Below are 57,671 nucleotides of genomic sequence, written 5' to 3'. Positions count from 1 at the left end.
AGCATTATTGTTAGGCAAAACATCGGCGGATTGCTCTACCGTTGGTTTATGTAGAGGGTACAACTCGATAAGCATTCCATCATGGCTATCATCAGTGACTTGTAGAAAATACAAATCCCCCCTGACAGTCGCTCCCTTTCGAGGAATAAGTCTTTGCCCAGAGCCTTCAATAAATATCGGCGATGTCATATATCCGAGTTTTGGCATATCAGAGCGGTTATAGACCGTGGTAATAACAGAAGGAAACGGATTTTTGGACGATGCTCGCGGAATAATTGGTTCAAAATGTGTGGTGTCTTCGAGGGGTGACTTCATGTCATGTACCGGTACAGCGTACCGATTGCCTTTGTCTAATATGCCAGAGTGATCGTCATCGGCTTCAACAAAAGTAAGTAGCTGTTGTGGAGTACATTCATCAGGGTATACAACGCCATCCAGAGCTTGGGCAAGGCTGGTTGCTTCTTCCCCGAGGGAAGACTCATCCTGATCCTTGTGGGTTCTGACAAGCAGGTTGAGGACTGCAATTAGATCTGGCATGGCAGCAACTTTGGTTTTGGTTCTGCTGTGACGAACAGGGGAGGTATGTTGAGAGAGGGTTGGAATCTCAACGGCTTCGTCCAATGGTTCCAGTTGAGAATTGAGTAGTTGGTACTGGTATTTGGGTTCGGAATCTTTATGGGAAAGAATAACTCCATTGATGATTTTGTGATCTTCAAATTGTATCGCAGGACTTTCTTTCTGAAGAGACATTTTCAGGGCAACTCTCACTCCATCCTGAACAGGCGATACGTGCAGTGAGTATTGTGATTCGTCAGTGTTCATCATCCCCAGATCTATGACGTATCCATTCTTAACGAGGTTTTTCTCAAAAACTGCGGGCAGGAGCCTTTGTTGAAGCCCTCCGCCGGGAATATTTCTTTTAAGATGGACGGAAAATGAAGTTCCGGCAGCGTGGCAAACAATGGAAGCCATTAAAGTGAGTAAAGCAAGAAGTATGTAATGGAATCGAAGGGTCGTCATAGGGGTGCCGCCTGATTCAGGGGTCGGTCATTGAAGGGGGTGAACAATTGTTCGCTTCAGGAGAAAAGCATAAATATTAGAAGCAAGTAGTAAAGCCTGCATGAAAATTTGGTGAGATTTGTTGGCAATCCGGCGTGTAGGTTAGTGTTTTAGAAAGTCCAGAACACCTGGTTAGCTTCCACTTCGTGACTGCCATTATCTTCGTGAGTGACCTCACCTTTGATGCGAATGCGAGTATTGGGCTTCAGGCCGCTCTGGGGAATGTGGTTGGGGGGAACATCAACTTCTATAGCGGCAGTGCCATCGTGAAGCAGTATGGTTTCTGGCCCAATCTGCCGAAGTACCACACCAGTAATATCAACTGTCCCTCCATGATGATTTTCACTCAGGGCTTCTTTTACGGTGACCTTGTGAGGTGGAGGAGGCGTTACTGTTTGCTGCGATCTGGAAGGAGAGGAAAGAGAAGCTGTCAAAATTAAAGCACAGCAGCAGATTGCTGTTTGTATATGACGAATAGATCGCCTGTATTTCGCTCTTTTGGGTATGAGTTCTGGCATAAATCCGGTGGTTTTATGATCGCCTGATTTCTTCTAAATATAGGCAAGTTGAAGCAATCATCCACCGATGGTGAGTGACTCCTTCACAGGCCACTCAATGATATGAAAAGCCTGCGAGAGAGCGGAATTGAATCAATCTATAACCAAAGCGGTTTCACCGCGAGGCAAAACTTCTCCGATGATGCTGGCTTGTGGGTGTTTTCCGCTGGCGACAAGTTCTGCCAGCATATCGTTGGCGCTTTCAGCCGGAGCGCAGATCAGTAAGCCGCCAGAAGTCTGGGCGTCACAGGTGAGCATTTTCAGGTTGTAATCCAAACTATCCCGGAATATTGCATCATCACCAATGTACTGCAGGTTGCGGAAGGCTGCGCCAGGGATACAGCCATCATCAAACAGATCATAAGCTTCATCGAGCAGTGGTAGAGTCTCGGTATTAATACGCAAGGTTGTTTTACTGCCGTTGGCAATTTCACGGGCATGGCCCAGCAAACCAAAGCCGGTAATATCTGTCGCACAGCAGGTGTCGTATTGGCACATAATTTCTGCGCCAGTACGATTCAGCAGCTTCATCTGTTCCACGGCATTGCGATAGGCTTCATCACTGGCCAGTTGTTCACGATGGCCAGAGATCAATGCGCCAATGCCAAGAGGTTTGGTCAGAATCAGTTTGTCACCAGGGCGAGCGCCACTGTTGCTGACAATTTTGTCTGGATGAACAGTGCCAATAACCGCGAGGCCAAACTTTGGTGGATGATCTTCAATGGTATGTCCACCAACAACCAGAGCGCCTGCTTCAGAGACTTTGGCATGACCGCCTTTCAGGATTTCCGCAAAACCTTGAACAGGAAGATCTTTGGTGGAGTACATCATCAGGTTCAGGCACATCAGCGCTTTGCCACCCATAGCGAATACATCACTTAAGGCGTTAGAAGCGGCAATTTCGCCAAACTCTTCCGGATCACTGCACACTGGTGGGAAGAAATCAGTGGTGAAGATCAGCGCGGTTTCATCATTGATTTTGTATACACCAGCATCGTCGTGGGTGGAGATATCCACCAGAAGATCCGGGTGGCTGGGGAAATTCAGTTGACTGAGAATACCCGCAAGTTCAGTGGGAGAAAGCTTTGCGGAGCAGCCGCCATACTCAACAGTTTTGAGCAGGTCGATGCCAGAGCTGGTTTCAGTAGTGTTTGTATCAGTAGTGTTTGTATCAGTGGTAGACATAACTTATAAACCTTAAATACGGGCCAGAGTGACCTGAAAACCAGATGTATCAAGCTGATCTTTCACTGTGTCAGCTTTAGCTGGGTTAACTTCCAAGCACATTCCGCATTCCGAAGATATTTCCCGTGGAACAGGCAGAACCTGACAACTTATATTTTGTTCGCGACAGTGAGCTTCCGCCTTGATGGCGTACCGCATGGTTTTGAATAACAGAAATGTGCGGCTCATGAGGCTTTCTTCTGTTGCTCGCTGGATTGAGAAACCTCCCTGAGTGCGCCCAACAGATACTCAAAATCTTCCGGGGTGTGATACGGAGATGGTGTTAAACGACATGTGCCGTGGGGAAAGGTGCCAAGGTGTTGGTGGGCAGAGGGTGCACAGTGCAGCCCGGAGCGGCTCTCAATATTGAAACGGCTAGAGAGTTCCCATGCCAAAGTTCCTGCATCCATCTTGCTATGGTTCAGGGAAATAACTTCCCCTTGGTTATCCGTGTTTTCAGTACGCAGGATGGAATAACCGGGAATACTTTCGATGTTATCCAGAAGTTTCAGGAAGTCATCATGGCTGTGCGCAGGTTCCGGTCTGTTATCCAAAGCTGCGAGAAGGCCAAATATTCCGGCAATATTGGGGGTGCCAGCTTCAAATCGATCCGGCATTTGTAAAGGCATGGACAAATGTTCACTGTTGCTGCCAGTACCTCCGAGCACCAGCGGCTCTACACGATCCGGGTGGCGAATATACAACCCTCCGGTTCCGGTTGGCCCCAGCAGGCTTTTGTGGCCAGTGAAAATCACGTAATCCAACATCCACTCATCCACGCGAACGGGGGTTTTCCCAAGGGACTGAGACGCATCCAGCATGATTGGGAGATAGTCAGCTGCTTTGCGAATGTCTGCAACCGGCTGGATAACACCATTCACATTGCTTTGATGGTTAATCACAGCCAGAGCTGTGTGGCTGTTAATCAGTGCAGGAATTTCGTTTGGAATAATACGGCCGTCTGGGCCAGCAGGAAGAGTCACCAGCTTGATATGCCCTTGCTCTTCCAGCATTTTTAATGGTCGTGCGCAGGCGTTGTGCTCAACCGGGGAGATCAGAACTTCTGCCCCTTTTTTGAAAGACAAACCTTGCAGAATTACGTTGGCCGCATGAGTGGCATTACTGGCGAAACAAAGATGTTCCACCAGGGAGATATCCATTATTTCCGCAAGGCGATCCCGGCACTGTTCGACCGTTGTTCCAGATTTTAAAGCTCTCGAATGGGCGGAGCGGCCATAATTACCACCCACTTCCATCAGGTAATGGGAAATGGCTTCTGCGACCTGTGGAGGTTTAGGAAAACTGGTAGCGCCATTATCAAAGTAAGTAAGCATCAGGGATACACCACATGCCCGGCAGCTGCGAGCTTTTCAGCAATGTCATACATATTGGAAATACGGCCAGCGGCCAGCTGATCTTTGATTTCAAAGAAATCGACGCAGGCTCCGCACACAATCACATCCACGCCGCTGTTTTCCAGAGCTTTCAGGGAAACGTCTGCGCCAGAACTCTCAGTCGCCAGCTTGACGCCCCCGTTATAAAGAACAATTGTTTTTGGTTTGTTGTCGAGTTCCAGAAGCGTGTTGATATAGCCTTTCACCAGTATTTGGCCAAGGTCGTCATCGCCCTGCCCCATGCGGTCACTCTTGAGTGCCACTACATAATCAGGGGCTGCTTTCTGGAAACTTTCCGTTGGCGTTAGCGCAGCAACTTGAGCTGTTTGTGGTGCAGGCGATTTTTCGGCCTCTTTCTTTGAAGCGTTATCTGCCCCTTTGCTGCGTACGGCATCAATAACCCAGTCATCGTCATCACGGCTGGTTTGCGGTTGAGCGTTTTGGTCATTCAGGAATGACAACAGGTTTGCATGGGCGATTTCATTGTCCAGCAACACCCGAAAGGTTTCCCCTGTGTTCAGGGTTTTCCAGAGGCGACGGGTTTTAATCAAAGGTTGTGGGCAAAGGCAGCCGCGGGCGTCTAGAAGGTGGCCGGGTTTTTGAGTATCTTGCATGAGAACCTCGTTGGGTTGCGTTCAAAGGGCAACCTCAGGCAAACCAGAGCCACTCATGCATTTTCCCTATGCAGTGATCAGTGCTGATTTGAGAAACTGTGAAGACTTGGCAATGTGCGTGATATGCACCATTGCTGCAATGATGCAGGTCAGCCTTACGTGAAACAGGCACAGCATTCACGACACTTGTTATTCACGACACTTGTTATTCACGACAGTTGTTATTCACGACAGTTGTCTCTTCACTCTCAGTAACGGGGGATGGCTCATTATAAGTAGAAAATCTGAACTTTATGGCTGTATAGATCAAAGAGAAATACTGAAGGCATGTGCTTTACAAAAAGCTGTAAAAACGCAAGCTCTGATCTATACCTCTTCACCCTGTACGTACTCTCTCGTGCAGAGCAGGAGGTTTTTTTATGCGCCAAGTGCTGGTAACTGTGTTTCAGCTCCCACTCTTCAGCCTTTTGACGGCGCTGTGGGTTGGGAACGTTGGCGCGTCGCAAGAAAAAAGTGGCAGTGCTGCATCTACTCACTTGCCTGGAGCCGCCATACTTGGGGGAAACTCTGAACCTAAAAGCGATATGACGGAGGTCGGTCCAGATCAAGAGATGAGAGAAAGCAAACGTCCAGTGAGACGTAGTTCGAAAACCCTCGAGTTAACAAGACGTTCAGGGGATCGTGGTTTGAAAGCCTTCGACTCACCATCAGCGACAAAGCCGCACAACCTCAAAACTTCGAAATTCAAGAAGGGCAAGCAGAAAAAAGAACAGCGTTCAAATAAACAGCGTCCAAATAAAGAAAGTACCGAAGAGAAATTGGCCAGCACACAGAGTCTAACGCCTTCTACAAATCTGGCAGTAGTGACATCGTCTGGGGGCACGGAAAGAGAAGACGACACAAGTCTTCCGGTTGTTCCTCCACCTCTTCAAGCAGGAAGCCAGCATACTGAAACAGAGAGCAACACAAAAGAAATCGAACAGGTTACAAATATAGTCAGTGAATTCACTGAGGAAAGGCAGAAGGCCGATAAGCCTGATACAGGGGAACATACAAAAGAAACAGACCCGAATGAAGAGGTAGCCCATGTCTCTTCTGGAGACGAGAAAGGAACCGAAGAGCTTGGTGCAAAGGGAAATACAGAAGAAACCGAACAGGTTAAAGGGATAGTCGGTATCAGTAACTCCACTCAGGAGGATGATGAACCTGTCGAAGGTGATCAGGGAACTGACATCCAATCAGAGGAGAAACAAACAACTTACACCCGCATTAGTCCCGTAAAAGTCGTGACTATTGATGAAAGTGAAACCGTTCAATTACCAGTTTATCTTCAAAGTATTGGGAATGGCTCTGCCTCTGCCTCTGCCTTAACAACAACCCTGAAAGCCTCGGACGGATGGGAGATGCATTCGACGTGGTATGAAGTGGAAGGCTCTTACTATAGCCCAGCTTACTATTTGCACTCGTATAAACTGGGGCCTGTCCACATACGTATACAGTTCACGCCTGGGCAAGGAACAAGTCCGATCGGGAAAAAATACACGACAGGGGTTGTGACTGTTTATGCAATTCCGGTCGGTCCGATCAAAACGTTCAAGCCGGTCAATACGACGGACCCTACCCTGCCCAGACTAAACATGCTTCTGAAACTTGAACTTCGGGCTGATAGCCAAGAGGATGAACGCCGAGAAGAACTAGCTGTGAGTGAAGATAAACTCCAAAGATTAGACACGCCAGCAACACAGGCAATGTCTCAATTAGACAATACTCATAAGGCTTCCATGCATCGGTTAGCTGGAATCACTTCGGATTATGCTTTGCAAGAAGTTATTTTAATAACAGCAGGATTAGGCTCCCGTACCTCTCAAGCTGCTGATGAAAGTAGAGCTCTTTCGGGTGATACAAAGGAAGAGCTGGCAGAGCGTATAAAAAAAGTGCTCGCACGTGTAGGTGAAAAGGCCTTTGGTAACTTTTTGGAAGGAGACAAATATGAGGAAAAACTGCGGGATGGACTTTTAAATAGTCATACGGATTTTATATCAGATAACTCTGATTACATGCAATTAAGCAGTGTGGATGCAGAGCTGGCTTTTAATGGAAAATTACGACGCAAGATTAGCACCCTTGTACCACTAGGGGTTACCCCCCCGAATCAATTCACATTTGCCCCGCCTTTTAAATTGACTGGAGTTATGTTGCCCCAGGATTCATCCATAGATCAGGAAGGAGCAGGTATTTATTTCATTATTGATCAGGATATTCTGCTTGAGAGGGTGTCAAACTTGATTGAGCGTTACAAACCCGATGAAGATGGCAGTGATCTTATCGAAGCAAAGTCGTTGATTAGTTCTACCGGAGAGGGTGACGATGCGGAACCAGTCATTCGTATAGTAAGTAAAGGGGAGGACGGTTCTTTATACATGCTTAAGCATGACGTTTGGGTTCCAGTTGAACTCCAACATGGACATGAATATGGATATGAACATGAAGAGTCTCCTGATCAAGACAGAACGGTTGAACATCAACCTGCCCAGCCTGTGCAGTCCACATCGTGGCTACCGTGGAAATGGAAATGGGGCAAACTCGTTGGTTGGCGTTAAAAGTGCCAGGGAAAGTGATTTCGCGCTTGCACAGAGTTTTTTATAGAGCGGGATATAGAGCGGGATAAAAGCTGCCTGACACACGACGACACCATTCTATGTGCCGCAAAGCGGCACATGTGTTACCAAAATACACGCCCATGGTTTCCTGACTAAGTTCACAATTGACAGAAATGCCCAGATAGAGCCTTTCGCTGCTTATGTAAGCAAAGTTGGCACGATGGTTGATATGTATATGCCAAGCGAGGCCGCAGCGTAAGTTGCGTAAAGTTTCCTGAGTTTAACTGGGGACTGTCTCCTTGGAGATAGCCCGGTTGGGCTGGATATAACAACAAAGTTGGGAATGTGAAAATGAAAACACAACAGAGCGGTTTTACTCTTATTGAATTGATGATCGTGGTTGCGATTATTGGTATTTTGGCGGCAACAGCATTGCCAGCTTATCAAGATTACACAGCTAGAGCTCGTGTATCTGAGGGTATGCTGATGGCTAAAGGCCTTAAGGATTTGGTTCAAGATAATGCTAATAATGTAACACCTGCTGCCAACGGAGGTTTTGGTGCAGGGTTTACTACGAGTGCTACTGTTAACGGTGCGCCTGTTGCTTGTGCTGGTGGTGCCACTTGTACGCAAACTCTTGGTGCAGACGGTAACCCGAACGGTTCCCAAAATGTATTAAACATGACTGTTGATAATGCCACAGGCCAGATTTCTGTTGCACATACTGCTCGTGTTAATCCTGCTGCCAACGGCAATACAGTAGTAATGATTCCTTCTTCCGGTGGTGCTGCATTAGTAGTGGGCGTGCGTCCTGCTCAGTTCCTCGTTTGGACCTGCTTCTCTCGGGAAAGATTGGCTGCTGGTGTTGAAGCAATTTCTGGTAGTGTAACTATTCCTGCTGCCAACTTGCTGCCATCCAACTTGACTCCTGCTGAATGCCGTGGCTGATAGTGTTTACTTTACTCTTGAGGGCTTGCTCTCTTGAGTGACTAAAAAGGCTCCTTATTAGGAGCCTTTTTAGCTTTACTGCGAATTGATATTTTTTGTTTGTGATATTTGCGGAGATCTCGTATATGCCAGCCTTATTACGGCCTACAATCAATTCAAAATTACAGGCGGCAGCTATCCATGCCTGCGTATCTTTATTGGTTGCTCTATGCTCGGGGAGTGTTGTTTTCCTTATTTGGTACCCGGGACAAATGGCCGAAATGCTGGGGGGGTAGAGCTCTATTCAATAATTCTTATTGTCGAAGTGAGCCTAGGACCAGTTATCTCATTGGTAATTTTTAATAGTAGAAAACCGAAGTCAGAGTTGGTACGTGACTATACTCTGATAGCAGTGGTTCAATTATCCGCATTGGTATATGGTTTGTATGCCGTAGCACTTTCTCGCCCTGTTTTTACTGTTTTTGTGAAAGATAGAATTGAAATTGTCACACCATTAGAACTGGATGAACAAGACTTACTTAATGCTTCTACCAAGTATCAATCATTAAGTTGGACTGGCCCTATAAGTGTTTGTACTGAGCCCCCAACGAATCCCCAGGAAAAATCAGCTCTTCTATTTTCTGGTATTGCGGGTAAAGATATGCAATTTTTCCCAAAATACTATAGGGAGTGTAGAGAGGGTGAAATTCTCTCAAAGTCATTTGATAGAGAAAGATTAGATACAGTCTTAAAGCAGAAGTCTGATGAAGAACAAATATACACTTTGCCTGAAGGTGACTTTACGTGGCTGCCAGCCAGAAACCGTTTCTCAACATGGATTGAACTTTATCCTGTAGATAGGTCTGAGAGTTTTTATTTGCCCATTAACCCTTTTTTTTAGAATAAAGAGAGAAGTCTTATTTAGATTTTAGGCTTCTCTATAAGCATCTCCTGATACATTACTTTGGGCGCTTTCATACCGACTACAAGAATAGTATGTAATGTACTATGGCGTTGAAAGTTTCCCCGTATGAAAAACTCTAGTGATAGTTTTTTATCTCTAATAGTTCTCTGTATGTTGATTGTCCAGGATATACTTTTATGATTTATATGGTTTCCTATTATTAGTTGTGCCTGTTCCTTCAAATAGTTATTTTTGTTTGATGACAGCCAAGCACCTTCACCTTCCACCCCATAGATGAACGGCCATAGTGTTGGTTCTTTGAGTTTTACTGCTTCGATTGCTTCAGTTTCCAGTCTGCTTTTGACGAATGTGAAGAGATAAAGTGACAAGAACAATAGAAGTATTGAATAAATTATAAAACGCCACAAAAATACGACTGGTTTTTTACTTATTAATATCACAAGTGCGTCTCACATTTGAAAGTACACACTTAACTAAAGTTGAAAAAGAGAAGTCGTCAAACTTTGTGGTAATGGGGCAGGGAGTCGAGATTATAAAATAACTCCGACCCCATTAAGTCCCATTAAGCCGCCATTAAGCCTAAGGAAAATCAAATAACCCCCAACTCCTTCAATCGCTCCAGCAAATAACTCCGCTGCGTATGCCGCTCAGAAAGCACGACTTCACTCCGAGGGTGTAAAAACAAAGGCAAAGACATTCGAGAGTTCTGTTGGCTGCCACCAACAGGGTTAATCACCCGATGGCTGGTCGAAGGAAAATACCCACCAGAAGCTTCCTGCAGCATATCACCAGTATTAATAATTAAATTGCCAAAGTTGGATGGCACATCGGCCCAGTTTCCATCTTTCATTTTTACCTGCAGGCCTGGCTCGTTGGCAGCAGGAAGAATGGTTAACAGGTTGATATCTTCATGGGCTGCTGCACGAATAGCTCCTGGTTCTTCTTCACCTGTAAATGGTGGGTAGTGCAGCACGCGCAGAAGAGTGTTGGGCGTATCAACAATCATATCAGGAAGAGGCTCTGAGAACTTACCGGCAACGTTTTCAGGAGAATTGCTCTCCACCCATTTCAGTAGTTCGCCTGCCAGTGTTGAAGCCTGCTTATAATAACTTCTTATCTCGGCATTAAGCTCTTCTGGCACGCGCCCCCAAGGGTAAATATGGTAGTACTCTTTTATATCTTTTTTGGCATGCCCTTTGGCGGTTTCTGAAACGTCTGAAGGAAAGAAACCGTCCTGCTTTTCCGGGTCGAACAGGAAATCGTGTTTGTGGGAAGAGTGAAAGAACTCAAGCCAGTTGCTGTAGATAGATTCAACCAGTTCTTGTTGTATGGGGTGGTTGGTTAAAACAGCAAAACCAGTTTCGCGTAAGGATTCAACAAACTTTTCCGGCGCATCGGCGGCAGAGTAGTCGACTACCTGAACATCCATAACTTTCACTACAATTTCTATTAAGAATGTGCGGATGTTAACTATTTCTGACCGTGCTTCACAGCCCTTTTTTCACAGGTAAAGTAGCTAATCATTTAACCGGGGAGAACAAAAGGGAAGGCTATTGGTAGTGGACTTATTCGCTTAACCACCGTGAAAGCATTTCTGCCAGGGCATCACTCTTAACCGGCTTACTGATGTAATCGTCCATACCGGCTTCAATACATTTTTCCCTGTCACCTTCCATAGCGTTGGCCGTCATGGCAATAATCTTATGGGCTTCACTACTCTCTTCACTACTCTCTTCACTTTCCCGCTTTCTGATGGCTTCGGTGGATTCATAGCCACTCATTTCTGGCATCTGACAATCCATTAGCACCAGGTCGTACTTCTTCTTACCCGTCATTTCCAAACCTTCACGGCCATTCACTGCAAGGTCAATATTGGTAATGCCAAGCTTCTTCAGCATAGCTTTGGCAACTTTCTGGTTAACCGGGTTGTCTTCTACCAATAGCAGAGAGTACTTGTCTTCGAACTTGGTTTTGGTTTCTTTGGGTTTGTCTGGCGCTATATCTTTCACTGACTGACGGTTCATCACTTCCATGGTCAGATCAAGTAATTGAGATTGTCTGAATGGCTTTGCCAAACTGCCATGGAGTAATGCCTCTTTCTGCTCCTTGGCACAAAGGTGACCGGCACTTGTCAGCATGATTCTCCGGCAGTCGCCCAAATCTTTATCATTGGCGATGGCCTTTGAAAGAGTAATGCCATCCATGTCCGGCATCTGCATATCGAGGTAAGCCAATTGGAAGGGTCTGCCTGCTGTGACTGCGTCGTGCATTTTTTCAAGGGCTATGGGGCCACCTTCTGCCATGGCATGGTCAATGCCCCAGGCCTCCAGATACTTGTGAAGTATTTCCCGGTTGGTTGGATTGTCATCCACGATAAGAGCATAGGTGTTGGAAAGATCCATGCTCTCATAGTGTTTAGGCAGATCAGCACCATCACTGACGCCCATCTTCACTTCAAAGAAGAAACAGGAGCCCTTGCCAAAGGTACTGGTAACCTGCAAATCGCCACCCATGATTTCAACCAGTTGGCGAGAGATAGTCAGGCCGAGACCTGTACCTCCAAACTTACGAGTTGTGGAACCATCAGCCTGAGTAAATGGCTGGAACAGTGTTGGAACAACCTCTTCTGGAATACCAATACCAGTGTCTCTTACTTCAAAGCGAACAATGTGTTGATTGTTTTCTGTTCCCTTGTAGAGAGCACGAACAACCACTTCACCTGTTTCCGTGAATTTCACCGCATTACCAAGCAGATTGGTGAGCACCTGTCGTAAACGTACAGGGTCGCCTTTCACGGCGGATGGCATATTCACGTCGGTATAGCAGCCAAGTTCAATTTTCTTTTCCCGTGCTCGGCTAGCCAACAAAGCAGAAACATCATCAGCCAGGCTGCTGGGGCTCATATCAATCTGTTCCAGCTCTAGCTTGCCAGCTTCGATTTTGGAAAAGTCGAGAATGTCATTGATGATTTGCAACAAAGCATCAGCGGAGCCATAGGCAGTTTCGAGATAATCCTTCTGACCTTTTTCCAGATGGGTATCACGCAGAAGTTCGAGCATGCCGAGAACGCCATTCATAGGCGTACGAATTTCATGGCTCATATTGGCAAGGAATGAGCTTTTGGCTTTTGCTGCTTCGAGTGCTGCTTCTTTCGCTACAGTGGCTTCTTCAATGGCGTCACGAAGGTTTTCGTTGGCCATATTGAGCGCTTCTGTACGCAACTCAACCGTATTTTCCAGTTCCTGCTTATTCTTATTCAGCTTTTGATCACGGTGATGGACAAGATCCATCATTTCATTGAAACGCTCGTAAAGCTGGCCAATTTCATCGTCACTGGTCTTCTCCAGTCTGTGGGAGAAAATCTGATAAGACGAAACCTGCCTCATGGCTTCCGCAAGAGTTGTGATTGGATTGGAGATTAACCTCTGCATCCGATAAGCAGCAAGATAAGAAACAATGATGGCCAGAATGGTGATCATCAAGGCTGCCATCAGGTTCAGGGTTATCTGTTGATATAAAGGTTCAAGGCTGGCTCTGATCACTATTGTGCCAATAGGCTTGCCTTCATATTCTATAGCCCGGGCAACATCCATCCAATCATCGGAGATTTCAACTGTTCGTTTGTCTGGAGGCAAAAGATTTTTGTTGTAAGTGTGGGAGTCGGAACGGTTATAACTGGCGAGTTTCTGACCATCGGCCAAAAGAAGATAGGCTTCCTCTATGTGAGAAACAACTTCCAGACCATGCAAAAGTTCATTGCCCGCTGCGGCATCCTGAAAATGAACAGCAGCCTGTGAGTTGGTCGCGAAAACCTCAACCAACGTCTGGATACGCTCCATCATCGCGTCTTTCGACTTGGTGTAATCGGAAACGCTGTACACAATCAGGCTCACCAGAAGACCCACCTCAGCGGTGATCATCATGGCATAGCGCAGTTTGCGCTCAATAGAGAGTTTCGAAAAACTAAACATCACATCCCTGTGAGTTCTGGAGTCGTAATTACGAAAGAGTCTAGTGCAGGCAGTCAGCCACAAATGTGGCTGACTGGAAGAGTTGAAGAATCAGAGAAAGCTCTGGTGTCGAGTTATTAACGCAAAGCCAAAATTATCTGTGGGCTCTTTTCTTGCTTTTCCGTTAATGCATCCGAAGCCGGACGAGTGGCAATAAAGTTGGATGAAATAATACAGGCGGTTAGCAGAAGTACCTTTAAACCCTGACTACGCTCATTACCCATGGGAAATCCCTTTCTTTGAGTTAGACAGCTGTTCATCCTGAATACTGTCTTTTTATTAGAAATCCTAATTAAAAATTTAGTACATATTCCAGATTGTGCAATTTACAGAGCAAAGGTCGTTTACCCATTTTCTACTCTGTTAGGTAGATAAGGGACATTGTTGCGAGTAATGAAGTTATGGCGGAAGGAATTTCACAAAACCAGATGGCTACTGAGCGCTTAAGAGCGGAAGCCAGGCGCCGTTCAGAAGAAGTTTCAGAGCAGTCATCGAAGAGCATTGAAAAACAACAGACTAAAAACTCCCCCACCGCAGGGTTTGGTGGAGAGAACACTATCGGTTATCTGACTGGTGATGGTGATATTGTAGGCACAACAGGCCAGGTAACCCCGGTTCTGGATCGTCCTGACGTACAACCCGTGGGTAAAACTTCGTTATCAGTATTTGAATCCATAGCCGCTACAAGTCGTCAGGATGTTGTTGCCGGAAACTTACTCCTGGCCGGTGATCAGGGAAATTTCCCTCCAGAAGTTCAAAATCAGCTGAGCACCTACGCCATGCAGCTTGTCGTAGCCGAAGACCTTCCCCCTGAAACCCTGCAAAGAATCGAATCTAATGTAAACGCACTCCAGAAAACGGCTGCGGGAGCAACAGATATCGCAGATATGGACAGTGTCATGATGGCTTTAGAGTCCGACTTCTCAAGTAGCAGCCTGAAGCTTAAGGGCAGCTACCAGAAAGAGGTTCATGAAAAGCTTGAGGTTCTGAGAAAACTGGCACCACTTTTAAATCACATGGTTGATGATGCCAGCAATGGTTACATGGGTAAGGAGTGGAAAGGAGATAATATTAATAAATTGCTGGAATCTTATGGAATCGATCTACAGCTGAGCCCTGACGAGTTGAATCAGTTCAATGAGTTGGTCAACAAAATGGACAGCGACGGCGCTGATGGCGGCGGAAAAGCAGATAAGCAACAACGAGAATTTATAGAAGGGGCTATTGAGATCTTACTTGGTGCTATGGATGTTGATACCGGGATTGATGTACAAGACTTTGCGGGAAAAATTATTGATACATTCCGTACAGATTATGACGACTCCGCTCACCGCATGCCTAACGGAGGTTATGCGATCAGCGAAAGAGAAGAAGGCCGCTTTAACAGACTTGTTGATGATATCAGTGAAGGAGCTGGGATTGCTGTTCAACATCATCATGACGCCCACAGAGAAACAATAAAAATTCCCAAGCACATCTAATTTCCATTCGTAATACTAGGGGGCGTTTTCTTAGTGAAGCTTTGGTCAAAAATTAGTCCAGAAAATAGTCGCTGGCACCTTGTAATGGCCCTAGAGGATTTCGTTCATTGTCGTACTGAAGAATTTGAGGCGTTCCACTCCAGATTTTGAACACAACTTTGTTATTGACCAGCACAACAATAGCCCGAAATTCCCATCCGGATATTTCAGTCTGTTTCTGAAAATTCATGAGGTCGAGAGCCGTATTGCCGTAGCGTTTTTTGTGCTTAACCTTGGGCCAGGCCTCAACACCGTAGCACTTCTCCCTCGCGTAAATGCATTGCTGTAAACCAGGGGAAAGCTGCTCCACTTCAATAGAAGGGTTAGGCATGAAGTGGCTGATAACATCAAGGTAAGTCAGACGTTTCACATTAGGTACACTAAAAGGATCAAAACCCAGCTCTTTGAGTTCTCGGAAGTCAGTTTTGCCAACAATAACTCTGTCATAAGCTTTCTTGGCCTGCCCGAAATTGGTCCACGCAGTAAAACTGCGCTTATGTCCACTGGGTAACGGAGAAGTGCTACAACCTGTCAGAACGAAACTGAGAAGAGCGGTCGCCAGAATTACAGACAACCATGGCCGTATACGTCCCTGTATAAACATTGCTAAACCTCCCTGCTTTCCTCAATGCAGTAATGGCAGCAAATGTCTCACACAAACAGCATCCACGATGACTATGCCACCTATTAAGCTTAGCCGACCTCAATATAACTTTTTGCGATAAATAGTCCGGTCATTTCGCGGAAATGGAAAAGAGACTGCATCAACTGCTCAAGTAAAATCTGTCAGGAGGCAACGGCTGAGTGATTGCTTTTTCTTCTTTCCTCCCTTAGGGTTTGCGTTAAATCGTTTTTAGAAACGCGAATAGACAGGCGTTTCCACTAGAATAAACAGGCGTTTCCACTAAGGGAACACTAAAGGAACACTAAAGGAACACTCATAATGCTGAAGTTTACTGCTAACCATCATCACCATTTCAAGCGGTAGCCTTTGGCATTTCGCTGGAAGGCTGCTGCAAAAATAGCGCCCTCCAGTGTAAGAGTCTGATTTCAGATCAGAACGAAACAAAAAACCTGGAGCAAGCGCTTCAGGTTTTTTTCGTTTAAGAGGACTGAAACATGACAAACACAACAAATACCCAACCAAGACTCAGAATCGCCATCCAGAAGTCTGGTCGTTTAGCAGATGAGTGCGCCACGCTGCTGAAAGGTTCTGGCCTGCAGCTGAATTTAAAAGACCAGCGCCTGCTGAGTCACTGTCAGAATCTTCCCATCGACATCCTTCGTGTGCGGGACGACGATATTCCCGGTCTGGTGATGGATGGTGTCGTAGACCTTGGCATTGTCGGCGAGAATGTTCTTGAAGAAGAACAGCTGGAACGCACTGCGAAACAGCGCCCTGCCAGCTTCACCACACTTCGGAGACTGGACTTCGGTGGCTGCCGCCTCTCTCTGGCTGTGGATAAGGATATGGAATACACAGGCCCAGAGTCTTTGACTAACTCCCGCATTGCTACGTCTTATCCCTATCTTCTGGCTCGCTATATGGAACAGGCCGGCGTTCCTTTCAGTGATTGCATGCTGAAAGGTTCGGTAGAAGTTGCGCCTCGAGCGGGTCTGGCTGATGCTATTTGTGACCTTGTCAGCACCGGCGCTACACTTGAAGCCAACGGCCTTAAAGAAACTGATGTTATTTTCCGCTCTAAAGCCACCTTGATTCAGTCAGCTTCACCACTGTGTGATGAAAAGCAGGCTCTTGTGGATAAACTACTGACCCGTATTAACGGCGTTATTCAGGCGCGGGAAAGCAAATACATCATGCTCCACGCACCAAAGGCCACCTTGGATCAAGTCATTGATCTTCTGCCCGGCGCCGAGCACCCCACCATTCTGCCCCTCGCACAAGACGAAGAACGCGTTGCCCTGCATGCTGTCAGCTCCGAAACCCTGTTCTGGGAAACCATGGAAGAACTGAAAGCTCTGGGAGCCAGTTCCATTCTTGTGCTGCCAATCGAAAAGATGCTTGGGTAAATCATGGATATTATTAACTGGAATCAACAAACGACAGAATCCCAGGAAAAGTTTCTGGCACGGGCTGAGCAGGTTCAGGGCAAAAGTTTAACTCAAACTGTGGCGGATATTCTTGAGAATGTTCGCCGCAATGGAAATCAGGCTCTCTATCAATACAGCGAACAGTTTGATGGGCAAAAGCTCGAGCAGCTGGTTATCGACAGTGATGAACTGCGCCAGAGAGGCAACAATATTCCTGACGCACTGAAGCAAGCCATCGATGCAGCCATCGTAAATATTGAGAAGTTTCACGGTGCACAGGCGTTTCAGCCTGTCACGGTGGAAACTCAGCCCGGCATAGTTTGTGAGCTGAGAAGCGAGGCTATAGAAAGAGTAGGACTTTATGTTCCTGGTGGAAGCGCACCACTTGTGTCATCTGTGTTAATGCAGGCTCTACCTGCAAAAATTGCGGGCTGCGAAGTTCGGATTTTGACAACACCTCCACCAGTGAACAATGCTATTTGCTACGCTGCATGGAGATGTGGTGTTCAACAAGTGTTTCCTGTTGGCGGAGCGCAGGCCATTGCTGCTCTGGCTTATGGCACAGAAACCATTCCGAAAGTGGATAAGATTTTTGGCCCCGGAAATCGTTTTGTGACCGAAGCGAAAACTCAGGTTAGCCAAACAGGTACAGCTATTGATATGCCTGCCGGACCTTCCGAAGTTCTTGTTATTGCAGATGATTCCGCTAATCCGGCTTTTGTTGCAGCAGATCTTCTTTCCCAAGCCGAACACGGTGAAGATAGTCAGACCATGCTGGTATGTCTTTCTCAAAGGTTTGCAGGGTCTGTAAATGCAGAACTGGATCGGCAGTTGCAGACACTCAGCCGCAAAAATATTGCTGCCGAAGCCCTGAAACAGAGTCGTACATTTATCTGCGACTCATTAGAAGAAGCTACGCAAATCAGCAATGCTTACAGCCCAGAGCATCTGATAATTCAAACAGAAAATCCAAGAGAGCTGTTACCCAAGTTACGTGCAGTTGGTTCTATTTTCCTGGGAGCATGGTCTCCTGAATCTATAGGCGATTACGCCAGCGGCACCAATCACGTTCTGCCGACTTATGGTGCTTCCCGAAGTGCTTCCAGTTTGTCGTTAGCTGACTTCTGTCGACGCTATACCGTACAGGAATTGAGCCGTACTGGTTTAGATGAGCTTTCACAAACAGTGATAACTCTGGCCAATGCTGAAGGCCTGGATGCCCACGCTAATGCTGTGTCAGTTCGACTGGAAGGTGGACAGGGATGAACTTTGCTGAAAAACTCTGCCGCCCGGAATTGCTGGAACTTGTTCCCTATCAATCCGCTCGCCGAACAGCGAGCGGTGGGAGAGTCTGGTTAAATGCTAACGAAAGCCCGTGGAACAATACAAATATTGAAGGCGTAAACCGTTACCCGGATTGCCAGCCACCAGCCCTGCGTAAAGCTTATGCAGATTACGCTAATCTCGGTACAGACAATGTGTTGATAACCCGTGGAGCGGATGAAGGTATTGAACTGCTAATTAGAACCTTTTGTGTTCCCGGCAAAGATAAGGTTGTAAGCCTGACTCCCAGCTATGGCATGTATCGGATCAGCGCTTTGACCTGCGGAGTGGGATATCAAGCTGTACCATGGGCGAGTGAATTCACGCTACCGGCAGAACTCGTTGAAGAGGGAAAAGAGGCAAAGCTGGTATTTGTCTGCAATCCCAATAATCCAACAGGTACAGTCGTTAACCAGACTCAATTACTTGAGCTTGTTTCATCTATTCCAAATACACTGGTTGTAGTGGATGAAGCTTATATCGAGTTTTGCCCGGATCAAACAGTTGCCAGCAAACTGGCAGAATTCCCCAACCTTGTGGTGTTGCGAACACTTTCCAAAGCCTTTGCCCTTGCGGGCGCACGGTGCGGCTTTGTGCTGGCAAATCAGAAGATTATTGCAGTACTGGAAAAGGTTATCGCGCCTTATCCGGTACCAGTTCCGGTCAGCGCTGTTTCCGAGGAAGCTCTTAGCACTTCAGGCATCTATCACATGAAAGAGCAAGTGGGTGAGCTGAATACCCTGCGCCAGCAACTTGTTGAAACCTTAAGGCAACTACCATGTGTTGGAAAGGTTCCGGATTCTCAGGGAAATTTTGTCATCTTCGAAGTTAAACAGGCTGATACGTTATACGACAAATTGAAAGCGAAAGGCATTCTGCTACGCACATACTCAGCCTTACCTGGCTGGTTACGGATAAGTATCGGGAACAAAGAAGAAATGACAGAGCTGGTCGAGGAATTGAAAAAGGTCAGCTCAACCGCGTAAACCGTGGTTGAGCCGGTCATAAACAGGTTTACTCGGTTACAGGCACTTTTTTACGCTTGGGTGGTTCAAACCCTGTATCCACACCAGCAGAAGAACCACGGGATGGTGCTCTGCGCTGCCCCGTTGCTTTCTTGTTTTTTGGTCTGGACTTCTTCTTTGGTGCATCGGTTTTCTTTTTCTTCTTACCGGCAGCTTTTCCAGAAGCTTTAACCTTTTTCGGGCCTTTGTAACTACCCTCAACCTCTTTCACGTTCTTGCGCTCAAAACGTACTTTCAGGTAACGCTCGATTGCAGACATAAGGTTCCATTCATTCGGCCCTATGAGGCTGATAGCAGTGCCTTCCTGCCCTGCACGGCCAGTCCGGCCAATACGGTGCACATAATCATCACCGTTGCGAGCCATATCCAGATTGATGACCAGATCAACACCCTGAATATCCAAGCCACGAGCAGCAACATCAGTCGCCACCAGAATATTCACCTTGCCTTCCCGAAGCAGCATCATCACCCGGTTGCGATCTGGCTGGATCATTTCACCGTGCAAGGCACTGACTCGCAGATCCTGCTCTTTGCGCAGCATCTGGTTTAGAGTATTAGTCTGCTCACGGGTATTGGTGAAAATAATGGCCTTCTGGAATTTTTCATTCTTGAGAAGCCAGGTCACGACACGAATCTTGTGAGCAGGATCATCGGCCAGCATGATTTGTTGGCGAATGCTACCGTGCTGATCCTGAGCAGTGCTCAATAACAGGTTTTCGTGGTCTTCTTTCAGAACCTGCTTGATAACATGGAGCATGCCTTTCTGCTTGAGAGTGGCGGAGAACAGCAGCGTTTGGCGCTCTTTCTTGCAAGCCTCTTCGATTTTCAGAACATCTTCACTGAACCCCATATCCAGCATTCGGTCGGCTTCATCCAGAACCAGAACTTCCAGATCAGACAGATCAACGTCCTTGCGGCTCATATGTTCTAGCAGACGACCAGGTGTTGCTATCAGAATCTCAGGATTCTTGCGCAGCAGTTTGATCTGGGTTTTGTAGTCTTCACCGCCAACAATCATGCCGGCTTCAATAAAGGTGAACTTACCCAGAACCTCACACTGCTGAAGAACCTGCCGGGCAAGTTCACGGGTAGGAACCAGGACAAGTGCCCGAGTGGCAGAACGAGGAGCCTCTAGCGTATGCAGACGGTTCAGAATAGGTAGCATAAAGGCTGCAGTTTTACCGCTACCGGTTTCAGCGCTTACCAGCAGGTCTATGCCGGATTTGACCAATGGAATAGTCTTGGCCTGCACTTCGGTTGGCTCTTCAAAGTTCAGCCCATTTAGACCTTTTATCAGGCGATCATCCAGTTCAAGATCATTAAACCGCTTGGGTGTTTCTGATAACTGACTTTCTGACAAAGAAGCTTCAGCCTGTGGAGTCTGGTTCTCGGTAATCAATGTCTATCTCGAAAAAAACTTGAATGCGGCGAACTTTAGCAAAAATGCAAAAAAACAGCCTCTGATTTCCTGTTTATCCTGTATCTGAATGTGAAACCAAAGCGCACAACTCTTACATTCCCTTGAGAGAGGCAAGAGATCGATATGCCTTTATCCCAGACTGATCCTTCTGCACCAACACATATTATTTCAGGAATCACCGGCCAGGCTGGCCCAGTTACCTACACTACAGAGTCTTGGATGGGGTATTTCGCCAATCACCAGCTTGATTTCAAAAACAAACGCCTGCTGGATTTAACTATTCCAGGGAGCCACGATACAGCCACTTACACAATGCAGTCCGGTGCGGGTGCCAGCATGCTGGCTGCGGTGGCTCGGCCATTTACTGTTACACAAACATGCTCGTTGACAGATCAATTCAAGCTGGGGGTTCGGTACTTTGATATTCGTATAAAGCGGGCATCTTCCAGTGCAGAAGATGCAGAATCACTGGTGTTCTTCCATGGTGCAGCCACCAGCGCCAGGAATATTGTCTTCCCCGAACTGAAAGGGTTCTTTGATCATATCCGTACAACCAAAGAGATCGTGATTCTCAAGTTCCACTTCAACAAACCAGCAGACTTTAAACTTCTGATTTTGGTGAAATATTCGGGCTAGGATAAAGGCACAGTATTTTCATACAATACTGCGCCTTTATTCCATCCGGCCAGTTCTCCGATGTCTGCAAACTTTTCACCCTTACAATGCCTTAACGAGCACCTGCAACACATGACGTTGGGAAGTGATGTAGAACGCCTTTTTCATGGGCGGGGAGGCTTAATCGCCGGATGTGAACAGATTACCATTGACTGGTATCCACCCGTTTTACTGTTTACCGCGTTTAAAGAGATAGCCCCGGATTTCCGCCTGCAAATAGAGACCCTTCTGAAAGATCTCTGGAGCGGATGTTGGAAGCAAACCGAAAGTATAAATCTGGTATTCCAGCAGCGTGGTCAGGGAAAATCCTCTGTAGAGCTGGTTTCTGGGGGAATTCCTGCTCACCATGTTGTGGAAGAAGATGGCCGCAAAACTGTTGTTCATCTCATGCGTGGGCAGAATCATGGTTTGTTTCTGGATATGCGCAACGGACGACAATGGGTTAAGGAACATTCTAAAGGAAGAAAGGTTTTAAACCTGTTCTCGTACACCTGTGCTTTCTCTGTCGCTGCAATGAAAGGTGGCGCAACCGAGGTTGTGAATATTGATATGAGCAAAGGCGCATTGGCAATTGGCCGGGAAAACCACCAGCTGAATGATATTCACAGTGGTGTGCGTTTGCTTGGGCACGATATTTTCAAATCCTGGGGCAAACTTCGTAAACTGGGGGCTTACGATCTGGTTATTGCTGATCCGCCCAGTCACCAGAAAGGTAGTTTTGTCGCTACAAAAGACTATGCTCGACTACTTCGAAAAATTCCCGAGTTGGTAAACGATGGCGGAGATGTACTGCTGTGCCTGAATGCACCTCAGCTCTCACGGAAATTTCTGATGGAGCAGGTAGAAGAGGAGTGTCCTGAATTGAGCTACGTAGGGCAGGTTCCCAACCCAGGTACCTTTCAGGATTTGGATGCAGATAGAGCACTGAAGGTGTTGCATTATTGTAAAAGCTAGAACCCCAGATGCTGTTGCGGCAGGGGGGAGGTACCAGATTTCCATCAGCCGAGCACACCCTACCATCGAAGGTCTCGCTGAATGTGTAACGACTATGAGTACACAATGTTTCTGTGTGCTTATCGGGCACAGGTCTGCAGATATAACAGTCACAACTGGCTATTTCCGGCTATAACACTGGGTTGTATAACCTAACCTGAATGATCAGCCCGTTTTCCGTTACGGACTCGGTAAGTTCTAGCTGCAACGGGCTCAGACTGCTGCGAGGACAATCATGAAAATAGTGATCCCTGAGGAAATATCACCTCAGGAACTACGGGTAGCTGCAAGCCCTGCCAGTGTTGGCAAGCTAATAGATCTAGGGTTTGATGTCTGCGTCCAAGCCGGTGCCGGGCAGAAAGCCAGCTTCACAGATCAGCTTTATCAGGACGCCGGCGCAGAGGTTGTAGCAGACAAAGCGGAACTCTACGCCAACGCGGATTACGTTCTGAAGGTAAACGGGCCAACAAACGACGAAGTCCAGCTTTTTAAAGAAGGCACTACCCTCATCAGCTTCTTGTGGCCAGCTCAAAACCCGGAACTCCTTGACAAGCTGGCGGCTAAAAAACTGAATGTTCTGGCTATGGACTCTGTGCCTCGCATCTCCCGGGCACAGAAGATGGATGCACTCAGCACCATGGCGAACATTGGCGGTTATCGTGCTGTTGTGGAAGCCGCTCATCACTTTGGTCGTTTCCTGACTGGTCAAATCACCGCAGCCGGTAAAGTTCCACCGGCCAAAGTTCTTGTTATTGGTGCCGGCGTAGCCGGGCTTGCAGCTATCGGAACAGCCAAAAGCATGGGAGCCATTGTTCGCGCCTTCGATACTCGAATGGAAGTGCGCGAGCAGGTTGAATCTATGGGGGGTGAGTTCCTCACCGTAGATATCGAAGAAGATGGCGCTGGCACGGGTGGCTACGCCAAGGAAATGTCCAAAGAATTTATTGAAGCGGAAATGGCTCTGTTCCGGGAGCAGGCTCAAGAGGTGGATATTGTTATCACTACCGCCCTGATTCCGGGCAAGCCAGCTCCCAAACTGTGGAAGACCGATGCCGTTCAGGCGATGAAAGAAGGCTCTGTTGTTGTGGATATGGCAGCAGAACAGGGCGGTAACTGTGATCTTACTGTGGCCGGTGAAGTGGCGGTGAGAGAGGGCGTCACCATTATTGGTTACACTAATCTGGCAGCCCGCCTGCCCGGCCAGGCTTCTGTGTTATATGCCCAGAACCTTGTACACCTTCTGGCTGAAATGACCCCGGAGAAAAATGGTCAGCCAGTAATTGATATGGAAAACGAGGCCATTCGCGGAGCCACCGTTGTTAAAGAAGGAAATATCACCTGGCCACCACCGCCACCAAAGTTAAGTGAAGCACCTAAAGAGGTGAAAAGAGAATCTGCGCCACTTCCCCCACCAAAAGAAGAGAAAAAGCCAACCGGCGCTGGTGCGATTATTGGTTTCTGGGTTGTTGCGGGCATTATTCTGTTTGTACTTGGCAAATACTCACCGCCTTCTTTCCTCTCTCACTTTATGGTGTTTGTACTTTCAGTCTTTGTCGGTTGGCAGGTTATCTGGAATGTTTCTCACTCATTGCATACACCGTTAATGAGTGTGACCAATGCCATATCGGGCATCATTATTGTTGGGGCGCTGTTACAGATCAGCAGTGGTTCGTGGCTGATTTCATTACTTGCGTTTGTTTCCATCCTTCTTGCCAGCATCAATATTGTCGGGGGCTTTCTTGTCACTCGTCGTATGTTGGCAATGTTTCGTCGCTAAGGGAGAGCAGATATGGACGGCATTGTTTATATGGCCTATCTGCTGGCCGCAGTTTTCTTCGTTCTCAGCCTTAAGGGGTTAAGCGCACACGAATCTGCTCAGCAAGGTAACTATTACGGAATCGCCGGTATGGCGATTGCTGTACTGGCAACTATCGCTAGTGATGCAGTAACTGGATACTTCATGCTGATTGTTGCTGTTGGCGTAGGTGGTTTTATTGGCATGCAGAAAGCCAAATCTGTTGAGATGACAGAAATGCCTCAGCTGGTTGCATTACTGCACAGCTTCGTAGGCATGGCAGCAATCCTAATCAGCTGGTCGGGATATATTGACCCGGCTGCCAGTGAGCTGACTGGTGCAGAACTCACCATACATCTGGTTGAAATCTATTTGGGTATATTTATTGGTTCGGTGACGTTTACTGGTTCACTGGTTGCCTGGGGCAAGCTGAACGGACAAATCTCCGGAAGCCCCCTCATTCTGCCCTTTCGCCATGGGATGAATGCAATAGCCATTTTGGTTTGTCTGTGGATGATGACCTACTTCGCATCAAATCCACACACAGCTCTTTCAACCTTCATGCTGATGCTGATGACCGTGATTGCGCTGGCCTTGGGCCTTCACCTCGTTGCAGCTATTGGTGGGGCAGATATGCCAGTGGTTGTTTCCATGCTGAACAGCTACTCCGGCTGGGCCGCAGCAGCCACTGGCTTTATGCTGGGGAATGACCTGTTGATTGTTGTTGGTGCTCTGGTGGGTTCTTCCGGTGCAATTCTCAGTTATATCATGTGTCAGGGAATGAACCGCTCCTTTATCTCAGTAATTATGGGTGGCTTTGGTACGGATAGTGCCAAAGCTCCAGTGGCCAGTGGTGATCAGGGTGAAGCGACAGAAGTTTCGGCAGAAGATGTTGCCGATGATTTGAAAACCGCCAAGAGTGTCATAATTGTTCCAGGCTTTGGTATGGCTGTTGCCAAAGCACAGCAGGTTGTTAAGGAGTTAACAGAAACCCTGCAGAAAAATGGCTGCACGGTTCGTTTTGGTATTCATCCTGTTGCTGGTCGTCTGCCTGGTCATATGAATGTGCTATTGGCCGAAGCTGATGTACCGTACGACATTGTTCTGGAGATGGATGAAATCAATGACGATTTCCCGGAAACAGATATGGTGTTGGTGATTGGAGCAAACGACACGGTTAACCCTGATGCACTTGAACGACCGGATTCACCTATTGCAGGTATGCCGGTGTTAAAAGTGTGGGAATCCAAACAGGTTATTGTGCTTAAACGTTCACTGGCCTCCGGTTATGCTGGCGTTGAGAACCCACTGTTCTTCAAGGAGAACACCCGTATGCTGTTTGGTGATGCCAAAGACAGTGTGCAAAAAGTTTTGAAGAACCTTTGACCCACCAAAGCAGGTTCATAATGAAAGGGTGCTGACTTCAGCACCCTGTGAGAAAAATAATAATGAAAATGTTCCAAAAGCAGGATCCTTATGTGATCAGCTGCGAAGCCAACACTGAATATAAAATCTGTCGCTGCGGTCAGACCCATAACCCACCCTATCACGACTCAGAAAATTGCCGGTGCAAACCGTATACTCTTTGTTATCAGCAGAAAACATTGCAATGGGTTTGCGGCTGCGCCAAATCAAAAGAAATGCCACTCTGTGATGGGGCTCATAATCCGCGAAACGAGATGACCATCTGGGAAGCTATTAAGGATATTGTATGTGGCGGGAAGAGCCGCTAGTTAGTGGTATTAACTGAATATCCGGACAGCCTCTTCCCCTACGGAAACGTCCCAGCCTGCCCGTCATGCAGATAGCTATTTCATCGATTATGAGCACGGGCATTATCCTCACAATCCTTTACTCGTAACTGCATCCCTGCAGCGACAACCCTTGTCGCCTACCCGTTATTCTTAGCATTAGACTATTTTTAGTGACGATCTCATTACAAGCTTTATGCTCGAAAGGCTTTATTCCTTTCGGGGAAATCCCTAGACTGGAGTTGTGATCCAATTTGCGTATTACAGACCATGAAAAAAATAATAAAATCGTGGATGGCTGTGGTGGTATTGGTACTGCCTTTCGTTCCTGTCCAGGCAAATGACACAGATGATCTGCTCCTGTCTCTATACCCGAAGGGTGGGAAGTCTTTCTTCTGCAAAAGTAAATTCACTAAAATTAACAGCCGTATTCGAAGTACTCCGCTTTATTCCCTGAGCTATGTTCGAAAAGAACTCGGTTGTGGGACCGATTCCCAATGCCAGAGTAATAGCCGTTATCGTTTGATTGCTGCAGACCTTCATAACCTGTATCCCATGCAGGCCAGCGTTAACTTGAAAAGACGTAATGCTGAGTTTGGAAACATTGCTGAGCCGGAAGTGCCTGCAGCCATTAAGCGAGGGTGCGAGCTTTATAAATCGTTTCAGGATTTGGAGCCTTCAGATGCACTCAAAGGTGATGTTGCGCGGGTTTATCTCTATATGGCAACAACCTACGAAGTGCCTTTGAAGGGAGAATTTAAGACTATGCTTGAGTGGCATCAGCTCGATCCCCCTGATGATGGAGAGCGGGACAGAAATAACCGGATAGAAGCCATTCAGGGAACCCGGAATATTTTTGTCGATTCTCCAGAGCAGGCGTCTGCCCTGAATCTGTAACTTCTGGGTTTTACGGTCTTTCTGCCGATAGAAAAGCTGATCACCTACTGCAGGGTCAGCTTATGTATCGCTTTCTCAAGAGTTTTGTTTTTTTCTTTCTTGCCCTGTTTCTGCCGGGTGTCGCTTCGGCGGCACCTGCACAGTACCCGGAAATTGTTAAAAGCCCTCATGACACCCGTTCATACAGGTATCTTGAACTTGAGAATGGAGTCAAAGTGGTTTTGGTTCATGCTCCAGGCTCAGAAACAGCGGCAGCAGCAGTGGGAGTACATGCCGGGCATCAGCAAACTCCCGAGGAATGGCCAGGGCTTGCGCACCTCCTGGAACACATGCTCTTTCTGGGAAGTGAGAAATATCCTGATGTCGACAGTTTTGATGGGTTTATCTCAGAGCAGGGTGGTTTCAGTAATGCCTTCACCTCTGAAACAGATACGGTTTACTACGTTAACCTGCCTGATTCCAAAATTTTTCCTGCATTGGAGCGAATGTCCTGGTTCTTCATCGCTCCCCTTATGAATCCAGAATATCTGGATAGAGAACGCCATGCGGTAGATGCTGAATTTCAGATTTACCGGCAGAAAGATACCCGGCGCATTTATCAGGTAGAAAAGGCAACACTAAACCCCAAGCACCCTATGCACAGGTTTGCAGTGGGCAACCTGCAAACACTGCAGGATCACAATGGTTTAATTCTCAGGGATGCCTTGCTGAAGTTCCATAAGGATTGGTATGTGGGAGAAAACATATCTATATCGGTCGTGAGTGGTCGTAGTCTTGATGATATGGAACTGTCGATTAAAACGCTTTTTTCAAAAATTACAGATCGGGCTTCAGTTCACCGGCAAACACTTCCTCCCAAATATACGGACAACGAAGTAGGCATACGTATTGATGTTCAATCTCAGCAACAGCATAAACAGATGGACCTTATTTTCCCGCTTCCTGCTAATAAAGATTACTTAAAAGAGAAAAATACGCTCTACATTACCCACCTTCTTGCTCATGAAGCCAAAGGTTCCCTGAATCAGGTACTAAAAGACAAAGGATGGATACAGGGTATGAATGCATGGGGCGAAGATAATGGCGTTGATGCAGTGCTAAGGGTTGCTTTGAAGCTGACAGAGGAAGGCTACAAACATATTGAAGCTATTGCCGGGCAGGTTTTCTCGTACATCAAACTTATTCAGGAAAACGGTGTTACTCAAAAGTACTTTGATGAACTTCAACGAATACAAGAGCTACGCTTTCGTTTTCTGGGGGAGGCCTCACCTGAGAATACCGCTGTTCGTCTTGTTACAGCCATGCCGGATCTTCCTCCGGATCAACTGATACAAAGCCGGTTTCTTATCCACCAGTTTAAACCGGAAAAAATCAAGAAAACGTTATCTCGACTCACTCACAAGAATATGAGGCTCAGGGTCATCAGTAATACTATTCCGCCAGTGTCAGACAATGACATTCTCTCAGAGCCCTGGACCGGAACGCATTACAGTCTCAGAAAGTTAACACCTGAGCAAAAAAAATTAATGGTGTATGCCTCTCCTGATCCGGAACTTTCTTTACCGCCCTTAAATCCTTTTATGCCGGAAGACCTGACGGTTCTTAAAGAAGAAAGTGCACCGCTACCGGAACTGTTAAGTCGCGACAAAATGGAGGTTTGGTTCAAGCATGATAACCAGTTCAACCTGCCTCGCAGTGAAATGTATGTACAATTCATAATGTCTCAGATTTCGGAAGCTCCCCGGCAAAAAATGTTGTTTGCTCTGTTCAGCAATATCATGGATAGCAATCACAGCGACTCGTTTTACCAGGCCCGTTTGGCTGATCTCGATTATGGCCTTGATTCGGAAAACCAAGGCTTTGTGCTTACGGTTTCCGGATTCAATGACAGGCTTCCCATGTTCTTCCTGACTTTGTTAGAACGGCTAAAGAATTTCTCATTTGAAGATGATGCGTTCGAACAGGAAAAGGCTGCAATTATTGAGAGCTTGAGTAATGCAGATTTTCAGGACCCTCTGTCTCATCTTGTGAGAGCTTTTGCCAAAATTCGGTATCAGTATTCCTCGTCACCGGAAGAAGCACTGGCAGAGCTCAACACTATAACGGCCAGCGAACTGCGTACGTGGCATGAAACACTGTTTACCAACTTTTCCATGAAGGTTCTCTTTCATGGAAACATGACCAGAAAATCTGCAGAGAGTTTAATGAAATCGCTGTCGGACTTTGCAGGTAGTCCTGTTAGTAAACCAAGAGACATGGTGAGGAAAATTCCACTGAAGCTTGCCAGGGGGCTGTGTTACCGCAGTTACAGCAACAGTGATTCATCATTTTTTCAGATCACTTCCGCCAACAAAAAGGATATGAAAACCCGGGCAGCGTTTCGCATACTCACTAACCTGCTTCATATGCCTTTCTACACCCAGCTCCGTACCAATGAGCAGTTGGGTTACACCGTTATGGCCCAATTCTGGGAAGACCTCAGTTATCCGTCGTTAGCATTTTTTGTGCAATCACCGGATCGCGATCCAGACTATCTGGATCAGCGAACCAATTCTTTTCTAACGACTTATCAGGAGATTATTCGCAGTATTGACCAGGAGCAGTTGGATAATGTGAAGAAAGGAATGATTGCCAATTTACTGAAACCTAACACCAGTCTCTCTGCGCAGACTGTGGATTATTGGAATGACCTTTCCACTGGTTTTATCGACTTCGATCAGACAAAACAGTTGGTAAAAGCGATTGAGAACTTTACCGTGGCAGATCTCCAGCAAGTATATTCAGTCTTACTTTCCGGGCAGAGCCAGCTCAAAATTTACGGTTACAGTAAGGGGCATGAACCAGATATGGCACCACTGTCTTGTGATGAACCTGTCTTTCTTAAGCAGTTTTCAGAAATAATCAGGCATTAAAAAAGCCAGCAAAATGCTGGCTCTTATCGTGAAAACCTTCAATCAGAATTGCTCAGCAGTCAGCTCAAACAGAGGTTCTGCGCCGGAACGCACCGCCTTGCTCAAACTGTCGATACGAGGCAACAGTCGTTTGAAGTAGTAACGGGCAGTGGTTAACTTACCTTGGTAGAAGTTTTCTTCTCCGGAAGCCTGCAAGGCAACTGCTGCCATGCGCGCCCACATGTAGGCGTAAGCGACGTAGCCAAAGGTGTGCAGATACTCAACAGACGCTGCACCTACCTCATTTGGATTCGTCTTCGCACTTTCAATAACCGCTTTGGTCAGACTTTCCAATTCAGCAAGAGCTTCAGCCAGAGGCTTGGTGAACTCTTCGAGTTCTGCTGGGCCATCGGAATCAAGGAAGCCACGGATTTCATCTGCAAAAAGGCCAAACAGCTTGCCGCCATTGGCAAAGGTCTTACGACCCATCAGGTCGAGTGCCTGAATACCATTGGTGCCTTCGTAAATCTGGGCGATACGCACATCACGAACCAACTGTTCCTGGCCCCACTCGCGGATATAACCGTGGCCGCCAAACACCTGTTGGCCCTGAACACAGTTTTCCAAGCCAACATCTGTGAAGAATGCTTTGGCCACAGGAGTAAGCAGAGCAACCAGGCCTTCAGCCTTCGCTTTTGCAGCTTCGTCTTCAGCATGCTTGGCGAGGTCGAGTTGCATACCAACATAAGTTGAGAAAGCACGGCCGGCTTCAGTAGTTGCCTTAATGTTCATCAACATACGGCGAACATCGGGGTGAACAATGATTGGGTCAGCAGCCTTGTCTGGCTCAGCTGGGCCAGTTGGCGCACGGCTTTGCAGACGATCTTTGGCATACTCAACAGCACTCTGGTAACTCATCTCAGAGCAGCCCAGCCCCTGAATACCGATAGACAGACGCTCGTAGTTCATCATGGTGAACATGGCTGCCAGACCCTTGTTCAGTTCTCCAACCAGATAGCCCTTGGCACCATCAAAGTTCATCACACAGGTGGCGGAGGCTTTGATACCCATCTTGTGTTCGATGGAACCACAAGACACAGCATTCTTTTCACCCAGAGAACCATCCTCGTTCACCATCAGTTTGGGAACCAGGAACAGAGATATACCACGTGGGCCAGCAGGTGCATCTGGGAGCTTAGCCAAGACAAGGTGAATAATGTTTTCGTTGAGGTCGTGTTCACCGCCGGTAATGAAAATCTTGGTACCGGTTACAGCATAGGAACCATCAGCTTGAGGCTCGGCCTTGGTGCGAATAATACCCAGGTCTGTACCGGAGTGAGGCTCGGTCAGGCACATGGAGCCGGACCATACACCAGCATACATGTTAGGCAGGTATTGTTCTTTCAGTTCATGACTGGCGTGAGCGTTAATGGCAAGGCAGGCACCGGCAGTTAAGGTTGGGTACAGAGTGAAAGAGTTGTTGGCGCTGTACATCATCTCTTCAAATTGCACAGACAGCATTTTTGGCATACCCATGCCGCCAAATTCAGGGTTGCCCCCCAAACCACCCCAACCACCTTCGGCGTAAGTGGCGAAAGCTTCTTTAAAGCCCTTGGGAGTTGTTACAACACCGTCATTCCAGACTGCGCCTTCTTCATCACCGGAACGGTTGAGTGGAGCCAGTTCACGGCTGGTCAGTTTTGCACCTTCTTCGAGAATGGCTTCTGCAGTTTCGGGGTCAACCACTTCAGCCAGTCCAGACAGGGAAGCCCACAGCTCGCCAGCGCCAAAGACTTCATTGAGCACGAACTGCATATCCCGCAACGGAGCCTTGTATTCAGCCATGTTCTACCTCTGTGTGATTTTGTCTTTATAGGTGTTGAAACAGAGCGCACCCTGCCTCTTGTAAGGGTTGGTACGTATCATACTCGCTATTGGCTCACCTTCAAACGAGCGTTTGACTGAAATTTTCAATCTGATTAACCAATAGAGCCAATGACTCAATTTACTGACTCTGACTGGTTATTTTCTAAGCGGATGTTTACATTAAAAGTGCTGTTTTATCGTTTATGGCCATTGCCGAAGGAGTGGCGTATGAAGGTTGTATGGCTGATGCTGCGAGTCTGGCTGGATCATCATCTGCTTCCTGTGTGGATGCATGATCGCAGCCCTGAAGGAAGGCATCCATACAGACGACAGTTCACCCGTCGTTATCAGCTCAAACGTGGAATCGTAAAAGGCATTTGGATTTGTGCTGGCCTGTTGGTTCTGATTAACCCTGTGCTCCATATACTTCTGGCCATTGCGCTGCCCACTACACTGTTAAGTTTCGCGATTCTTGACGAAACTCGTTAACCTTTTTGTTTCTCAACCAGAAAAGCTTGTAGCCGATAACGTTTCAGACACTTTTGGAATGGATACTGGCTCTATGCTTACCCGTTTAAAACTGCAACTGACTCTTATTTTGGTTTTATTGGGCAGTACTGCTGTCAGTCATGCTGAATGGCTTGATGGTGTGATTATTTCTGGTGGTAAGGATTTCAGCAGCAATGCTGATTTAAACAGCTACAGAGTGTCGGCCATTAAAAACTGGGATTCGCGCTGGTTTAATGAAGGAGGCTGGTACATTGGTGGTTACTTTGATCTCTCTGTTAATCACTGGAAAAGCAAACTCTCCAGTGGTTCTGGAGTCAGTGCTAAGGGCCGGGATCATATCAATGCAATAGCTTTCTCACCGGTATTTCGAGTGACCAGAAAATCTCCCTGGTTTGGTTCATTCACACCTTTTGCAGAAATGGGCATTGGTTTGTCTTATCTCTCTGCCAGTACACTGAAAGCCAAAAATAATGATCCGGTTGATCTCGGTATTCGTCTTCAGTTTGAAGACCGCATCGGTTTTGGCTTTCAGTTTGGTGAGCGTCAGCAATACCAGGCTATCTTCAGGGCTTTCCATTATTCCAATGCCAACCTGCATAGCGATAATGATGGTTTTAATTTGAGCGAAATCGCATTTGGCTGGTCATTCTAACCAGCCTTTTCATTATGCCTTGGGTTCTTCCTGAACCAGAACCCAAGGGGCTGCGGCGACAGCCCACATAGTTATATCCTGTTCGTGCCAGGTTCTGGCGTCATCATCTGTTGATTTTCTTATATCCCCGCTTTCCAGCCATACCTTTACCTGTTCAGCGAGGTCATCAACAAAGGCTGACGCCACGGTGACAAGGTCGATATTTGGTGAAATAACCAGCACAACACCCTGAGCGTACAAACGTTGCAGTTCATTCCAGGGGATTTTGGCCGTTTCCAGATTCAGCTTTTCTGCAGTTGTCAGAACAGTATCAACATCAGTCATCTTTATTATCACTTATACAGCAACCACTCTTGGGAGGCAGTCTGGCATAATCGGTGTGTTGAATGAACAGGAATAATAGAATTTAAAGGCAGAAACGCATGTCTGAATATGGCCGATAAATAAGAAGCATCATTCCAGAAGATATTTCTTCCACCACCTGTATCTACAATCACTATTTTCAACACTTCACCAGTACTTTTGAAGAAGAGCTGGCTTCGGAGCCACAAATAAAAGAACGGGTTCGCAAGGTTACGGAGGATTCTACGGCTTTCCCCTGGCTGATGGCGATCGAGAATGGCTCTATACCAGCTATTGGCAGAAAGAGCTTAACAAATAGCTATAGATCTACTGAGCAAAGCCGAAACTTCCAGCATAAGGGCTTTGCAAAGGTTTTGGCTATGAATACCGATTTCTCACCGATTGTACCGTCGCCATCTGGTATTCATTTGTTGCCCGGTGACCGTAAAGCCCCTCAGGGCAAAGCGCAGTCAATGTTGGCACAAGCTGACATGGATACGGGGCCAAAGGCTTCAAGGCCACTCCACACCATGGCTGTTCGGGCTCTGGACCTTTCTGATACTGCCGGGAGAGAACAGATAGAGAATCTTCTTGTTAAAGTCTGTGAACGACTGGGATTTATGCCGGAAATGGGGCGATTAAAAAAAGGTTACGGGGCTCCCATACTTGATAAGACTCAGGAAGAACGTGTGCTTGCAGACGCTCGAATTCAGGCAGATAGATATGGTCTTCCAGTGGATCTTGTGCTTCACCTGACTCAGGTGCAAATGGACGCAGCCAAAATACTTCAGGAGGGTGTTAAAAAGCCTGAAAACCCTATAAGTGAAGCTGATTTTAAAGCCGCTCAAGAAGCACTAAGAGAAAGAATTTCAGCAAAAACTGCAGAGGTTTACACGGCTCTTAAACCTTTGGTTAATTATTTAGAGTTCAAAAGCGTTCAGAATGAAATCGCGCGACAGTTAGAGAATTCTCCTCCCAGTGATGCATGTAAGAACAAATATGTGGCAGAGCTTTTAAAAACGGCTTTTCAGCCGCAAACCATTCTCCATTAAAAAGCGGGCTCATTTGAGCCCGCTTTGGCGTTTCAGGAATTATCCCTGGTCGCTACTTCGATTAGAAGTTAGCGGCATCCATAGCCATAACACTGTCGGCGCCAGCTTCGATACAAGCTTTATGCATTTGTACGCGTGGCAGAATCTTCTGGAAGTAGAAATCAGCAGTCTGAATTTTGGCTGTGTAGAAGGCTTCTTCAGTTGTTCCTTCCGCCAGCTTGGCTTTTGCCAGACGAGCCATATCTGCCCACATAAAGGCCAGAACAACGTAGCCGGAGTACATCAGGTAGTCGACAGATGCGGAACCAACTTCTTCACGGTTCTGCATAGCCTTCATGCCTACCTTCATGGTGATGTCGCCCCACTCTTTGTTCAGAGCTCCCAACTGTGGGATGTAAGCACTCATAGCTTCGTTGTCAGCGTGTTCTTTGCAGAACTTGTGAACAACTTTGGTGAAACCTTTCAGAGCTTCGCCCTGGCTCATCAGAACCTTACGGCCCAGCAGGTCAAGAGCCTGAATGCCGGTAGTACCTTCATAAAGCAGGGAGATACGTGCATCACGTACGTTCTGCTCCATGCCCCACTCACTGATAAAGCCGTGACCACCGTAGCATTGAACGCCGTGGTTAGCAGCTTCAAAGCCAGTTTCAGTGATGAATGCCTTGATGATTGGCGTCAGGAAACCCAGCATGGCATCTGCGGCCTTACGCTCTTCTTCACTTTCTGCGTGCTGCATAACGTCTACTTGCTTGGCTGCATAGTAAACCAGGGCACGGTTACCTTCGGTGAAGGCTTTGATAGTTAGCAGCATACGACGAACATCAGGGTGTACGATGATCGGATCTGCAGGGCCGTCAGGGTTCTTTGGACCAGTCAGAGAACGCATTTGCAAGCGATCACGGGCATAAGTCAGAGCACCCTGATAAGCCACTTCTGCGTGAGCCAGACCCTGCAGGCCAGTACCCAAACGTGCAGTGTTCATAAAGGTGAACATGCAGTTCAGACCTTTGTTTGGAGGCCCAATCAGGAAACCTTTCGCTCCATCAAAGTTCATCACACAGGTAGAGTTACCGTGGATGCCCATTTTGTGTTCGATAGAACCACAGGAAACAGCATTACGCTCGCCTGCAGAACCATCTTCATTAGGCAGCTGCTTGGGAACGATAAACAGGGAAATACCTTTGGTGCCCTGAGGAGCATCTGGGAGGCGGGCCAGTACGATATGGACGATGTTGTCGGCCATGTCGTGCTCACCAGCGGAGATGAAGATCTTGGTACCAGAAATGCTGTAAGAGCCATCAGCGTTTGCTTCAGCTTTAGTACGCAGCATGCCCAGGTCGGTACCACAGTGAGGCTCAGTCAGGCACATTGTGCCAGTCCATTCACCGGTAACCAGTTTGGTCAGATAAGTTTGTTGCTGCTCAGAAGTACCGTGGGCGTGCAGAGTATTCATGGCACCGTGGCTCAGGCCAGGGTACATACCCCAAGACCAGTTAGCTTCACCAATCAGTTCACTCATAACGAGGTTCAGTGATTCAGGCAGGCCTTGACCACCAAACTCAGTATCGTGAGACAGGGAAGGCCAGCCGCCTTCAACAAACTGCTCGTAAGCAGCTTTAAAGCCAGTTGGGGTTTTCACACCATCTTCAGACCAGGTGCAACCTTCCTGATCACCAACCTGGTTCAGAGGAGCAATAACCTGCTCACAGAATTTGGCGCCCTCTTCCAGAATGGCATCAACCATATCTGGAGTTGCGTCTTCAGCACCAGGCAGGGAGGCGTAGTGCTCTGGATAGTTCAGGAGCTCATCGCGTACAAAGCGGATGTCACGCAAAGGGGCCTTATATTCTGGCATGGCTTGTGACCTCGGTATTTATGATTCTGGTGGTCGGCTTGAGCCGCTTCTTGTCACCCGTTATTCAAGTATAACAGGCGGATTAAAACAGGTGTTTGAAACTTACGTATGGATACCTACTCTGTCAAGGGCTTTCCGAAATTCTTTAAAGCCTCTCAACTGCTCTATTCTGGGCGTTTGTAACTTTAAACAAGTGTTTTAATTATGGATTTTACGTTCAGGAAATAGATTTAGATCATCAGAAAATACACTGATGAAAAAGGAGGGTTATGGGAAGCGGCTGGCCATTTCGCGGAAGGAATCCCATTCAAGCACTTTAAGGAGCTGTTCCATTTTTTGGTTGAATGTTTCGTCATTTTCATCCAGTGCCCTTATTTCTTCTTCAGTTAGGTAGGCACTGAACTCATAAAATGGCGCTTTGCCAAACTCATGCTCCTGAATATAGCTGTGGGTTTTTCTTTTCTGGGCAATTAGCTCGGTAGCATAACCAAAAGCAATGACCTGCATGTCTGTGAACTGCTCGTAAGCCCGAACCCATTCTGCCCAGGCACTCTTGGAGGATTTTTTCTCATAGGAGGAGTAACGTAATCCAAGATTGAGGAGATCAAGAGTGGGCAACAGTTTGTAGTGTTGAGCGTGGGCCAGCTCATGAGCGACAAGTCCGGTAATAGCATCCTTGTCTATCTCATCGTCACGACTGAACGTTAACAGCGTGTAGTTAAGGTTGATCTGGGCACCACTGACACTCAACCCTGAAAACATTGGGGTCGTGTTTCCCAATCGGTTGGTGAGTTTGAGAACATATTTCTGAGTGTCATTGTTAATTTTGTATTTCCGGGTGATGTTGTCCTGCACTTCCATCAAAAGAGCATAGTGGCTGCTGATTTCTTCATGTTGTTCCGGTGTCAACTTTACCTGTTGAGCCATAATCACCATGCTTTGATGAGAGTCGGCGCATCCTAAGAGCCAAAATACAGTCGGTACCCAAGTTGCCCATTTGATCAATTCCATTCGATCACTCCTTAAGTGCTGAGCTCGATGTTTAATTGTGAATACACCCTATCTCTAGCTGGTCATTATTTTTACATCCTGCTAATCACTATGGCAGACGAGCCATTTTACCTTCACAAAAGCATCATTAAACTGCAAAAACCGTAGTCAATGATGGCCTAGTGAACCCGTTTCGGGTGCAGGTCTTATTTCTCACGGTAGACAAAAACAATAATAAGAAGGATATCTTTTATGACGCGCCTGCGCTCTTTTCTCTCTGGGTTTGCTTTCATAGCATCCGCCTCGGGTCTGGCAAGCACCACTTATGCAGAAGACAAAGTCTGCTTCTACGAACATTCGGAGTATGAAGGAGCTGAATGGTGTTACGGCACGGGAGATAATGGCTGGATAGGCTCTTCCCGCAATGACAAAGTTTCCTCCATAAAACTCTACGGTGATGCTTACGCCACGATTTATGAGCATGGCAACTACGGTGGCAAAAAAACCGTAGTTATGGGTAACACCTATAGAATGGATGACCTGAATGATGGCATCAGTTCATTCAAGGTGCGTACCCGCAATACCGATAACTTTGCTTGCCTGTTTGAGCATCCAGGTTTTCGAGGCACCCCATTTTGCCTGGAAGAAGGTCAGTTTAGCTCTGATCTTAATGACTACACACTGGGTAGAAATGAAGCCTCATCTGTGATGGTTGTAGGCAAGGCCGATGTGTATGTGTATGAGTACTCGAATCACCGAACAGATAGAAACTGGCGTATTCTGACCCGCAGCACTTCCAATCTGGAAGAGCGTCCGGGCAGCTGGGTGGAAGATAATATTGATTCTGTTCGTGTTCTTGCCCGATCCGCCAGTGCTGGAGAAAAGGCGCTGGATATAAATGAAGCTATCACCGCTAAAGCGCCGATTCGTCAGACAACTGTACTGGGCTCACACAATGCCTTTAACAGTACAGCTTACTTCAGCGGTCAGTTGATTCCTGGTCCGAACCATCGTCGAGCCATGATTGAGCAACTTCAACTCGGCGTACGATTCTTTGAACTAGATGTTCGTAAGGGTGATCGTCAAACCAAAGTTTGTCACGCTACGGACTGCGGTCAGAGAGAAACAACCCTGCGTCGTATGCTGGGTGAGGTTGATAGCTGGTTAAAAGGTGCAGACGACAACGATGTTGTGTTCTTCTTCCTGCAAGATGACTTTGGTGGAGACAATTCGGGCTATCAGCAGTTGAAGAACGATGTTGCCTGGATGGGTGATCTGGTTTACACCATCGACTCCTGTCGAACCGTGCCAACCAGTTTGACCTTTGACCAGGTTCGGGAAAGCGGAAAACGGGTGTTCTTCTACAAAAGTGGTGGTAGCACGGGTTGCAGTACAGCTTCCAATGTAATGTTAGGCAGTAGCTTTGAGAGAAATGTTGGTGTGGCATCCATTAACGTGAATGATAACCACATTAAGACAGATCGCTTCACGCGCTCTCAGGAATGCCATAATAACTTCTGCCACGATGTTGTCAGCGCAGATGAAGCTCGCACGGGCATCGAGAATGGTGTGAACTCCTTCGGTCTGGATATGCTGGAAGAGAGTGATCTTGATAGCAGCAGTGGTCGTTTGAATAAGCAACTTTGGGGCATTGGCCCAGAGGATACCTATAACGCTTATGCTAATGGCCGTACTGTATCCTTTTGGGAATATGGTGACCGCTTTATGCGCTTGGACTGGTCAGGTAACAGCAAGGCTTACGCATGTCGGTTGGCGAATGGTGATTGGAGTAGAACCAATGCCGGAGGTGTCGCCTGGAATGGCGCCAGCGCTTGCGCCAATGAATTCCCAGGTTCAACCTATGATGTACCTCTGAATGCCGCTGAGGCCAGGAAGTTCCGGGAAGCACTGGATCCAGGTGCTGCTGTTCATGTGAATTTTGGTGTAACTGGTGGGCAGTGGAAATCTGGCCTCTGGGGCGTGCTGGGTAGCCGTTAACCCATCAGCTGACGATTTCCTTAAAGGATATCGTGGCCAAGTAAAAACGGACACCTGATTAAGTTGCGTTTTTCACACGTTGATTTTCAAAATGACTGGGCTGCTATAACCCAAATACGAGAGCAGTCGATGGACATTGTAGAACATAATGTAATCGACTATATCTCGTATGACATTCTTTCGGGTATTGGAGTTATAGTGGTCAGTCTGTTCACGTTTCAGGCTGCCAATCCTGCTGAGAACGTCCCTTGGCGATTCAAACTACTGGATTCAAACTACTGGATTCAAACTACTGATTGGTACTTGCAGTGTTCGAGCAATATAGGTAACTGACTGATTTTCTGCTACAACCAGTTGTGCAGTTGTGCCGATTTAAGTTTCAGTTCTTTGCTGTCGATTTTACGTTTTTTGCATGGGTGACCTCGTTGTCATGCGCGGTATTGTGCTTAACGGGGCGTTTGTAGTCATTAGGCCACTTTATAGCTCAAAATAGTTCAAATTCTTATTTCCTATGCATTGGGCCTCCACAGGCTTAGCTCTTTTCAGAACATGAGTGATCGGGTTACTCTGCTATAAAACAAGAAGCACGGAACGACCATGCCTGATTCAGTTTTGCCGGAGCAAATTCATTACCGTACCTGCAACCTTTGTGAAGCCGTGTGTGGGATTAAGATCACTTACACGGGAACAGAGATTCACTCCATTAAAGGCGATAAAGAAGACCCATTCAGCCGTGGACATATTTGCCCCAAGGCGATTGCACTGAAAGACCTTTACCAAGACTCGGATCGTATTCGCAAACCTTTAGAGAGAACATCTGATGGCTGGAAAGAAATCAGCTGGGATGAGGCTCTGGACAAAGCCGCTGAAGGTATACGACGAGTTCAGAAAGCTCATGGCAACAATGCTATGGCAACCTACCTTGGTAATCCCAACGTGCACAACACTGGCAGCTTATTAATGGGCAGGCATTTCTTTAATGCTGTACGTACTCGTAACCGATTTTCTGCGACATCTGTTGATCAGCTTCCTCATCACATTGTGTCCTGGAAGCTTTTTGGGCATCAGTTGAAAATACCTGTGCCAGATATTGATCGCACAGAACATATGATGATTATTGGCGGTAATCCTCTGGCTTCTAACGGCAGTGTCATGACCGTGCCCGATGTGAAGAAGCGCCTTCAGGACATTCAAAAGCGTGGCGGTAAAGTCATCGTTATTGATCCGCGCAAAACAGAAACAGCACAGATTGCAGATGAGCATCATTTTATAAAACCGGGTACCGATGCATTTTTACTTCTGGCCATAATCAATACTTTGTTTTCAGAGCAGCTGATTGATACTGCTCATCTCACTAGTCACCTGAAGGGCTTTCAGAAGATCAAAAACTATGTCGGTGGCTGGACACCGGAGCGAGCAGCAGACATTACCGGTATCAGTGCAGCATCTATCAAACAGCTGGCTATAGAGTTTGGCAAAGCCGAAAAGCCGGTTTGTTATGGCCGCATGGGTGTCTCTGTTCAGGAGTTTGGCTTGCTTTGCCAATACCTGATTATGGTTATAAATATTGCCACCGGCAGGCTGGATGCAGAAGGTGGATTGATGTTCACGAAACCTGCGGCAGACCTGTTAAAGCAAACCGGGCGTGGTCACCTTGGCAAGGGTTTTTCCCGCGTTAGAAACCTTCCTGAGTTTAATGGTGAATTTCCTGTTTCCGCATTAGCAGAAGAAATATTGGTAGAAGGTGATGGTCAGATAAAAGGCTTGGTCACAGTTGCGGGAAATCCTGCTCTCTCTACACCGAATGGCACACAGTTGGAGAAAGGACTGGAAGGTTTAGAGTTTATGGTTGCCATAGATTTTTACCTCAACGAAACCACAAAGCACGCCAATATTATTCTGCCGCCAGTCAGCCCCCTTGAGCGGGAGCACTACGACGTTATCTTCAATATGTTGGCGGTGAGAAATACGGCCCGCTATTCACCAGCCTTATTTGAAAAAGCACCCGGTGAAAAGCATGACTGGCAAATCTATCAGGAACTTGAAAAGCGTTTGCATCCACCCAGAAACCTGCAAGGCAAAATAACAAACAAACTTTTAAAGAGCCTTGGCCCGGATGGTGTGCTGGATATGCTGTTAAAAACTGGTCCATACGGTATGTTACGCAACCCTTTAAAAGGTTTGTCACGCAAACGCTTACAGAAACAGGTGCATGGCGTTGATCTCGGGCCTTTAACACCTTGCCTGCCAGAAACACTGTTCACCAAAGACAAACTTATACACCTGGAACCGGAATTTTTCTTTAAAGATTTGGAGCGGCTCGAATCGTCCGCTAACTCACAGTCAGATAAATTGCTGTTGATTGGGCGGAGAGATGTGCGAACCAACAACTCCTGGTTGCATAACAGTCGGCGGTTAGTGAAAGGCAAAAACCGTTGCACTGCCCATCTTCATTCTGATGACGCCCAACGACTTGGTGTAACGAATGGACAACAGATAGAGGTAAGTTCCAGAACAGGAACTGTTGTCATTGAGGCCGAGGTAACTGACACAATTATGCAGGGTGTAGTCAGTATCCCCCATGGCTGGGGCCATAATCGTAAAGGTATGAGAATGGCTATCGCCAGTGATCATGCCGGGCAGAGTGTGAATGATCTGACTGATGATCAGGCAATCGACAGTTTGTCAGGCAATGCCGCTTTAAATGGTGTGCCCGTCACCCTCACACCAATCGAAAAGCAACAAGAATCTGATCAGTTAAAGACTGCGTCTGTGTAAAACAACTCGCGGGTAACATATGTTGCCCGCAGGTTTTTATTTGTCGATATCAAAAGCACAAACCGGCACACACATCTGAATACACATCATGGCGTCTTCGTTGTGGCGGCAAGCGGAGGAGCAGCTGTTGAACTCGCCCCCCAGTGCTTTACAACTCTGTACAGGCATAAACTCACACTCCTTATATTTCTCTAACCATTTGCCAGCGCTCTCAAGGCAGGCAAGCACATTGACCGGGCCTGTGGCTGATAGCTGCTCCGGGTTAGCCCCCGTGATGCGAAGATCTTTGATCACTCCCTGAGCTTCCAGTGCTTGAGCTTGCTGAATTTGCTGATGGCTGTCAGACACCGTCCAGTGAGTGGAGACGTCTGGTTTCTGAGTGTGGGTACAGGCAACCAGAAAAGTAAGGGTTAAGAGAGTTAAAAACTTAAGAGTCTTCATTGTTTACAATCTGAGTCGTGATCCTGATTTAAAAAAGAGGGTAGTCGAATTGGCAAACTGGAACACATACAGGCGCGCAAGCTTCTGCACTGCTATGGCGACAAGCTATCAAAATCACTAAGCAGGGGGGCGTTCTCAAGGCAGAGCCTTTCTTTGTCCATCCTCACACTTTGGGCAGAGTGAGATGTTCTGCCACATTCTCAGGAGAAGGGTTGGTCAGGTGTGGAACGACGCCTAAACATGGAACAGGCAAAAGACCCTTGAGAGTTGTTAAATTTTCATCAAACCGGCTCATTTCAGGTTCGGCACGATTTGCCACCCAACCAACAGGCTTCAGGCCATCTTTGAAGATAGCTTCCAGTGTCAGCACAGCATGATTAATACAGCCCAGCTTCATTCCAACTATCAAAACAACAGGAATGTTCAGTTTTTTAGGGACGCTTGAATACATTTCTCGAGGAGAAAGTGGTACTCGCCAGCCGCCAGCACCTTCTATCAATGTCAGGTCGGCACCTTTCATCATAACGCCACGGCAGTAACCGGCCAGCTGATCTGTTGTTACACGGCGCTGCGTTTCTTGTAACCCAATATGTGGTGCAATGGCTGGTTCAAGAGCAATTGGGTTGATCTGGTTGTAAGGTAATTCCATGGTGATGGATTGCTGTAGAGCCAGTGCATCACTGTTACGCAAACCATCAGCAGTTTGTTCGCAACCGGAGGCGATGGGCTTAACCGCTGCTGTGGTCAGCCCATCGAGTTTTGCCCTCGCTAAAAGACCGCAGGAAACAACAGTTTTTCCTGCATCGGTATCAGTACCGGTTATGAATAGAGTCTGCTTCATGGGAGTAACTTCATTACCATAAATTTCAGGCACCAGATTAACAGCTACTTTGTGAATCAGCACTCTAGTTTATGATGACTTTCCCTGTAACTACCTCATACAATCGCAAACGAAATACATATAAGAGAACTAACGACCATGGCTCACGGTGGAGCAGAATATCAGGGGATTCAGTGCAGCTGGCATATCGAAGCTCCTGCGCAATGGAATTGCACTCAGTGTCATAAGCTTTTCTGCAAAATCTGCTCGCCTAAACCACCGGCAAGCCTTGGTGAACCAAGGTGTCCGCTTTGCCATAGGGAACTGAAATTTCTTGGTACTGCACAATCGGCAGAACCGTTCTGGAGGCGTTTGAACGATTTCTTTATCTATCCGTTTAAAACCCAGACTATGATTTTTCTGTTGGTCACCTCGCTTTTGGGTGTCACCTTATCTTCAGCATCAATATTTGCAGGGCTGATGAGTCTTGTTCTCACAGCCTGTATCACCAAGTACACCTATAAAATTATTGAATACATGAGTGACGGACGCTGGGAGCCACCCAGTGTTGCCGAATCTTTTACCGGAGAAGGTTTTCATCTGTTCTTCAAGCAGATGGCGGTGTTTATTGTGATTGGTGCTTCTATCGCAGCAGCGGGTTTTTTCGGTGGAATTATTGTTGCTGCAGGCGTTGGTATTTTCGCGGCTCTCGCTCTTCCAGCATCGGTTATGGTGCTGGCTCGTGAAGACTCGCTGGCAGATGCTGTTCACCCCGGAAAGCTATTCGGCATCATGACTGCCATAGGCTGGCCTTATCTCTTGTTGTGTTTCTTTGTCATGCTCCTCTACGGTGGTTCAGGAGCGTTTCTTGCTCTGCTGGGTACCAAAATCAGCAGCAGTCTTCTTTATCCGATTTCGCTGTTTTCTGGCAGTTACTTCACCTGTGTTATGTGTGCATTGATGGGCTATTGTCTGTTTCAGTATCAGGATGTGCTGGGCTATACGACAGAAGATACACAACAGTCAGAAGTCATGGATGAAGAATCGTGGAAGTATAAAAAAGCGTTGTCCGACAGCTCTATATACTTTCAGGAAGGGAGAATAGAAGATTGTGCAGAATCACTCCGTAATGCATTAAAAAGCCGTAAAAAAGATGCCGAGTTAAATCGTCGTTTATTTGAAATGCGTGCTATTGGTAGCTCGATAGAAAAAATGGAGCGGCAGGCTGAGCATTATTTGCAACTGCTGGCTGACTCCAGCCAATACACACTGGCGGCCGATGCGTTGACTGCAGTTAGACATCGACATGCCGGGTGGAAACCGGAGAGCCCTGAAAGCTGTTATAACGCAGCCAGAGGACTGGTGGCTAGAAGGCAGTTTCGGGATGCCGTCCTGATCCTCAAGGATATGCATATACATTCCCCTGAATACCGGAAGATCCCCCAGGCTTATTTACTCATGGCTCAGGCGCTCAGCGACGGCTTGCAGCGGGACGCCCATGCCCTGAAAGTTCTTACATTTATCCAGAAAAAGTTTCCGGAAAACGCTGTGAACAAAGAGATTGAAGAACTGGTCTCAGCACTTAATAATCAAAGTGCAAAAGCTCCTCAGGCTGTTTCAGCCTGAGGAAAGGTTTGTTGGCCATAGGCTTTGAGTTGCTTGCTCTTATCTATGTCTTTGTTGCGTAACCGCCTTGCCATGGTTTCGACAACTGACTGGAATCGTTCGTCACTACAGTGCTGAGACACGAGGTGTTCAGTCAGTTCCACACAGTATTCTTTCCACTGGGAGTCTAAGAAGCGTTCCAGCAGAGAAAGGCTGACCTCATCATCGGCTGGCATTCTACCGGTTGTTTTGCGATAACTGCCGTAAACCCGTGCAATAGTCGCCTTATCTCCTTCATTGGGTGGGAGCTCAAGAATACTGGTAACAACCTGCTCGTACATTGCGTGATCCGGTAATCCCTCAAACAGGTTCCAGGCAACGTTTAGAAGATACTTATCACCGGGATATTTCTGCATCAGTCTCTGGCACAGTTCAATAGCCTTGAATAGCTGGAGATCGCTCATATAGCCTTCAAGAATACGTCGCTCTCGCTGATAAGGCGTTTCCGTAACGATTTGTTCTTCATCTGTTAAGGCTGTTTCTGCAATTTTGAGGCCGCGAGATTTCAGCCACCAGACGATAGCAAAGCCTCCTGCAAGCCCGCCAGCGTGGGCCCAGTAGTTAATGCCTTCAGTACCGAACAAACCATTGAGGATTTCTTTGCCCAGCCAGAATGGGAAAACAACAACAGCCGGTGCGGTTATGGTGTTGAAGTAAAAGCCCAGCGTCGTAAAAAAGCGAATACGCTTTAACCCATAAACGGCGAGATAAGCTCCCATCAATCCAGCAATAGCACCGGAAGCGCCGACACCAAAAGAAAAGCTGTTCCATTCAGCCAATTGGTAAAGGCCGACGGCTGTGTATCCGGTTGTCAGATAAACTCCGAGATAAGCCTTTCTACCTAATGAAGCTTCCAATCCAAAGCCAAAGATAAACAGGAACAACATATTACCGAACAGGTGTCCAAAACCTCCATGTAGGAATGTAGAAACAAAGGCATCAATAATGGAAGGATCGCTGGGTTTGTAGCCAAACCGGATATAGCTGATCTGGTTTCTTAACCCTTCAACCTCCAGTCGTTTAGTTTCCCATTCACTACTGGCAAAACCTTCCCGTTCTCGAAGCGATTCATCAAAGGAAAGGTCGTGCAGCAGGTGAACCATAACGGTTTCATTATTGCCGTCGTCCCTTGCTTCCATAAGCGCGGCCCGCTTCCAGGGATCGAAGCGAATATGGCGGAGATAAATATCCTGCTCCTGGGTGTACAGACCACTGTCTTTGTAAGCTTGCAAAGCTTTTTCGGTGCGACCGTCGTCAGGGAGCTGATAAAAAATAAAGATCAGACAGTTAGCGAGAATCAGAAAGAGGGTCACCAGGGGTGGACGACGCCAGTCTGGTTTTTGTTCTACAGGAAAAATAAGCATGCTGTCCGTGCCTGCTATTACAGTTATTTTGAAAGGTCAGGTTCGGACAGACTATATCATTAAAAAGCTGAGGGTTTTCGCAAAACGCCATAGATTACCTGGTAGCTGGCAGGTAAACCTTTTTCTGTGACAAAAGGCTTGTAGCCTTCGGTCAGTTTGCGGATCGTACTTTTACCTGCCAACCCTTTCTGTTGAGTCTCGGTAACAGTATTTACCCCCAGGGCTTTCATTTCCTTGAATAGATGAGTGACTGAAGGGTAATAGAGGGTTTCTGTCTGCTGACGCAAAGAGGAAATACTCAAGTCAGAAGAAGCAACACGCTGTTTCTGACGAGACAGACTCTCGTAACTGTTTACGTGGGGTTTATCGTCTACCGATTTCCAGGCGGCGTTCAACTCATGCAAGCTACCTGCTGCCAGTGTTGAAAATACAAACCAGCCACCGGGCTTCAAAACCCGATGAACCTGAGCCATAACTTCAGAAAGGCATTCACACCACTGAATAGCCAGGCTGGAAAACACCAGATCAAACTGTTCTTCGTTGAAAGGCAATTCTTCAATATCGCCGATAGCCCAGTGGCAGTTGGATAGGAAAGGATTTTGACTAGCGAAATCCAGCATGCCCTGAGAAAGATCCAGGCCAGTGATGTCAGCTTCAGGATAACGCTCTACTAAGGCTCTGGTTTCGTTACCGGTTCCACAGCCCATATCAAGAATGGATGCCTGTAAATCCAGTTCGGGAAGACCTAATCGGGCTCTTGCTGCAACAAGTTGCTGTAAGCTGGCCGCTGCATCGTAAGTGGTAGCGGCTTTGCCAAATGTTTCTGCAATGCGGCGTTTATCTTGCCGTAAAGGTGTTCCATTCCTATCCAGCGCAGCGGGTATCGGGGGCATATTACACATCCTTTCCCGTACCATTGGTTATTGTTTTCACAGCTTCAACGACACTGTTTGTGTTATCTAAAAATATTGCGTGGCTGCCGGGTAAAACCTGAATATTATGAGCAGGTAAAAGCTTTAGCAGGTCATCTGCAATGCCGAGTTTTGCCAAGGGATCATTCTCTGCAAGTAAATGAATACCCAGGCAAGTGATTTTTTTCCACTCTGAACGGGCATCTTCAGCCAGTCTATCCAGTAAAACTCGCCAATCAGTTTGCTGTGCCAGAGCCCATTTAGCGGAGGCTCTCAAAGTACGAATAGCAGATTTCAAATCAGTACTGCCACGGGCACAGATTGGAACAAAGCCTTTCATTGCCAATTGAATGTCAGCAGCCACGCCATCGGCAAATTCCTGATAAGCGTCCGGATGTTTACCAGCAGGCCAGTCTTCAGTTGCAACAAAACTGGGTGTGCTACCCATAGTCACCACGCCAACAACATTCTCAGGATGTTTGGCTGCATAACGAGCACAAAGGTTTCCACCGAGAGACCAACCCACCAGAATTGCTGGTTCAGAGTTAACCAGATGATCCAGTGAGGTCAGTAGTGCTTCCCAACTTTCCCCTGCAGCATCTGCCAGAGACATGCTGCTAACGTTACAGTTTTGGCTTGAAAGCGCTTCCGCGAGCGGTTCCATAACATCTGCAGACATACACCAGCCTGAAACCAGAATTACACGATTCATCCCTGATTCTCCCTGACAGTTTTTTCCAAAGCTGACAGAAGGCGATCCACATCTTCCTCTGTATGGCTGGCGCTTAATGTGACTCGCAAACGAGAGGAGTCTTTTGGAACTGTTGGTGGGCGTATAGCTGTTACCAGAATTCCCTGCGCTTCAAGTGCTTCGCTCATGGTCAGAGACTTCTCAGCACTGCCCACCATTATTGGCTGGATTGGCGTATTAGAATCCATGAGCTCCAGACCCAACTGTTCACAACCGGAACGAAAACGCTGAATCAAGGTTTGTAGCTTCTCACGGCGCCAGTCTTCTGTTTTCAGCAGTCTAAGGCTGGTTCGGGTTGCTTCGGCAACAGCGGGCGGCATAGATGTTGTGTAGATGTAGGATCGGGCAAATTGAACCAATGTTTCGATCAGGGCGTCGCTACCGGCGACAAATGCTCCAGCGGTTCCAAAGCCTTTGCCCAGAGTGCCCATAAGAATTGGCAGTTCGCGAATTCCCATATCAAACATGTCAGCCACACCACGGCCACCCTGGCCGACAGCACCGAAACCGTGTGCATCGTCCACCATCATCCAGGCATCATGTTTTGAAGCGGCAGCGGTCAGTTCTTTTAAAGGTGCGATATTGCCATCCATGCTGAACACCCCATCAGTCACTACAAGCTTGCGGTGTGCTTCACTGCGTTGAAGTTTTTGCTCAAGGCTGGCTGGATCACAATGGAGATAACGTTGAAAGCGGGCACCGGATAACTGGCCGGCATCCAGCAAAGAGGCATGGTTCAGGCGATCCTGAAACACAGCATCACCACGGCCAAGCAATGCACTGATCACTCCAAGGTTTGCCATATAGCCCGTGGAGAACAGTAATGCCCGAGGACGACCGGTAAATTCTGCTAGCTCTTCCTCAAGCTGGTGGTGGGCGCGGCTGTGCCCAATAATCAAATGAGAGGCGCCACCGCCAACACCGTATTTGCTGGCGGCTTGTTGGAAGCTTTTAATCACTTCAGGGTGGTTGGCGAGTCCCAGATAATCATTGCTGCAAAAAGCCAATTGCTCTTTACCATCTACAATCATTTGGGGCTTTTGGGGGCCGTCCACTGTTCTGCGCCTGCGGTACAGGCTTTTGGCCCTGCGTTCCTGCAGGGCGCTTTCAAGATCAAAAGCCATGGTTTACACCGCAGCGGCATCTACAAACAGAGCTTCGTCCTGTTTTTTCTGTACTTGTTCCAGCAGTGAGGCTTCCTGCTGGCTGTCATCGTTTTTAACAACCCGGCGCTCAGGGCGAATGCCTAGCTTTTCAAACAGCATCTTGTCTTTGTGAGCAGCAGGGTTTGGTGTAGTCAGCAGACACTCTCCATAGAAAATAGAGTTGGCGCCCGCAAGAAATGCCATGGACTGCATTTGTTCATTCATTTCTTCACGGCCCGCGGAAAGACGGACGTGGGATTTCGGCATCATGATCCGTGCAACAGCAATACAGCGGATAAAATCAAATGGCTCCAGGTCATCGATATCACCAAGGGGAGTACCATCAACCTTTACTAGCATGTTGATAGGAACGCTTTCAGGGTGAACGGGCAAGTTCGCAAGGTTGACCAGCAACCCGGCGCGATCTCGAACGGTTTCGCCCATGCCCACAATTCCGCCACTGCAGATTTTCATGCCGGAATCGCGCACATAGGAAAGCGTTTCCATGCGATCGGAATAAGAGCGAGTCGTGATAATGCTGTCGTAAAATTCTTTAGAGCTGTCCAGGTTGTGGTTGTAATAATCCAACCCGGCTTCTTTAAGTTGTTCCGTTTGCTCCTGGCTTAGTTTGCCCAGGGTCATACAGGTTTCCAGCCCCAGCTCTTTAACGCCTTTCACCATTTCCAAAACATAAGGGAAGTCTTTGGCTGGAGGGTTTTTCCATGCCGCTCCCATGCAGAAACGGGATGTTCCGGACTCTTTGGCCTGTTTGGCTTTTTCCAGAACTCGCTGCACTTCCATCAGTTTTTCTTTCTTCAAACCGGTGTTGTAGTGACCGCTCTGAGGGCAGTACTTACAGTCTTCCGGGCAGGCACCGGTTTTGATAGACAGTAGAGTGCTGACCTGGACTTCGTTTGGATCAAAGTGCTGGCGGTGTACAGTTTGTGCCTGAAACATGAGGTCGTTAAACGGAGTAGCGAACAGAGCTTCAACTTCTGCAACGCTCCAGTCGTGACGGGTCACGGAGTCTTGTCCATTGTGCTGTGTATTCATGGCGGTTGCGGTCGTTGTGGGTACAGGCATAGGAATGGTCTTTAGACTATGTTTGACCCCGGCTCTGTGGCCGAGTGTTTCTGGGAACTCTAACTTTGGCGATAATACCTTATGCGCACATTCAGTCAACCGATGTTTTTATTGGTGGTTGACGTGTGGTTGTTTTTTGATCGATTGGGGGTTGCTACATGCTTTTTATGTTGTGCGCGTTGCTCCCCGGTTCAGGGAGTGTGTGAGCAGTGCTTGCTGGCTTTGCCATATCCACAATGGAGTTGTGAAAAGTGCAAAGACCCTTTAACGGTAAATGACCACATTCTGTGTGGCACGTGCCAAAAGCAGTCTCGCATGTTTGATAGCTGTGTTGCCCCCCTTGAATATGCGTTCCCGGTCTCAACAATGCTGCAGAGAGTGAAATACAACCGTCAGATTGTTTATGCGCGTCCACTGGTCAAACACCTGATAAACAATCTCCAAAAAGATTACTGCGATAAACCGTGGCCAGAAGCTCTTATTCCTGTACCTCTGCATTGGTGGAAACTAAGAAAACGTGGTTTTAATCAGGCCGGTGTTATTGCTGAGCAACTCTCGAAAGCAATAGATATTCCTGTGTACCACCACTTGGTCAAACGCAGGAATAACGATCAGTCCCAGCAGGGCTTATCTGCCAACAAGCGGAAGCAAAATATGCAGAATGCTTTTGCACTCAGAAAACCGGTACCGTACAAGCACGTTGCTGTGGTGGATGATGTGATGACTACCGGAGCGACAACGGAAGAACTCTGTAAAGTGTTGAAGAAACACGGTGTAGAAACAGTAGATGTATGGTGTGTGGCTCGCACTCCCTCTGTGTAAAGAGTGTTAAATTCTCTTGTAGTTAGGGTCTGTTGAGGTTTTGGCTTCGAGCTCAGTGTTGCCTAATTGAGAACACCCTCTAAGCTGCTAGGCTTATTCGGTGAACTTATCGAATTGTGCTTCAAAATCAGGTTATGGCTTCGCCTCTGAGAGCAAGTGTTGATGAATACCTGCTTCTCAGATGTCGCTGAGCAGGAATCCAATACATAAGGACATGAATATGGAAAACAAACCCGAAAAAAGTAATGGATTCACGTTAATTGAACTGATGATAGTTACGCTGATTATTGGGATTCTTGCTGTTGTGGCCCTGTATGCTTATCAGGTTTATACCAAACGAACTCATATGGCTGAAGGGTTGAGTATGGCTTCTGCCCTCAAAGCAACAGTCGCAGATTATTACGGTACATATGGTACTTGGCCTGCGAACAATATGGCGGCGGGTTCTCCTGGGATTATTTCTGGTAATTCTGTGAAGAGTATTGTCGTTGATGGGGATACTCTAAGAATCACTTACAATGCAAAAGTTGTAGATGACGCTCAACTGTTGCTTATAGCATCGGATCAGAATGGCAGTATTGAGTGGACGTGCCGTTCTTCAACCAATGCCGGTGCAGTTGTCCCTTCGCAATATCTACCAGAGAGATGTCGTTAGGGTGTGTGCACTACAATCGCACCCAGCCCCGCCGGAATGTTGGTTGCCTTTCAAGAGGCTGCAACGCACTCTGGTCACAAAGACTACCGATTCTTTTTAAAAAACCAGTGAACACTTCTGGTAGGCTCCCTACAATAAGGGACTTTTCCGCTCCGGAGCCTGCAATGACCACTCAGCATCCTTATGAATCCCTGACTCCGGACACCGTGATTGATGCCGTTGAGTCGCTAGGGTATTTCAGCGATGCCCGCATTCTTGCTCTGAACAGTTATGAGAACCGTGTTTATCAGGTTGGTATTGAGGACGAACAACCGGTTATTGTGAAGTTCTATCGCCCGAATCGCTGGAGTCGGGAACAAATTCTGGAAGAGCACGCCTTTGCCAGAGAACTTGTTGATTTGGATATTTCCGTTGTTCCCCCCATTGCCGATAAAAGCGGTAAAACTCTTCACGATTTTGCCGGTTTTATGTTCAGTATTTATATCCGCAAAGGTGGTCATGCTCCAGAGCTGGATAATATGGATCATCTATTCAGCCTTGGTCAGCTTATGGGGCGTATTCATAATGCGGGTTCAACACGAACTTTCAGTTATCGTACGGAAATCAGCCTGCAGCGTTACGCCAAAGACAGTGCCTCTTACTTGCTGGAAAGTGACTCTATTCCCCAAAGCCTGATTCCGGCTTATGAAACTCTGGCCAGAGATCTTATTGATAAGCTCGAAGTGATTGATGCAGCAAATAAACCGGACATTATCAGGCTCCACGGCGACTGCCATGTTGGTAATATCCTGTGCCGGGATGATGTTTTTCACTTTGTAGATTTCGATGACTGCATCAATGGTCCGGCGATTCAGGATTTGTGGATGTTTCTGAATGGAGACAGGCAGCACAAAATGGCTCAGCTTTCAGAACTGATTGATGGTTATAACGAGTTCCATAATTTCAATCCTGCTGAGTTGAACCTTGTGGAATACCTCCGAACTTTGCGATTAATGAACTACAGCGCCTGGTTGGCAAAACGTTGGGAAGATCCGGCATTCCCCATCGCTTTTCCATGGTTTAACAGTGAACGTTACTGGGCAGATCATATTCTGGAGTTGAGAGAACAGATGTCTGCTCTGGATGAGGAACCACTGAAACTGTTTTGATTAAACCGGCTGCCAGCACGACCTTGGAGGTGTTGGCAGCGGAAACTCTGACAGCCCGCCTGTTTTTTGATTTTCATAGTGGTTTTCTGCATTTGAATTGTTTCAAACGGCGTAGTCATGGCGCAACGCAATTCTCGCTGATTCACGACCCTTTAAAGACTGCTAGCCCCGCTACACTTTATTAAACCTATTAATGTTTAATAAAACACTGTGACCGGGACGTCCTTTTCGTATGCGCACGCTGGCGATAGTTATCTTTACAGCTCTGTTTTCCTGCTCACTTCTGGCGGAAACATCTTCTCCGAGACTGCCCAGTCAGGAGGCCATTTCCAAGGCCCTTGAGCAGATGAAACCTGCGGAAAAAGCGCTGAGTGAGAAAGAGTCTGAGCTTTCTGATATTTACCGCAAAACCCTGACTTTTCTCCGGCTGGCAGCATCTGAACAGGAGCAGCTGAAGAACTTAAAAAAACAGGTTGATAATGCGCCAGATGAACTGGTCAAACAGCAAAAGCAAATGGATAGTCTTCCGCTGCCTTCAGACACAACATTGTTGGAAAAGTATCGTCATCAGCCTGTTGATGAATTGCGCAAGTTGTTGGATAGCAGACTCGAAGAGATCACAGAACTCCAAAACCAGCTCACACGTATTTCCAACCAGATAACCCATGGCCGTGCCCGCCCGGAAAGAAACCAGGCCATCATCAGCAAGAATCAGGATCGTCTGAAAGACATCACAGCCCAGATCAATCTTCTGGATGTTGATAGCGAAACAACAGCAGACCTTAAAGAGAAGAAAAGAATCCTGCTGCAAGCTGAATCGAATGCTTTGCAACATCAAGACTCCCGCCTGAACGTGGAAATACGTTCCAGCAGTACTCTGCTTGATCTCGAAACAATGCAGCAACGGCTGCTCACCCGAAGAGTTCAACTGCTGGAGCAGGAAGTTCTGTCCATGCAGACCATTATTAACTTCAAGCGCAGAGCTGCCAGTGAAAAAGCAGTGGCAACAGCTTCACGACTGAATCGCTCTACAGCAGGGAAAAGTGTTCTTCAGGCTCAGGCCGCATTGAATATGGAAATGAGTCAGCAATTGCTGTCTATTTCCGATCGCCTGAGTCAGCTGACAGCCAAAAGTTCTAAGGTCAGGAATCAGCTGAGCAAGCTAAGCAATATTAGCCAGACTGTTCGCCAGCAGTCAGTGCTTCTCGGAGAAAACCGGGTGCTTGCCCGGATGCTCCGGGAAAACTTGATGACTCTTCCTCATTTCAGTATCGACCCTGGGATTTCAGATGTTGTTGCCCAGGCTCGTTTGCAAAAGTTTCAGTACGACCAGCAACGTCAAGAGCTGGCCAGTCCGGAAGCCCGGGTTGATGTGGTTATTGAACAGCACAAATCAGAGCATGTGTTCAGCCCCCAGGACACCAAAGAGCTCCTGCGCCTGATGAAAAACCGGCAGGTGTTGCTGGAAGACCTTTCAGGTGAAGTTGGGACACTGCTTAGTACTGCTACCAGTCTCGATCTTGATCAAAAGAATCTTGATACTCAAAGTCGAGAGCTTTCGACAACTCTTGAAGAGAGACTTTTCTGGATTGCCAGTAACCAGGCTATTGGTGTTGATTGGATACAGCAGTTGCCGAAAATGCTCTGGCATCAGTTCACCAACATTCCCTGGGATGGAATCCTGTTTGCCCTTACAGATTATGGCCAGAATAACTGGTTGTTTGTTTCCATTGTTGTTGCGCTGGTGCTGTTGCTTCACACCCGGCGTAGAACATTTATGGCCTTACAGCGGACATTGACCCGTAAGATGGGGAATGTTCGACACGATACTCTGACTCTTACTCCTGTGGCACTTGGTTTGAGCCTTCTACAGGTTATGCCTCTGCCTGTGATAATGGGCTTCACCGGTATGGCACTTTTGTCGGGAAATGATTATTCCGTTGGAGTGGTCAATCTCGGCTCAGCATTTATTGTCACAGCGATTGCTTGGTTGCTTTTATCCATGGCGATACAGATTCACCGACCACACAACATCGCCGTTACTCATTTCCGCTGGCCGCCAGTCCAGTGTCGTAAAGTTCAGATGCTGCTTATCCGTTTACGATCGGTCATGGTTCCTCTGTTACTGACCGTGAGTTTGGCGAAAGATCAGCCTACGGATTTGAATCAGGATATTTTAGGGATGACCCTGCTTATGGCAGGTTCCTTGTTACAGGGCTGGATGTTGTTCCGGTTAATGCAGGCAAGCAGCTACCTGTTTGGTTCCAGGTTCCTCCATATTATTCTCACGCTGGCATTGGTATTGATTGCCTTTGCCCAACTTATTCTTACTGCAGCCGGTTATTACTATTCCACATTGATTTTACAGTTCCAGCTTGCCGGAACCCTGTATATGGTTGGCGCAGCTGTTCTTCTCCAGGCTCTTGTCATTCGCAGCCTGAATGTGGCCGAGCGCAGACTGGCCTTTACCCGTGCTCTGAAAAAGCGCGCCGCCAGCAAAGACGGGGAAAATGTTGAAGAACCCAATCTTGACCTTGCCACTATTAATCAGCAGTCACTCCGTTTACTGAATGCTCTGATGATTGTCGGCCTGTTCATCGGCCTGTACTGGTTCTGGAAAGAGCTGTTTGCCCTGTTGAATGTTCTGGATAACGTGACGCTTTGGGAATTCTCTCCAGATCAGGAGGGTGGGGTACCTTTCACTGTGCGGTTAAGCGACCTTCTATTGAGTATGGTGACTCTGGCTACCAGCTTTATCCTGGCTCGAAACCTGCCCGGCCTTCTGGAAGTCACCCTGTTGTCCCGTATGAAACTTCGGGCAGGCAGCAGTTATGCGATGACAACACTGCTCAGTTACATTATCTCCTGTATTGGCTTTTTAACGGCTTTGAGTTTTCTTGGTGCCAGCTGGGCCAAACTGCAGTGGTTAGTTGCGGCTCTGGGTATTGGTATTGGTATTGGTTTACAGGAGATTGTTGCCAACTTTGTAGCTGGCCTGATTATTCTGTTCGAACGCCCCATTCGCCTTGGCGACACCATTACTCTTGGGGAGCTGAACGGTGAAGTTTCAAGAATTAGAATCCGCTCCACGACTGTGACTGATTGGGACAACAAAGAAATCATAATTCCCAACAAAATGTTGATGGGTGAGAAGCTGATTAACTGGTCTTTGAGTAACTCAATTGTTCGAATTATCCTGCCATTTGAGGTTGCTCATGGTACAGATCCCAAGTTGGTGCAAAAACTGTTGCATCAGGCTGCCAGTGAGCATTCAAGGACTGTTGAACAGCCAGAAACACTGGTGCTCCTGATGGAGTACAGCAACAGTTCTCTGATGTATGAGCTGCGTACACATGTGGCACATGTGGATGACCGTTTGCCGGTCAGGGATGAATTAAATGCACGGGTTCAGGAACTATTCCGGGAGCACGGGGTCACTGTAGCGTACCCCAAACAAGATATTTTCTTGCGCTCACCGGGAGCTGGACATGCCTGAGTTTGTAACTGAAAGACAGTATCAGGAAATACGGACGATGCCGGACAAGCTGTTGCCTCTGCATTCCTGTATCCGCATTTTTCGGCAACGCGTTGAAGGTGAAGATGCCTGGACCAGTGGTATTTTGATGGATGCCAGCCGTGACCTGCTTCTGCTGCAAATCATCAGTGATCAGATTGATCTAAATGGTTTCCAGGTTATTCGCCGCTCTGATATCAGCCATATCGAACGCCCGGTTCCTCAGCAGGAGTTTTTGATGAAAGCTCTTAAGCTGAAAAAGCAGGAACCTCGGCATCCTGGTATTATCAATCTTGATTCCATGCAGAAAGCCCTTCGAACAGCTGCACGATTAAGTCCGTTGATTACGGTGCATCAGGAGATTACTGACCCTTCTGTTTGTTGGATTGGCCGACTGAATAAAATCGATAACGACTTGCTCTATCTTCAGTGCATGTCTCCAGATGCAAAGTTTGAAAGCACTCTGGATATGTTTGATGTTGAGAGTATTACCAGAATTGATTTTGGTGGAGCGTATGAAGATGCGCTCTGGCAGGTGTACCAAATATCTTAAAAAGGCCGGAGTTATTTATAAATAACTCCGGCTCCTTTCCTGAATGGTGTCATCAAAGATGAGAACACCGTCAGGACTTTCAACTTCTCTTACGACAGGTTTTACGAATGTCCAAAGGGTTTGGCTGGAAAAATCGTTGGAAGAGAGTAGCTGGGAAAACTGATCATGGCTGTAGGCACCATCAAGCAAGTCAGACAAGCCTGTGGCTGTGGTTTTGCCATAGGATGACAGCAAATAGTCAGAATACAGTTCGATTAGGTCATTTCTCATGGCGGTAATAATGCCAAACTTTGATGTTCAGTGCGTAACTTCAGTTAATAAGAAAACTGGCAACCAAGGCTTCCCGATAAATCCGCCAGTGCGATTTCACTGCATCTTTAAACCATTTATAACGAGTTAGAGTGCTTGAGGTCTTCAAATGTTCATTCCCTGAACAAATCTTTAAGTACATCCGCCATCCCTGGCTGGTTAAAAAATAATTTTAGCTGAGACCAAGATGTGTTGATGTTTTATTTTCAGGCTCAGAAAACATATCTATTTACACTACTGTCCGGTTAAGCATAAACCAGTTCCAGACTCCCCTGATTCTGGAGTGAATTGACTTCCATGCTATCCGGCGGATCACTGAATAATTCCAACAAAGAGCAACGGCGGGTCAGATTAAGACTGACTCTTCGGGCTATTTGCTGTAACGACAATTTGCAGGGTGTTGTGATCTGAGCCAGGCGCAGCAGGAGGTAGGCAATCATTGCTGTGAGCACCTGTATTTTTACAGCATTTTCACTGCGCCCAAGGAACCGCTTCACCTTCAGATTCTGCTTAATCCACTTGAAGAACAGTTCGATTTGCCAGCGGGATTTATACAAGGCGGCAATCTCTGCAGCACTTCTCTTTAGATCGTTACTGATAAAAACCAGTACTTTGCCGTCTTCTTCCCGGCAAATCTTGACCCGCCTGAGATCAGTTGGACAGTCCTTTCGACCTTTGTCAGAAGAGAGCCTGATGATTTGGTCTTCCAGGATAGAGTCGTCTGTCGTTTCACGACATTCAACGACTTCGTAAACTGCTGAGGTTTTCATCCTGCCCACAAACTGCGTGCCCTGA

At 47.2% G+C, this 57,671-nt stretch carries 48 protein-coding genes (1 of these 48 running past the window's edge); 24 read left to right on the top strand and 24 right to left on the bottom strand.

Annotation, left to right across the window (positions count from 1 at the left end):
* The 6 genes from QMA35_RS07565 to yedF all read right to left on the bottom strand — a co-directional run.
* On the bottom strand, nucleotides 1-1,020 hold part of the coding region annotated (locus QMA35_RS07565; RefSeq protein ID WP_281646535.1) for a hypothetical protein (this coding region is incomplete at its 3' end). 1,278 nt of the annotated region lie to the left of the window's left edge; 1,020 of 2,298 annotated nt are visible.
* Nucleotides 1,021-1,169: 149 nt separating this feature from the next.
* Nucleotides 1,170-1,493 carry a NirD/YgiW/YdeI family stress tolerance protein gene (locus QMA35_RS07560; RefSeq protein ID WP_281646534.1) on the bottom strand — a complete coding sequence of 108 codons (324 nt, stop codon included), beginning with the start codon at nucleotides 1,491-1,493 and terminating at the stop codon, nucleotides 1,170-1,172.
* Between the two features lie 216 nt (nucleotides 1,494-1,709).
* Entirely contained in the window at nucleotides 1,710-2,801 is a 1,092-nt protein-coding gene (gene selD, locus QMA35_RS07555; RefSeq protein ID WP_281646533.1) for a selenide, water dikinase SelD, read from the bottom strand.
* Between the two features lie 12 nt (nucleotides 2,802-2,813).
* Nucleotides 2,814-3,029: a DUF3343 domain-containing protein gene (locus tag QMA35_RS07550; RefSeq protein WP_281646532.1), complete on the bottom strand. Its 216-nt coding sequence runs from the start codon at nucleotides 3,027-3,029 to the stop codon at nucleotides 2,814-2,816.
* Nucleotides 3,026-4,174, bottom strand: coding sequence for an aminotransferase class V-fold PLP-dependent enzyme (locus tag QMA35_RS07545; RefSeq protein WP_281646531.1), 1,149 nt, complete (start codon nucleotides 4,172-4,174; stop codon nucleotides 3,026-3,028). The genes QMA35_RS07550 and QMA35_RS07545 overlap by 4 nt, the downstream gene beginning before the upstream one ends.
* On the bottom strand, nucleotides 4,174-4,848 hold the full coding sequence (gene yedF, locus QMA35_RS07540; protein WP_281646530.1) for a sulfurtransferase-like selenium metabolism protein YedF: 675 nt from the start codon (nucleotides 4,846-4,848) through the stop codon (nucleotides 4,174-4,176). The genes QMA35_RS07545 and yedF overlap by 1 nt, the downstream gene beginning before the upstream one ends.
* 419 nt (nucleotides 4,849-5,267) lie before the next feature.
* Between yedF and QMA35_RS07535 the strand changes: the two genes are divergently transcribed.
* From QMA35_RS07535 to QMA35_RS07525, 3 genes are all read left to right on the top strand, one after another.
* On the top strand, nucleotides 5,268-7,448 hold the full coding sequence (locus QMA35_RS07535) for a hypothetical protein (RefSeq protein WP_281646529.1): 2,181 nt from the start codon (nucleotides 5,268-5,270) through the stop codon (nucleotides 7,446-7,448).
* A gap of 351 nt (nucleotides 7,449-7,799) precedes the next feature.
* Nucleotides 7,800-8,396, top strand: a complete 597-nt coding sequence (locus QMA35_RS07530; protein ID WP_281646528.1) for a pilin — start codon at nucleotides 7,800-7,802, stop codon at nucleotides 8,394-8,396.
* Nucleotides 8,397-8,760: 364 nt separating this feature from the next.
* Entirely contained in the window at nucleotides 8,761-9,276 is a 516-nt protein-coding gene (locus QMA35_RS07525; protein ID WP_281646527.1) for a hypothetical protein, read from the top strand.
* Between the two features lie 613 nt (nucleotides 9,277-9,889).
* Here QMA35_RS07525 and QMA35_RS07520 read toward each other — a convergent pair.
* The 3 genes from QMA35_RS07520 to QMA35_RS07510 form a co-directional block, all read right to left on the bottom strand.
* Nucleotides 9,890-10,729, bottom strand: a complete 840-nt coding sequence (locus tag QMA35_RS07520; RefSeq protein ID WP_281646538.1) for a 2OG-Fe(II) oxygenase family protein — start codon at nucleotides 10,727-10,729, stop codon at nucleotides 9,890-9,892.
* A 136-nt stretch (nucleotides 10,730-10,865) separates the two neighbouring features.
* Complete coding sequence (locus QMA35_RS07515) at nucleotides 10,866-13,271, bottom strand: response regulator (RefSeq protein WP_281646526.1); 2,406 nt, start codon at nucleotides 13,269-13,271, stop codon at nucleotides 10,866-10,868.
* Nucleotides 13,272-13,387: 116 nt separating this feature from the next.
* Nucleotides 13,388-13,534 carry a hypothetical protein gene (locus QMA35_RS07510; RefSeq protein ID WP_281646525.1) on the bottom strand — a complete coding sequence of 49 codons (147 nt, stop codon included), beginning with the start codon at nucleotides 13,532-13,534 and terminating at the stop codon, nucleotides 13,388-13,390.
* 177 nt (nucleotides 13,535-13,711) lie between these two features.
* Here QMA35_RS07510 and QMA35_RS07505 point away from each other — a divergent pair, with 177 nt between their 5' ends.
* Nucleotides 13,712-14,791, top strand: coding sequence for a hypothetical protein (locus QMA35_RS07505; protein ID WP_281646524.1), 1,080 nt, complete (start codon nucleotides 13,712-13,714; stop codon nucleotides 14,789-14,791).
* 52 nt (nucleotides 14,792-14,843) lie between these two features.
* Here QMA35_RS07505 and QMA35_RS07500 read toward each other — a convergent pair whose 3' ends face one another.
* Nucleotides 14,844-15,434, bottom strand: a complete 591-nt coding sequence (locus QMA35_RS07500; protein WP_281646523.1) for a hypothetical protein — start codon at nucleotides 15,432-15,434, stop codon at nucleotides 14,844-14,846.
* Between the two features lie 515 nt (nucleotides 15,435-15,949).
* On the opposite strand from QMA35_RS07500, the gene hisG reads away from it, so the two are divergent.
* The 3 genes from hisG to hisC are packed head-to-tail and all read left to right on the top strand — an operon-like array spanning nucleotide 15,950 to nucleotide 19,191.
* On the top strand, nucleotides 15,950-16,861 hold the full coding sequence (gene hisG, locus QMA35_RS07495) for an ATP phosphoribosyltransferase (RefSeq protein ID WP_281646522.1): 912 nt from the start codon (nucleotides 15,950-15,952) through the stop codon (nucleotides 16,859-16,861).
* Between the two features lie 3 nt (nucleotides 16,862-16,864).
* Nucleotides 16,865-18,148 (top strand): histidinol dehydrogenase, encoded by a 1,284-nt coding sequence (hisD, locus tag QMA35_RS07490; RefSeq protein ID WP_281646521.1) that lies wholly within the window; start codon nucleotides 16,865-16,867, stop codon nucleotides 18,146-18,148.
* Nucleotides 18,145-19,191 carry a histidinol-phosphate transaminase gene (gene hisC, locus QMA35_RS07485; RefSeq protein WP_281646520.1) on the top strand — a complete coding sequence of 349 codons (1,047 nt, stop codon included), beginning with the start codon at nucleotides 18,145-18,147 and terminating at the stop codon, nucleotides 19,189-19,191. The genes hisD and hisC overlap by 4 nt, the downstream gene beginning before the upstream one ends.
* A gap of 28 nt (nucleotides 19,192-19,219) precedes the next feature.
* Here the strand turns inward: hisC and QMA35_RS07480 are convergent, their stop codons facing one another.
* Nucleotides 19,220-20,629 (bottom strand): DEAD/DEAH box helicase, encoded by a 1,410-nt coding sequence (locus QMA35_RS07480; protein WP_281646519.1) that lies wholly within the window; start codon nucleotides 20,627-20,629, stop codon nucleotides 19,220-19,222.
* Between the two features lie 144 nt (nucleotides 20,630-20,773).
* Between QMA35_RS07480 and QMA35_RS07475 the strand changes: the two genes are divergently transcribed.
* The 6 genes from QMA35_RS07475 to QMA35_RS07450 all read left to right on the top strand — a co-directional run bounded on the left by QMA35_RS07475 (nucleotide 20,774) and on the right by QMA35_RS07450 (nucleotide 29,673).
* A complete protein-coding gene (locus tag QMA35_RS07475) occupies nucleotides 20,774-21,286 on the top strand; it encodes a hypothetical protein (protein ID WP_281646518.1) in 513 nt (170 codons plus the stop codon).
* Nucleotides 21,287-21,397: 111 nt separating this feature from the next.
* Entirely contained in the window at nucleotides 21,398-22,279 is an 882-nt protein-coding gene (locus QMA35_RS07470) for a class I SAM-dependent methyltransferase (protein WP_281646517.1), read from the top strand.
* Between the two features lie 274 nt (nucleotides 22,280-22,553).
* Nucleotides 22,554-24,095 carry a Re/Si-specific NAD(P)(+) transhydrogenase subunit alpha gene (locus QMA35_RS07465; protein ID WP_281646516.1) on the top strand — a complete coding sequence of 514 codons (1,542 nt, stop codon included), beginning with the start codon at nucleotides 22,554-22,556 and terminating at the stop codon, nucleotides 24,093-24,095.
* Between the two features lie 12 nt (nucleotides 24,096-24,107).
* Entirely contained in the window at nucleotides 24,108-25,499 is a 1,392-nt protein-coding gene (pntB, locus tag QMA35_RS07460; protein ID WP_281646515.1) for a Re/Si-specific NAD(P)(+) transhydrogenase subunit beta, read from the top strand.
* Nucleotides 25,500-26,134: 635 nt separating this feature from the next.
* Nucleotides 26,135-26,761: an endonuclease gene (locus QMA35_RS07455; protein WP_281646514.1), complete on the top strand. Its 627-nt coding sequence runs from the start codon at nucleotides 26,135-26,137 to the stop codon at nucleotides 26,759-26,761.
* A 62-nt stretch (nucleotides 26,762-26,823) separates the two neighbouring features.
* Nucleotides 26,824-29,673, top strand: coding sequence for an insulinase family protein (locus tag QMA35_RS07450; protein WP_281646513.1), 2,850 nt, complete (start codon nucleotides 26,824-26,826; stop codon nucleotides 29,671-29,673).
* 42 nt (nucleotides 29,674-29,715) lie between these two features.
* Here QMA35_RS07450 and QMA35_RS07445 read toward each other — a convergent pair whose 3' ends face one another.
* Nucleotides 29,716-31,497, bottom strand: a complete 1,782-nt coding sequence (locus QMA35_RS07445) for an acyl-CoA dehydrogenase C-terminal domain-containing protein (protein ID WP_281646512.1) — start codon at nucleotides 31,495-31,497, stop codon at nucleotides 29,716-29,718.
* Between the two features lie 249 nt (nucleotides 31,498-31,746).
* Between QMA35_RS07445 and QMA35_RS07440 the strand changes: the two genes are divergently transcribed.
* On the top strand, nucleotides 31,747-32,007 hold the full coding sequence (locus QMA35_RS07440) for a hypothetical protein (protein WP_281646511.1): 261 nt from the start codon (nucleotides 31,747-31,749) through the stop codon (nucleotides 32,005-32,007).
* Entirely contained in the window at nucleotides 31,991-32,680 is a 690-nt protein-coding gene (locus tag QMA35_RS07435) for an acyloxyacyl hydrolase (RefSeq protein ID WP_281646510.1), read from the top strand. Before QMA35_RS07440 ends, QMA35_RS07435 begins: the two co-directional genes overlap by 17 nt.
* A 12-nt stretch (nucleotides 32,681-32,692) precedes the next feature.
* Here the strand turns inward: QMA35_RS07435 and QMA35_RS07430 are convergent, their stop codons facing one another.
* A complete protein-coding gene (locus QMA35_RS07430) occupies nucleotides 32,693-33,004 on the bottom strand; it encodes a DUF2288 domain-containing protein (RefSeq protein ID WP_281646509.1) in 312 nt (103 codons plus the stop codon).
* A 398-nt stretch (nucleotides 33,005-33,402) separates the two neighbouring features.
* Here QMA35_RS07430 and QMA35_RS07425 point away from each other — a divergent pair, with 398 nt between their 5' ends.
* Nucleotides 33,403-34,074, top strand: coding sequence for a chorismate mutase (locus QMA35_RS07425; RefSeq protein ID WP_281646508.1), 672 nt, complete (start codon nucleotides 33,403-33,405; stop codon nucleotides 34,072-34,074).
* A 61-nt stretch (nucleotides 34,075-34,135) separates the two neighbouring features.
* Here QMA35_RS07425 and QMA35_RS07420 read toward each other — a convergent pair whose 3' ends face one another.
* Complete coding sequence (locus QMA35_RS07420) at nucleotides 34,136-35,929, bottom strand: acyl-CoA dehydrogenase C-terminal domain-containing protein (protein WP_281646507.1); 1,794 nt, start codon at nucleotides 35,927-35,929, stop codon at nucleotides 34,136-34,138.
* Nucleotides 35,930-36,196: 267 nt separating this feature from the next.
* On the bottom strand, nucleotides 36,197-36,940 hold the full coding sequence (locus QMA35_RS07415) for a hypothetical protein (protein WP_281646506.1): 744 nt from the start codon (nucleotides 36,938-36,940) through the stop codon (nucleotides 36,197-36,199).
* A gap of 231 nt (nucleotides 36,941-37,171) precedes the next feature.
* On the opposite strand from QMA35_RS07415, the gene QMA35_RS07410 reads away from it, so the two are divergent.
* Nucleotides 37,172-38,917, top strand: a complete 1,746-nt coding sequence (locus tag QMA35_RS07410) for a peptidase inhibitor family I36 protein (RefSeq protein ID WP_281646505.1) — start codon at nucleotides 37,172-37,174, stop codon at nucleotides 38,915-38,917.
* A gap of 597 nt (nucleotides 38,918-39,514) precedes the next feature.
* A complete protein-coding gene (locus QMA35_RS07405; RefSeq protein ID WP_281646504.1) occupies nucleotides 39,515-41,695 on the top strand; it encodes a molybdopterin oxidoreductase family protein in 2,181 nt (726 codons plus the stop codon).
* A gap of 36 nt (nucleotides 41,696-41,731) precedes the next feature.
* Here the strand turns inward: QMA35_RS07405 and QMA35_RS07400 are convergent, their stop codons facing one another.
* Both QMA35_RS07400 and bioD read right to left on the bottom strand, forming a co-directional pair.
* Nucleotides 41,732-42,136, bottom strand: a complete 405-nt coding sequence (locus QMA35_RS07400) for a hypothetical protein (RefSeq protein ID WP_281646503.1) — start codon at nucleotides 42,134-42,136, stop codon at nucleotides 41,732-41,734.
* A 163-nt stretch (nucleotides 42,137-42,299) separates the two neighbouring features.
* Nucleotides 42,300-43,040 carry a dethiobiotin synthase gene (bioD, locus tag QMA35_RS07395; protein WP_348650936.1) on the bottom strand — a complete coding sequence of 247 codons (741 nt, stop codon included), beginning with the start codon at nucleotides 43,038-43,040 and terminating at the stop codon, nucleotides 42,300-42,302.
* Nucleotides 43,041-43,436: 396 nt separating this feature from the next.
* Between bioD and QMA35_RS07390 the strand changes: the two genes are divergently transcribed.
* On the top strand, nucleotides 43,437-44,582 hold the full coding sequence (locus QMA35_RS07390; protein WP_281646502.1) for a DUF4013 domain-containing protein: 1,146 nt from the start codon (nucleotides 43,437-43,439) through the stop codon (nucleotides 44,580-44,582).
* Here the strand turns inward: QMA35_RS07390 and QMA35_RS07385 are convergent.
* The 5 genes from QMA35_RS07385 to bioB are packed head-to-tail and all read right to left on the bottom strand — an operon-like array spanning nucleotide 44,564 to nucleotide 49,845.
* Entirely contained in the window at nucleotides 44,564-45,985 is a 1,422-nt protein-coding gene (locus tag QMA35_RS07385) for a rhomboid family intramembrane serine protease (RefSeq protein WP_281646501.1), read from the bottom strand. The genes QMA35_RS07390 and QMA35_RS07385 overlap by 19 nt on opposite strands.
* A gap of 59 nt (nucleotides 45,986-46,044) precedes the next feature.
* Nucleotides 46,045-46,878: a malonyl-ACP O-methyltransferase BioC gene (bioC, locus tag QMA35_RS07380; protein WP_281646500.1), complete on the bottom strand. Its 834-nt coding sequence runs from the start codon at nucleotides 46,876-46,878 to the stop codon at nucleotides 46,045-46,047.
* Nucleotide 46,879: 1 nt separating this feature from the next.
* Complete coding sequence (locus tag QMA35_RS07375) at nucleotides 46,880-47,608, bottom strand: alpha/beta fold hydrolase (protein ID WP_281646499.1); 729 nt, start codon at nucleotides 47,606-47,608, stop codon at nucleotides 46,880-46,882.
* Nucleotides 47,605-48,771, bottom strand: a complete 1,167-nt coding sequence (gene bioF / locus QMA35_RS07370; RefSeq protein ID WP_281646498.1) for an 8-amino-7-oxononanoate synthase — start codon at nucleotides 48,769-48,771, stop codon at nucleotides 47,605-47,607. The genes QMA35_RS07375 and bioF overlap by 4 nt, the downstream gene beginning before the upstream one ends.
* A gap of 3 nt (nucleotides 48,772-48,774) precedes the next feature.
* Nucleotides 48,775-49,845, bottom strand: coding sequence for a biotin synthase BioB (gene bioB, locus QMA35_RS07365; protein ID WP_281646536.1), 1,071 nt, complete (start codon nucleotides 49,843-49,845; stop codon nucleotides 48,775-48,777).
* Nucleotides 49,846-50,190: 345 nt separating this feature from the next.
* Here bioB and QMA35_RS07360 point away from each other — a divergent pair, with 345 nt between their 5' ends.
* The 5 genes from QMA35_RS07360 to QMA35_RS07340 all read left to right on the top strand — a co-directional run bounded on the left by QMA35_RS07360 (nucleotide 50,191) and on the right by QMA35_RS07340 (nucleotide 56,567).
* Complete coding sequence (locus tag QMA35_RS07360) at nucleotides 50,191-50,697, top strand: ComF family protein (RefSeq protein ID WP_281646497.1); 507 nt, start codon at nucleotides 50,191-50,193, stop codon at nucleotides 50,695-50,697.
* A gap of 220 nt (nucleotides 50,698-50,917) precedes the next feature.
* A complete protein-coding gene (locus QMA35_RS07355; protein ID WP_281646496.1) occupies nucleotides 50,918-51,352 on the top strand; it encodes a pilin in 435 nt (144 codons plus the stop codon).
* Between the two features lie 164 nt (nucleotides 51,353-51,516).
* On the top strand, nucleotides 51,517-52,500 hold the full coding sequence (locus tag QMA35_RS07350) for a serine/threonine protein kinase (RefSeq protein WP_281646495.1): 984 nt from the start codon (nucleotides 51,517-51,519) through the stop codon (nucleotides 52,498-52,500).
* A gap of 232 nt (nucleotides 52,501-52,732) precedes the next feature.
* On the top strand, nucleotides 52,733-55,996 hold the full coding sequence (locus QMA35_RS07345) for a mechanosensitive ion channel domain-containing protein (protein ID WP_281646494.1): 3,264 nt from the start codon (nucleotides 52,733-52,735) through the stop codon (nucleotides 55,994-55,996).
* Nucleotides 55,989-56,567, top strand: a complete 579-nt coding sequence (locus QMA35_RS07340; protein ID WP_281646493.1) for a hypothetical protein — start codon at nucleotides 55,989-55,991, stop codon at nucleotides 56,565-56,567. Before QMA35_RS07345 ends, QMA35_RS07340 begins: the two co-directional genes overlap by 8 nt.
* Before the next feature lie 15 nt (nucleotides 56,568-56,582).
* On the opposite strand, the gene QMA35_RS07335 is transcribed toward QMA35_RS07340, so the two are convergent.
* Both QMA35_RS07335 and QMA35_RS07330 read right to left on the bottom strand, forming a co-directional pair.
* On the bottom strand, nucleotides 56,583-56,837 hold the full coding sequence (locus tag QMA35_RS07335; protein ID WP_281646492.1) for a hypothetical protein: 255 nt from the start codon (nucleotides 56,835-56,837) through the stop codon (nucleotides 56,583-56,585).
* Nucleotides 56,838-57,121: 284 nt separating this feature from the next.
* Nucleotides 57,122-57,646, bottom strand: coding sequence for a transposase (locus QMA35_RS07330; protein ID WP_281645370.1), 525 nt, complete (start codon nucleotides 57,644-57,646; stop codon nucleotides 57,122-57,124).
* Nucleotides 57,647-57,671: the final 25 nt, after the last annotated feature.

The organism is Parendozoicomonas sp. Alg238-R29, assembly GCF_947331445.1.
Taxonomy (GTDB): domain Bacteria; phylum Pseudomonadota; class Gammaproteobacteria; order Pseudomonadales; family Endozoicomonadaceae; genus Sansalvadorimonas.
Note: the sequence above shows the minus strand (reverse complement) of the source record. Positions and strands in the feature narration are given on the sequence as shown.

Coding starts and splice junctions, on each gene's coding strand:
- QMA35_RS07345 (WP_281646494.1), top strand. CDS start 52,733: ATGCGCACGCTGGCGATAGTTATCTTTACAGCTCTGTTTTCCTGCTCA.
- QMA35_RS07375 (WP_281646499.1), bottom strand. CDS start 47,608: ATGAATCGTGTAATTCTGGTTTCAGGCTGGTGTATGTCTGCAGATGTT.
- hisC (WP_281646520.1), top strand. CDS start 18,145: ATGAACTTTGCTGAAAAACTCTGCCGCCCGGAATTGCTGGAACTTGTT.
- QMA35_RS07440 (WP_281646511.1), top strand. CDS start 31,747: ATGAAGGTTGTATGGCTGATGCTGCGAGTCTGGCTGGATCATCATCTG.
- QMA35_RS07415 (WP_281646506.1), bottom strand. CDS start 36,940: ATGGAATTGATCAAATGGGCAACTTGGGTACCGACTGTATTTTGGCTC.
- pntB (WP_281646515.1), top strand. CDS start 24,108: ATGGACGGCATTGTTTATATGGCCTATCTGCTGGCCGCAGTTTTCTTC.
- QMA35_RS07335 (WP_281646492.1), bottom strand. CDS start 56,837: ATGAGAAATGACCTAATCGAACTGTATTCTGACTATTTGCTGTCATCC.
- bioB (WP_281646536.1), bottom strand. CDS start 49,845: ATGAATACACAGCACAATGGACAAGACTCCGTGACCCGTCACGACTGG.
- QMA35_RS07475 (WP_281646518.1), top strand. CDS start 20,774: ATGCCTTTATCCCAGACTGATCCTTCTGCACCAACACATATTATTTCA.
- bioF (WP_281646498.1), bottom strand. CDS start 48,771: ATGGCTTTTGATCTTGAAAGCGCCCTGCAGGAACGCAGGGCCAAAAGC.
- yedF (WP_281646530.1), bottom strand. CDS start 4,848: ATGCAAGATACTCAAAAACCCGGCCACCTTCTAGACGCCCGCGGCTGC.
- QMA35_RS07400 (WP_281646503.1), bottom strand. CDS start 42,136: ATGAAGACTCTTAAGTTTTTAACTCTCTTAACCCTTACTTTTCTGGTT.
- QMA35_RS07465 (WP_281646516.1), top strand. CDS start 22,554: ATGAAAATAGTGATCCCTGAGGAAATATCACCTCAGGAACTACGGGTA.
- QMA35_RS07330 (WP_281645370.1), bottom strand. CDS start 57,646: ATGAAAACCTCAGCAGTTTACGAAGTCGTTGAATGTCGTGAAACGACA.
- QMA35_RS07550 (WP_281646532.1), bottom strand. CDS start 3,029: ATGAGCCGCACATTTCTGTTATTCAAAACCATGCGGTACGCCATCAAG.
- bioC (WP_281646500.1), bottom strand. CDS start 46,878: ATGCCCCCGATACCCGCTGCGCTGGATAGGAATGGAACACCTTTACGG.
- QMA35_RS07340 (WP_281646493.1), top strand. CDS start 55,989: ATGCCTGAGTTTGTAACTGAAAGACAGTATCAGGAAATACGGACGATG.
- hisG (WP_281646522.1), top strand. CDS start 15,950: ATGACAAACACAACAAATACCCAACCAAGACTCAGAATCGCCATCCAG.
- QMA35_RS07505 (WP_281646524.1), top strand. CDS start 13,712: ATGGCGGAAGGAATTTCACAAAACCAGATGGCTACTGAGCGCTTAAGA.
- QMA35_RS07470 (WP_281646517.1), top strand. CDS start 21,398: ATGACGTTGGGAAGTGATGTAGAACGCCTTTTTCATGGGCGGGGAGGC.
- QMA35_RS07430 (WP_281646509.1), bottom strand. CDS start 33,004: ATGACTGATGTTGATACTGTTCTGACAACTGCAGAAAAGCTGAATCTG.
- QMA35_RS07360 (WP_281646497.1), top strand. CDS start 50,191: ATGTTTGATAGCTGTGTTGCCCCCCTTGAATATGCGTTCCCGGTCTCA.
- QMA35_RS07500 (WP_281646523.1), bottom strand. CDS start 15,434: ATGTTTATACAGGGACGTATACGGCCATGGTTGTCTGTAATTCTGGCG.
- QMA35_RS07530 (WP_281646528.1), top strand. CDS start 7,800: ATGAAAACACAACAGAGCGGTTTTACTCTTATTGAATTGATGATCGTG.
- QMA35_RS07545 (WP_281646531.1), bottom strand. CDS start 4,174: ATGCTTACTTACTTTGATAATGGCGCTACCAGTTTTCCTAAACCTCCA.
- QMA35_RS07355 (WP_281646496.1), top strand. CDS start 50,918: ATGGAAAACAAACCCGAAAAAAGTAATGGATTCACGTTAATTGAACTG.
- hisD (WP_281646521.1), top strand. CDS start 16,865: ATGGATATTATTAACTGGAATCAACAAACGACAGAATCCCAGGAAAAG.
- QMA35_RS07390 (WP_281646502.1), top strand. CDS start 43,437: ATGAGTCTTGTTCTCACAGCCTGTATCACCAAGTACACCTATAAAATT.
- selD (WP_281646533.1), bottom strand. CDS start 2,801: ATGTCTACCACTGATACAAACACTACTGATACAAACACTACTGAAACC.
- QMA35_RS07410 (WP_281646505.1), top strand. CDS start 37,172: ATGACGCGCCTGCGCTCTTTTCTCTCTGGGTTTGCTTTCATAGCATCC.
- QMA35_RS07510 (WP_281646525.1), bottom strand. CDS start 13,534: ATGGGTAATGAGCGTAGTCAGGGTTTAAAGGTACTTCTGCTAACCGCC.
- QMA35_RS07515 (WP_281646526.1), bottom strand. CDS start 13,271: ATGTTTAGTTTTTCGAAACTCTCTATTGAGCGCAAACTGCGCTATGCC.
- QMA35_RS07405 (WP_281646504.1), top strand. CDS start 39,515: ATGCCTGATTCAGTTTTGCCGGAGCAAATTCATTACCGTACCTGCAAC.
- QMA35_RS07420 (WP_281646507.1), bottom strand. CDS start 35,929: ATGCCAGAATATAAGGCCCCTTTGCGTGACATCCGCTTTGTACGCGAT.
- QMA35_RS07450 (WP_281646513.1), top strand. CDS start 26,824: ATGTATCGCTTTCTCAAGAGTTTTGTTTTTTTCTTTCTTGCCCTGTTT.
- QMA35_RS07385 (WP_281646501.1), bottom strand. CDS start 45,985: ATGCTTATTTTTCCTGTAGAACAAAAACCAGACTGGCGTCGTCCACCC.
- QMA35_RS07535 (WP_281646529.1), top strand. CDS start 5,268: ATGCGCCAAGTGCTGGTAACTGTGTTTCAGCTCCCACTCTTCAGCCTT.
- QMA35_RS07445 (WP_281646512.1), bottom strand. CDS start 31,497: ATGGCTGAATACAAGGCTCCGTTGCGGGATATGCAGTTCGTGCTCAAT.
- QMA35_RS07425 (WP_281646508.1), top strand. CDS start 33,403: ATGAATACCGATTTCTCACCGATTGTACCGTCGCCATCTGGTATTCAT.
- QMA35_RS07520 (WP_281646538.1), bottom strand. CDS start 10,729: ATGGATGTTCAGGTAGTCGACTACTCTGCCGCCGATGCGCCGGAAAAG.
- QMA35_RS07455 (WP_281646514.1), top strand. CDS start 26,135: ATGAAAAAAATAATAAAATCGTGGATGGCTGTGGTGGTATTGGTACTG.
- QMA35_RS07350 (WP_281646495.1), top strand. CDS start 51,517: ATGACCACTCAGCATCCTTATGAATCCCTGACTCCGGACACCGTGATT.